The organism is Roseovarius sp. MMSF_3359, from assembly GCF_030733385.1.
Taxonomy (GTDB): domain Bacteria; phylum Pseudomonadota; class Alphaproteobacteria; order Rhodobacterales; family Rhodobacteraceae; genus Roseovarius.
Window position 1 is genome coordinate 1 of the sequence record NZ_JASHJC010000001.1, and the last position, 56,546, is coordinate 56,546.

Annotated in this window: 55 protein-coding genes and 1 riboswitch (1 of these 56 running past the window's edge); of the genes, 37 read left to right on the forward strand and 18 right to left on the reverse strand. The window is 61.5% G+C overall.

The genetic code is table 11. From position 1 onward, the window contains the following. Positions 1-44 precede the first annotated feature (44 nt). Positions 45-461, reverse strand: a complete 417-nt coding sequence (locus RBB29_RS00005; RefSeq protein ID WP_306121078.1) for a hypothetical protein — start codon at positions 459-461, stop codon at positions 45-47. A 259-nt stretch (positions 462-720) separates the two neighbouring features. On the opposite strand from RBB29_RS00005, the gene fdhF reads away from it, so the two are divergent. After that, complete coding sequence (fdhF, locus tag RBB29_RS00010) at positions 721-3,486, forward strand: formate dehydrogenase subunit alpha (RefSeq protein ID WP_306113099.1); 2,766 nt, start codon at positions 721-723, stop codon at positions 3,484-3,486. Positions 3,487-3,997: 511 nt separating this feature from the next. Here the strand turns inward: fdhF and RBB29_RS00015 are convergent. From RBB29_RS00015 to RBB29_RS00035, 5 genes are all read right to left on the reverse strand, one after another. Further along, the gene (locus RBB29_RS00015; RefSeq protein ID WP_306121079.1) at positions 3,998-4,306 is read right to left on the reverse strand and encodes a transcriptional regulator; all 309 of its coding nucleotides are present in this window, start codon (positions 4,304-4,306) and stop codon (positions 3,998-4,000) included. A 2-nt stretch (positions 4,307-4,308) separates the two neighbouring features. Next, positions 4,309-5,313, reverse strand: coding sequence for a hypothetical protein (locus tag RBB29_RS00020; protein WP_306113101.1), 1,005 nt, complete (start codon positions 5,311-5,313; stop codon positions 4,309-4,311). Between the two features lie 135 nt (positions 5,314-5,448). Continuing rightward, entirely contained in the window at positions 5,449-6,150 is a 702-nt protein-coding gene (locus RBB29_RS00025) for a response regulator transcription factor (protein WP_306113102.1), read from the reverse strand. Beyond that, positions 6,150-8,051 (reverse strand): PAS-domain containing protein, encoded by a 1,902-nt coding sequence (locus RBB29_RS00030; RefSeq protein WP_306113103.1) that lies wholly within the window; start codon positions 8,049-8,051, stop codon positions 6,150-6,152. Before RBB29_RS00030 ends, RBB29_RS00025 begins: the two co-directional genes overlap by 1 nt. Beyond that, the gene (locus RBB29_RS00035; protein WP_306113104.1) at positions 8,044-8,634 is read right to left on the reverse strand and encodes a 2-hydroxychromene-2-carboxylate isomerase; all 591 of its coding nucleotides are present in this window, start codon (positions 8,632-8,634) and stop codon (positions 8,044-8,046) included. The genes RBB29_RS00030 and RBB29_RS00035 overlap by 8 nt, the downstream gene beginning before the upstream one ends. Before the next feature lie 222 nt (positions 8,635-8,856). Between RBB29_RS00035 and RBB29_RS00040 the strand changes: the two genes are divergently transcribed. From RBB29_RS00040 to RBB29_RS00070, 7 genes are all read left to right on the forward strand, one after another. Beyond that, the gene (locus RBB29_RS00040; RefSeq protein WP_306113105.1) at positions 8,857-10,830 is read left to right on the forward strand and encodes an AMP-binding protein; all 1,974 of its coding nucleotides are present in this window, start codon (positions 8,857-8,859) and stop codon (positions 10,828-10,830) included. 81 nt (positions 10,831-10,911) lie between these two features. Beyond that, positions 10,912-11,730, forward strand: coding sequence for an ABC transporter ATP-binding protein (locus RBB29_RS00045; protein WP_306113106.1), 819 nt, complete (start codon positions 10,912-10,914; stop codon positions 11,728-11,730). A 35-nt stretch (positions 11,731-11,765) separates the two neighbouring features. Continuing rightward, positions 11,766-12,752: a branched-chain amino acid ABC transporter permease gene (locus RBB29_RS00050; RefSeq protein ID WP_306113107.1), complete on the forward strand. Its 987-nt coding sequence runs from the start codon at positions 11,766-11,768 to the stop codon at positions 12,750-12,752. After that, positions 12,752-13,003, forward strand: a complete 252-nt coding sequence (locus RBB29_RS00055) for a hypothetical protein (protein WP_306113108.1) — start codon at positions 12,752-12,754, stop codon at positions 13,001-13,003. Before RBB29_RS00050 ends, RBB29_RS00055 begins: the two co-directional genes overlap by 1 nt. A gap of 114 nt (positions 13,004-13,117) precedes the next feature. After that, positions 13,118-14,194 carry a branched-chain amino acid ABC transporter permease gene (locus tag RBB29_RS00060; RefSeq protein ID WP_306113109.1) on the forward strand — a complete coding sequence of 359 codons (1,077 nt, stop codon included), beginning with the start codon at positions 13,118-13,120 and terminating at the stop codon, positions 14,192-14,194. Between the two features lie 77 nt (positions 14,195-14,271). After that, positions 14,272-15,552, forward strand: a complete 1,281-nt coding sequence (locus RBB29_RS00065; RefSeq protein WP_306113110.1) for an ABC transporter substrate-binding protein — start codon at positions 14,272-14,274, stop codon at positions 15,550-15,552. Positions 15,553-15,670: 118 nt separating this feature from the next. After that, positions 15,671-16,498, forward strand: a complete 828-nt coding sequence (locus RBB29_RS00070; protein ID WP_306113111.1) for an ABC transporter ATP-binding protein — start codon at positions 15,671-15,673, stop codon at positions 16,496-16,498. Between the two features lie 303 nt (positions 16,499-16,801). Here RBB29_RS00070 and RBB29_RS00075 read toward each other — a convergent pair whose 3' ends face one another. Next, the gene (locus tag RBB29_RS00075; RefSeq protein ID WP_306113112.1) at positions 16,802-17,650 is read right to left on the reverse strand and encodes a hypothetical protein; all 849 of its coding nucleotides are present in this window, start codon (positions 17,648-17,650) and stop codon (positions 16,802-16,804) included. Between the two features lie 130 nt (positions 17,651-17,780). Between RBB29_RS00075 and RBB29_RS00080 the strand changes: the two genes are divergently transcribed. From RBB29_RS00080 to RBB29_RS00090, 3 genes are all read left to right on the forward strand, one after another. Continuing rightward, a complete protein-coding gene (locus RBB29_RS00080) occupies positions 17,781-19,001 on the forward strand; it encodes a phenylacetate--CoA ligase family protein (protein ID WP_306113113.1) in 1,221 nt (406 codons plus the stop codon). 21 nt (positions 19,002-19,022) lie between these two features. Next, positions 19,023-19,676, forward strand: coding sequence for a hypothetical protein (locus RBB29_RS00085; protein ID WP_306113114.1), 654 nt, complete (start codon positions 19,023-19,025; stop codon positions 19,674-19,676). Positions 19,677-19,777: 101 nt separating this feature from the next. Then, a complete protein-coding gene (locus RBB29_RS00090) occupies positions 19,778-20,398 on the forward strand; it encodes a hypothetical protein (RefSeq protein WP_306113115.1) in 621 nt (206 codons plus the stop codon). 30 nt (positions 20,399-20,428) lie between these two features. On the opposite strand, the gene RBB29_RS00095 is transcribed toward RBB29_RS00090, so the two are convergent. Beyond that, positions 20,429-21,673 (reverse strand): FAD-binding oxidoreductase, encoded by a 1,245-nt coding sequence (locus RBB29_RS00095; RefSeq protein ID WP_306113116.1) that lies wholly within the window; start codon positions 21,671-21,673, stop codon positions 20,429-20,431. Between the two features lie 212 nt (positions 21,674-21,885). On the opposite strand from RBB29_RS00095, the gene RBB29_RS00100 reads away from it, so the two are divergent. The 7 genes from RBB29_RS00100 to RBB29_RS00130 all read left to right on the forward strand — a co-directional run bounded on the left by RBB29_RS00100 (position 21,886) and on the right by RBB29_RS00130 (position 28,968). Next, the gene (locus RBB29_RS00100; protein WP_306113117.1) at positions 21,886-22,140 is read left to right on the forward strand and encodes a DUF6522 family protein; all 255 of its coding nucleotides are present in this window, start codon (positions 21,886-21,888) and stop codon (positions 22,138-22,140) included. Positions 22,141-22,174: 34 nt separating this feature from the next. Continuing rightward, positions 22,175-23,335, forward strand: coding sequence for an NnrS family protein (locus RBB29_RS00105; RefSeq protein ID WP_306121080.1), 1,161 nt, complete (start codon positions 22,175-22,177; stop codon positions 23,333-23,335). A 138-nt stretch (positions 23,336-23,473) separates the two neighbouring features. Then, positions 23,474-24,424, forward strand: a complete 951-nt coding sequence (locus RBB29_RS00110) for an ABC transporter substrate-binding protein (RefSeq protein WP_306113119.1) — start codon at positions 23,474-23,476, stop codon at positions 24,422-24,424. A 130-nt stretch (positions 24,425-24,554) separates the two neighbouring features. After that, a complete protein-coding gene (locus tag RBB29_RS00115) occupies positions 24,555-25,619 on the forward strand; it encodes a glycine betaine/L-proline ABC transporter ATP-binding protein (RefSeq protein WP_306113120.1) in 1,065 nt (354 codons plus the stop codon). Next, positions 25,616-27,685, forward strand: a complete 2,070-nt coding sequence (locus tag RBB29_RS00120) for a proline/glycine betaine ABC transporter permease (protein ID WP_306113121.1) — start codon at positions 25,616-25,618, stop codon at positions 27,683-27,685. Before RBB29_RS00115 ends, RBB29_RS00120 begins: the two co-directional genes overlap by 4 nt. A 20-nt stretch (positions 27,686-27,705) precedes the next feature. Further along, complete coding sequence (locus RBB29_RS00125; protein ID WP_306121081.1) at positions 27,706-28,584, forward strand: DMT family transporter; 879 nt, start codon at positions 27,706-27,708, stop codon at positions 28,582-28,584. Positions 28,585-28,716: 132 nt separating this feature from the next. Further along, complete coding sequence (locus RBB29_RS00130) at positions 28,717-28,968, forward strand: hypothetical protein (protein WP_306113123.1); 252 nt, start codon at positions 28,717-28,719, stop codon at positions 28,966-28,968. Between the two features lie 67 nt (positions 28,969-29,035). Here the strand turns inward: RBB29_RS00130 and RBB29_RS00135 are convergent, their stop codons facing one another. Both RBB29_RS00135 and lysA read right to left on the reverse strand, forming a co-directional pair. Then, a complete protein-coding gene (locus RBB29_RS00135) occupies positions 29,036-31,612 on the reverse strand; it encodes a TIGR02302 family protein (protein WP_306113124.1) in 2,577 nt (858 codons plus the stop codon). Positions 31,613-31,649: 37 nt separating this feature from the next. After that, positions 31,650-32,915, reverse strand: coding sequence for a diaminopimelate decarboxylase (gene lysA / locus RBB29_RS00140; RefSeq protein WP_306113125.1), 1,266 nt, complete (start codon positions 32,913-32,915; stop codon positions 31,650-31,652). 95 nt (positions 32,916-33,010) lie between these two features. Here lysA and RBB29_RS00145 point away from each other — a divergent pair, with 95 nt between their 5' ends. Further along, a complete protein-coding gene (locus RBB29_RS00145; protein WP_306113126.1) occupies positions 33,011-33,322 on the forward strand; it encodes a hypothetical protein in 312 nt (103 codons plus the stop codon). Between the two features lie 57 nt (positions 33,323-33,379). Here RBB29_RS00145 and RBB29_RS00150 read toward each other — a convergent pair whose 3' ends face one another. The 3 genes from RBB29_RS00150 to argH are packed head-to-tail and all read right to left on the reverse strand — an operon-like array spanning position 33,380 to position 35,264. After that, on the reverse strand, positions 33,380-33,700 hold the full coding sequence (locus RBB29_RS00150) for a DUF2834 domain-containing protein (RefSeq protein ID WP_306113127.1): 321 nt from the start codon (positions 33,698-33,700) through the stop codon (positions 33,380-33,382). After that, a complete protein-coding gene (locus RBB29_RS00155; RefSeq protein ID WP_306113128.1) occupies positions 33,697-33,876 on the reverse strand; it encodes a hypothetical protein in 180 nt (59 codons plus the stop codon). Before RBB29_RS00155 ends, RBB29_RS00150 begins: the two co-directional genes overlap by 4 nt. Beyond that, the gene (argH, locus tag RBB29_RS00160; protein ID WP_306113129.1) at positions 33,873-35,264 is read right to left on the reverse strand and encodes an argininosuccinate lyase; all 1,392 of its coding nucleotides are present in this window, start codon (positions 35,262-35,264) and stop codon (positions 33,873-33,875) included. The genes RBB29_RS00155 and argH overlap by 4 nt, the downstream gene beginning before the upstream one ends. A gap of 21 nt (positions 35,265-35,285) precedes the next feature. Between argH and RBB29_RS00165 the strand changes: the two genes are divergently transcribed. The 10 genes from RBB29_RS00165 (at position 35,286) to RBB29_RS00210 (ending at position 45,116) form a co-directional block, all read left to right on the forward strand. Beyond that, positions 35,286-35,852 (forward strand): TlpA disulfide reductase family protein, encoded by a 567-nt coding sequence (locus RBB29_RS00165; protein WP_306113130.1) that lies wholly within the window; start codon positions 35,286-35,288, stop codon positions 35,850-35,852. Between the two features lie 119 nt (positions 35,853-35,971). Next, a riboswitch (TPP riboswitch) is annotated at positions 35,972-36,092 on the forward strand. Positions 36,093-36,194: 102 nt separating this feature from the next. Further along, positions 36,195-37,994 (forward strand): phosphomethylpyrimidine synthase ThiC, encoded by a 1,800-nt coding sequence (gene thiC / locus RBB29_RS00170; protein ID WP_306113131.1) that lies wholly within the window; start codon positions 36,195-36,197, stop codon positions 37,992-37,994. Further along, a complete protein-coding gene (locus RBB29_RS00175) occupies positions 37,991-38,959 on the forward strand; it encodes an FAD-dependent oxidoreductase (protein WP_306113132.1) in 969 nt (322 codons plus the stop codon). Before thiC ends, RBB29_RS00175 begins: the two co-directional genes overlap by 4 nt. Further along, positions 38,928-39,125: a sulfur carrier protein ThiS gene (thiS, locus tag RBB29_RS00180; RefSeq protein WP_306113133.1), complete on the forward strand. Its 198-nt coding sequence runs from the start codon at positions 38,928-38,930 to the stop codon at positions 39,123-39,125. Before RBB29_RS00175 ends, thiS begins: the two co-directional genes overlap by 32 nt. 1 nt (position 39,126) lies before the next feature. Beyond that, entirely contained in the window at positions 39,127-39,894 is a 768-nt protein-coding gene (locus tag RBB29_RS00185) for a thiazole synthase (RefSeq protein ID WP_306113134.1), read from the forward strand. Continuing rightward, the gene (locus RBB29_RS00190) at positions 39,894-40,487 is read left to right on the forward strand and encodes a thiamine phosphate synthase (protein WP_306113135.1); all 594 of its coding nucleotides are present in this window, start codon (positions 39,894-39,896) and stop codon (positions 40,485-40,487) included. The genes RBB29_RS00185 and RBB29_RS00190 overlap by 1 nt, the downstream gene beginning before the upstream one ends. Next, positions 40,484-41,452 carry a HesA/MoeB/ThiF family protein gene (locus RBB29_RS00195; RefSeq protein WP_306113136.1) on the forward strand — a complete coding sequence of 323 codons (969 nt, stop codon included), beginning with the start codon at positions 40,484-40,486 and terminating at the stop codon, positions 41,450-41,452. Before RBB29_RS00190 ends, RBB29_RS00195 begins: the two co-directional genes overlap by 4 nt. 8 nt (positions 41,453-41,460) lie before the next feature. Further along, entirely contained in the window at positions 41,461-42,177 is a 717-nt protein-coding gene (locus RBB29_RS00200) for a hydroxymethylpyrimidine/phosphomethylpyrimidine kinase (protein WP_306121082.1), read from the forward strand. A 232-nt stretch (positions 42,178-42,409) separates the two neighbouring features. Continuing rightward, on the forward strand, positions 42,410-44,290 hold the full coding sequence (locus tag RBB29_RS00205) for an SLC13 family permease (protein ID WP_306113138.1): 1,881 nt from the start codon (positions 42,410-42,412) through the stop codon (positions 44,288-44,290). Between the two features lie 91 nt (positions 44,291-44,381). Then, entirely contained in the window at positions 44,382-45,116 is a 735-nt protein-coding gene (locus RBB29_RS00210; protein ID WP_306113139.1) for an SDR family NAD(P)-dependent oxidoreductase, read from the forward strand. A 17-nt stretch (positions 45,117-45,133) separates the two neighbouring features. On the opposite strand, the gene RBB29_RS00215 is transcribed toward RBB29_RS00210, so the two are convergent. Together RBB29_RS00215 and RBB29_RS00220 are read right to left on the reverse strand one after the other, a co-directional pair. After that, positions 45,134-45,547, reverse strand: coding sequence for a hypothetical protein (locus tag RBB29_RS00215; RefSeq protein ID WP_306113140.1), 414 nt, complete (start codon positions 45,545-45,547; stop codon positions 45,134-45,136). A gap of 58 nt (positions 45,548-45,605) precedes the next feature. Next, positions 45,606-46,859 (reverse strand): glycerate kinase, encoded by a 1,254-nt coding sequence (locus tag RBB29_RS00220; RefSeq protein ID WP_306113141.1) that lies wholly within the window; start codon positions 46,857-46,859, stop codon positions 45,606-45,608. 339 nt (positions 46,860-47,198) lie between these two features. On the opposite strand from RBB29_RS00220, the gene crcB reads away from it, so the two are divergent. The 8 genes from crcB to RBB29_RS00260 all read left to right on the forward strand — a co-directional run bounded on the left by crcB (position 47,199) and on the right by RBB29_RS00260 (position 54,921). Next, the gene (gene crcB / locus RBB29_RS00225) at positions 47,199-47,576 is read left to right on the forward strand and encodes a fluoride efflux transporter CrcB (RefSeq protein ID WP_306113522.1); all 378 of its coding nucleotides are present in this window, start codon (positions 47,199-47,201) and stop codon (positions 47,574-47,576) included. Next, positions 47,573-48,616: an RluA family pseudouridine synthase gene (locus RBB29_RS00230; protein WP_306113142.1), complete on the forward strand. Its 1,044-nt coding sequence runs from the start codon at positions 47,573-47,575 to the stop codon at positions 48,614-48,616. Before crcB ends, RBB29_RS00230 begins: the two co-directional genes overlap by 4 nt. Then, positions 48,613-49,299, forward strand: a complete 687-nt coding sequence (locus tag RBB29_RS00235) for an HAD-IA family hydrolase (protein ID WP_306113143.1) — start codon at positions 48,613-48,615, stop codon at positions 49,297-49,299. The genes RBB29_RS00230 and RBB29_RS00235 overlap by 4 nt, the downstream gene beginning before the upstream one ends. Further along, the gene (locus RBB29_RS00240; protein WP_306113144.1) at positions 49,296-50,012 is read left to right on the forward strand and encodes an ATP12 family chaperone protein; all 717 of its coding nucleotides are present in this window, start codon (positions 49,296-49,298) and stop codon (positions 50,010-50,012) included. The genes RBB29_RS00235 and RBB29_RS00240 overlap by 4 nt, the downstream gene beginning before the upstream one ends. Before the next feature lie 198 nt (positions 50,013-50,210). Continuing rightward, the gene (locus tag RBB29_RS00245; RefSeq protein WP_306113145.1) at positions 50,211-51,230 is read left to right on the forward strand and encodes an amino acid ABC transporter substrate-binding protein; all 1,020 of its coding nucleotides are present in this window, start codon (positions 50,211-50,213) and stop codon (positions 51,228-51,230) included. A gap of 128 nt (positions 51,231-51,358) precedes the next feature. Beyond that, the gene (locus tag RBB29_RS00250) at positions 51,359-52,801 is read left to right on the forward strand and encodes an amino acid ABC transporter permease (protein WP_306113146.1); all 1,443 of its coding nucleotides are present in this window, start codon (positions 51,359-51,361) and stop codon (positions 52,799-52,801) included. A 3-nt stretch (positions 52,802-52,804) separates the two neighbouring features. Then, on the forward strand, positions 52,805-54,103 hold the full coding sequence (locus RBB29_RS00255; RefSeq protein WP_306113147.1) for an amino acid ABC transporter permease: 1,299 nt from the start codon (positions 52,805-52,807) through the stop codon (positions 54,101-54,103). Between the two features lie 50 nt (positions 54,104-54,153). After that, positions 54,154-54,921: an amino acid ABC transporter ATP-binding protein gene (locus RBB29_RS00260; protein ID WP_306113148.1), complete on the forward strand. Its 768-nt coding sequence runs from the start codon at positions 54,154-54,156 to the stop codon at positions 54,919-54,921. A 91-nt stretch (positions 54,922-55,012) separates the two neighbouring features. Here the strand turns inward: RBB29_RS00260 and RBB29_RS00265 are convergent, their stop codons facing one another. The 3 genes from RBB29_RS00265 to RBB29_RS00275 form a co-directional block, all read right to left on the reverse strand. After that, complete coding sequence (locus tag RBB29_RS00265; protein ID WP_306113149.1) at positions 55,013-55,492, reverse strand: hypothetical protein; 480 nt, start codon at positions 55,490-55,492, stop codon at positions 55,013-55,015. Between the two features lie 172 nt (positions 55,493-55,664). Then, positions 55,665-56,162: a histidine phosphatase family protein gene (locus tag RBB29_RS00270; RefSeq protein ID WP_306113150.1), complete on the reverse strand. Its 498-nt coding sequence runs from the start codon at positions 56,160-56,162 to the stop codon at positions 55,665-55,667. Further along, a protein-coding gene (locus RBB29_RS00275; protein ID WP_306113151.1) for a ferredoxin crosses the window boundary here: on the reverse strand, positions 56,159-56,546 show its 3' portion. 254 nt of this gene lie beyond the right edge of the window; only the last 388 of its 642 coding nucleotides appear in the window; its start codon lies off the right edge, out of view; its stop codon occupies positions 56,159-56,161. The genes RBB29_RS00270 and RBB29_RS00275 overlap by 4 nt, the downstream gene beginning before the upstream one ends.

The following is a 56,546-nucleotide window of genomic DNA, read 5'->3' on the forward strand; positions in this document are numbered from 1 at the left end:
CCCCCTTCCGCCACGGGGCCGGGGCGCATGAGTGAGACGCGGGTCTAATTCACAAAGTCGAATTCCAGTTCGATATTGCGAAGTTCCGCAACAAGGTCGGCCTCGTCCTCCGGTGACAGGCCGTCGCGTTGGGCCGGTTCAGGCCCGTCCGCAAAGAGGTTCTCGCGGTCGCCTTCGCCTTCGAAGTAGCGCATCACCTGTTCATAGGCGCGCCGTTCGAGGCGTCGGATCTTGTGGATTTCGCTAAAGCCGGGATCGGTTTGAAAGCAGACATACTCCACCAGCTTGCTGCGCAGGCGCTGATCCGCGAGGGCTGTGTCGTGCAGGGTGAATTCGACCAACACGGCACCGCTCAGGAGGCGGCCCTTGTTGGCGCTCCAATGGTGCAGAATTTGCGCGCTGTGGCATTCGATATGCATATCGCCGGAACCCCGCGGATGATGGTCAACCTGTTTGCGCATTCAGTATCAACTACTCAACCTAAAAGAGAATCTCTTGATTCGCTAGAGTGCGTTGAATCCGTTAACGAAATCCAGCCCGTTGCCGTTAGGTCAGCGAATATCTGCCGGGTGTCGGCGGCAGATCGCCAACGTAGAAAAACAGGTCGTCGCGGCGATCACTTGTCGCGGCATGGCGCAAAACAAATGGGAGGTGTCGGGATTTGCAGACTCCCTTTTTGCCGGGCATGATTTAAGATGGCTCGAACGAGGAGTAAGGCGCATGTCCGAGACGATCAAATTCACCCTGGATGGCAAGGAAGTCGAGGCCGAAGCCGGTCAGACGATCTGGGAAGTGGCGCATGGGCGTGGGTTGGTCATTCCGCATCTCTGTCATAAACCTGCGCCGGGCTATCGTCCTGATGGCAACTGTCGCGCCTGCATGGTCGAGGTTGAGGGCGAGCGCACCTTGGTTGCCTCCTGCATTCGCGAGGCCGCGGACGGCATGGTGGTGACCACGAACTCGACCCGCGCCGAATCCGCCCGCAAGATGGTGGTCGAAATGCTCCTGGCCGATCAGCCAGAGCGCGACCAATCGCACGACAAGTCGAGCCACCTCTGGGACATGGCCGAGGCCAATGGTGTTAGCGGAAGCCGCTTTCCCAAGCTGGAAGAGGGGCGCATCCCGCTTTTGGATGACAGCCATGTGGCGATGAACGTCAATCTGGATGCGTGCATTCAATGTGGCCTCTGCGTGCGTGCTTGCCGTGAGGTGCAAGTGAATGACGTGATCGGTATGGCGGGGCGCGGCCATGACGCCTATCCGACCTTCGATTTCGCCGATCCGATGGGCGCCAGCACCTGTGTCGCCTGCGGCGAATGCGTGCAGGCCTGCCCGACGGGCGCGCTGATGCCATCGAGCGTGGTGGACGCGGGCCAGGTGGGCGACAGCAAGGATTACGACAGTGAGGTTGACAGTGTTTGTGCCTTCTGCGGTGTCGGTTGCCAGATCAGCATCAAGGTCAAGGACGGCAAGGTGAAATATGTCGAGGGGATCAATGGCCCCGCGAACGAAGGCCGCCTGTGCGTCAAAGGGCGGTTTGGATACGATTATATCCATCACCAGCATCGCCTGACCAAGCCGCTCATTCGCCGAGAGGATGCGCCTGCCAAGGGGCTGAACGTGAGCCCTGACAACTGGCAGGAGTTTTTCCGCGAGGCGAGCTGGGACGAGGCGTTGGACTTTGCCGCCGGGGGCCTGAAGGGCCGGGGGCGTGAAGTCGCCGGGTTCGGGAGCGCCAAATGCACCAACGAAGAGGCGTATCTGTTCCAGAAATTCATCCGCCAGGGCTTTGGTCACAATAACGTGGATCACTGCACGCGGCTTTGTCACGCGTCCTCGGTGGCGGCGCTGATTGAAAATGTCGGCTCGGGCGCGGTGACGGCCACGTTCAACGAGATCGAAAACGCCGATGTGGCGATTGTGATCGGTGCGAACCCGATCGAGAACCATCCTGTGGCGGCGACCTATTTCAAGCAGTTCACCAAGCGCGGTGGCAAGCTGATTGTGATGGACCCGCGCGGCGTGGGCCTGCGCCGGTTTGCGACCCATATGCTGCAATTCCGTCCCGGTGCGGATGTCAGCATGCTCAACGCGATCATGCACACGATCGTCGAAGAAGGTCTTTACGATCAGCAGTATATCGACGCCTATACCGAGAACTGGGAGGCGGAGAAGGCGCATCTGGCGGATTTCACGCCGGAGAAGATGGAAGAAATCTGTGGCATCCCAGCCGAGACCCTGCGCGCCGTGGCCCGTGATTTTGCCACCGCCAAGTCGGGCATGATCTTCTGGGGTATGGGCGTTTCGCAGCATATCCACGGCACGGATAATTCGCGCTGCCTGATCAGCCTTGCCTTGATGTGCGGCCATGTGGGGCGTCCAGGCACCGGGCTGCACCCCCTGCGCGGTCAGAACAATGTGCAAGGCGCATCCGATGCGGGCCTCATCCCCATGTTCCTGCCGGATTATCAGACGGTGACCGATGACGGCGTCCGCTCGGCCTTTACCGATGTCTGGAAATCCGGTGATTTCTCGAACGAGAAGGGCCTGACGGTGACCGAGATCATGGATGCGGTTCATGACGACCAGATCAAGGCGATGTATATTCTGGGTGAAAACCCGGCCATGTCGGACCCGGATGTGGAGCATGCCCGCGATGCGTTGGCGAAACTCGATCACCTGGTGGTGCAGGACATTTTCATTACCGAGACGGCCAACTATGCCGATGTGATCCTGCCCGCCTCGGCGCTTTATGAGAAGTCCGGTACCGTGTCGAACACCAACCGTCAGGTGCAGATGTTGCGGCCCGCCGTGGCCCCTCCGGGCGACGCGAAAGAGGATTGGCAGATCGAGGTCGAATTGGCCAAACGCTGCGGGCTCAACTGGACCTATTCGCATCCCAGCGAAGTCTTTGCCGAGATGGCGATCAACATGCGCTCACTCGACAACATCACCTGGGAGCGGCTGGAAAATACCGCCGTGACCTATCCCAGCCTCAGCCCCGAAGATCCGGGCCAGGCGGTGGTCTTCGGGGACGGCTTCCCGCGGCCCGAGGGGCGCGCGCGTTTCACCCCCGCCAATGTCATCGCGCCGGACGATACGCCCGATGCCGAGTATCCGATGATCCTGACCACGGGACGCCAGTTGGAACATTGGCACACCGGGTCGATGACGCGCCGGGCCACCGTGCTGGATGCGGTCGAACCCGAGGCCAATTGCTCTATGCATCCGTCCACCCTGCGCAAGCTGGGCGTGGAGCCGGGCGATCACGTGCGCCTGACGACCAAGCGCGGCAGCATCGTCATCATGGCGCGCGCCGACCGGGCGATTTCGCCGGACATGGTGTTCCTGCCGTTCGCCTACGTGGAGGCAGCGGCCAACATCCTGACCAACCCGGCGGTTGATCCCTATGGCAAAATCCCCGAGTTCAAGTTTTCGGCAGTTAAGGTCGAGGCAATGGAACCCGGTGCCGTGGCGGCGGAGTAAGCCTCTTACATCGTTTGGGGACGTCGGAGAGGTCGCATTTTTGCTTTGCGGAAGGTGAAGATTTGCCAATGGCATAGCTCTTTTGCGCTTTCGACGGTTGTGCATGGGCCGGGTGGGACTGCCGGCCTTGAGCGCCATCGCCAGACGCCGGACAGTTGGCAACGCCACTACCGCCAACAAGTCCGATGACCTCGCCCGGGTGTCAATATTTGCATTGAGCCCGCTGCGTGTATTCGGGTTTGCACCTCGCGCGGTTTCAAGCCCGCAGGGCGCCGCGCATCGACGGCGCGCTCCCACGCGGCGGCGATTTGGCGAGGTTCCGGCAGTATTTGAGGTTCTTCGGATGTGGCATGGATAAAGTGCATATCACATACGACAGGTCGCCACCGCGGGCGCCGTCGATGCGCCACTTCCAAGCTAAGTCAAGAATGGCCGTTCCGCCCACAAAGGCGCCGTCAGAAGGCTAACGGCGCAGGCATTTACCGACCGATGGCGGCTTGTAACCGGTCTGCTACGATTTGAGAGGCATCTCATCCGCGAGATTGAGGATGTCACGCAACGCATCGAGATAGGTCTCGAAGGCGTGCAACCCGCTCTCTGAAAGCTGGTAGACGGTATGTGGCCGTGCGTCCAACACCATCCGGCTGTGAAGATATCCGGCCGAGCTCAGTTTCCGCAAATGCGCATCCAGGTTTCCATCTGTAATCGCAAGCGAGGACTTCAGCTGCGAAAAGCTCGGCTCACCAACATAGAGCAACATCGCGATACGGGTGCGTACCTGTTGGTGAAACATGGGGTCAAGTTTGGGCAGCTCACGCATGTCTAGAACGCCCGGAGAACGGGTTCTTGCGTCTCCGGATCCCAGGCCCAGGAGCTTTGGCCAGATTGAATATGCACACCGCCAAGCCACTCATCCCGCGCGATTTCGCCAGTGGCATCGACTTTGCCAGACCTCACCTCCTGGCCGAAATCCGTCAGCATCAGCCGCTGTTGCCGGAAGACAGGCTGCTCTTCCGGCGAAGCAGGCGGGTGCCAGAACGTGCCCGGCTCGGCGGTGAGCAAACCCGCCTTGCAGAGCCTGTCGATGATCGAAAACGTGCGCCAATCACCGATGTAAAGCGCGGTCTCACGGTCCATGTTCTGCCAGAAAAGCTCAACGGGTCCGTGAACACCCCCCGCCACCAGCGAGAGTATTTGTTGCTCGGTGCGGTTCAAGCCAGTGGTCGTGAAGGGAAATTCTTCAAGATGACGCGAAAGCGCGGCTTTCAGAAAGGGCAGGGATGACAAGTCGGTGTTGATAAGGGCGCTGAGAGCCGTTGGATCATTTGACCGGAACGCGGCCCACCCCCGTTGGGCCAGTTTCAGCATGTCATCAGTGACCGCGATGCTCTGGTCCAACAGAGAGAACATCTGGGTGGGGTCAAGCTCTCCGATCCCACGAAACCGGTCCATCCCGGGGAATTGGTTAATGCAGATTATCCGTAGCTCAATGTGGGTCAATTGCGCCGCCGCGAACCAATCCAGGAGCTGCAAAATCTGTAACTGGTCAAGCAGATCATGCTCAAACCACAGCACCACACGGTCATAGGTCGCAGCGGCCTTCAGATGGTCATCCCGCAAGCGCAGGTCTCGCTCGGCTGCGCGCGCGTCCCCTTTGGGCCCCACGAGATAGCGCGCCCGAACGGGTCGCAGCTCGTCGAGGGATAAACCGGCGGGAAAGGGGCCGTGATGCATCGGATCCCGCCATGGCAGGACATCACCCGGAACGGAACTCGCCTTGAGAATTCCTGCCGCACCGTCGCCATTTGTAATGTTGAGAATGCGCATTTTTAGGCTCTGCTCCAGATGAACTCTGTTTTTCAGAGTTACGCTCTGTAATGCAGAGTGTCAAGCTAAAGCGGAATAACAGGCGGCCCACCTTCGACAACATTTTGGTTTCATCAATCGCGCATCAGCGTGGCGTCATCGCCAGGTGACATCCCCTAGGAAGATGTACCCCGCGCCGTATATCGTCTTGATAAGGCGAGGGTTTTTGGGATCTTCGCGGAGTTTCGTCCTGAGCCGTGAGATACGGACATCCATCGCCCGATCGAAGCTGTCCCCGGCGACGCCACCAAGAGTTTCCTGCATAGACTGACGCGAAATCAGGCGTTTCGGTCGGTCGAGGAAGAGGCGCAAAACCTCACCCTCGGCATGGGAAAAAGGGATTTCTTCACCCTTGTCGTCTTCCAGGACATAGCGGTCGAAATGCGCCACCCAGCCTTCGAACGCTGCGGTCTCAGCGACCTGCCGCACGGGGGTGTCGCGGCGCAGGCGGGCGCGGATACGGGCCACGACCTCGGCAGGGTCGAACGGCTTGATGATGTAGTCATCCGCGCCAAGTTCCAACCCCGTCACCCGGTCCTGCACCTGCGCCCGGCCCGAGATGATGATGACCGTGGCCCCCTGCTCCAACGCCAGCCGGTGCACCAATGTCAGCCCGTCCCGATCCGGCAGCGACAGGTCCACGAGGCAGACATCGGGCGTGACGGATTTCAACGATGCCTCGAACTCGGTCGCGCGGGCGAAGGTCAGGGTGCGAAACCCGGCCTCTTCGAGCGCATCGGCAAGCATGGTCCGGATCGCCGGTTCGTCGTCGAGGATTGTCACAAGCGGGGCGGTCATCAGGAGGCTCCCTGGCTGAGAAAGGCGGTGAGCTGCGCGTCGGAGAAGGGCTTGCGCAGCACGGGTGCAAGCGACAGGGCGCGCCGGTGCAGCGGGTCATCTGGCGGCAGGGACGTCATCAGGAACGCCGGGCACCGCCCGTCTGGCAACGCCTCGATCAGATCGAGGCCGGTTTGCTCACCTTCGAGAGTAATATCGGATAAAAGTGCCGAGATTTCAGGGAGTTCCACCAGGAGCGTCAATGCCTCTGCAACGCTCGTCGCTTCGACGACGGTGTGACCGGCCTCGCGCAGCATGTCGCGTACCGTCAGGCGCAGATCGGGGCTGTCTTCGACCAGAAGCACCATGCCGGGATGCAGTGTGGCATCCGCCGGTCGCAATGGCAATTGCAGGGCCACGCGCGCACCCTGTTCGGTATTCGACAGGTCCATCCGCCCACCGGCCATCTGGGTCATGTCATAGACCATGACCAGCCCGAGCCCCGACCCGTCATCCCCCTTGGTGGTGAAAAACGGCTCCAGTGCGCGGTCTAGTGCGCGTTCGGAGAAACCCGGACCAGTGTCAGCCACCGAAAACTCCAGCCAGGTGTCCTGCACCGGCCGGACGCTAAGGGTGATCGTGCCGGACGGGCCGCAGGCATCCCGCGCGTTCAGCACGAGGTTCAGAAGGGAATCCTGCAACATCCCGGCATCCAGAAGATACGCGCCGGGACCGGCGAGGTTTTCGGTTTTGAACCGGACACTTTGGGGCAGGGTCGAGCGCGCCAGCGGTTCAAGATCCGACAGGAAAGCGCCGAGATCGGTCGGGACCGGATGGTGTTTGCGGTGACCGGTCATGTCGGCGATGCGGTTGAGCAGGCTGCCGCCGCGCCGTGCCGCCGACAGGGTCGCGCCGATCAACTCCTCGGCCTCGCCCGGCAGGGCCATGCGTTGCAGCTTGGATTGCATCCCAAGGATGATGGTCAGCAGGTTCGAGAAATCATGCGCCAGCCCGCTGGTCATCTGCGCGGCCAACTCGCGGCGGCGGGTCTGTTGCAGGGCGGCGCGCGTCTGCGCCTCTTCGGTGATGTCCATCGACAGGATGTAGACACCGCCTTCGGAATCGTCGGGGGTGAAGGCCGCGCGGATGCGTCGTGTGCTGGGCTGATGGGTGAATTCAAACACCGATGGCGTGCCGGCAAAGGCATCTTCGAGCCGCGTGTGGATCGATTGATACGCAGCCTCCCCCATCGCTTCCTCGACGGTCAGCCCGATGATCTCGGACTGGCTGCCCGGCATCACCGAACTCAGCCGTCGGTTGGAATAGGTATAGCGCCGGTCGGGCCCGACATGGGCGATATGGGCGGGCATCATCTCGGTCGTCAGCCGGGTGCGGGCCTCGGAGGCGGTCAATTGTCGCTTGGCGGCTTCAAGGGCGGTGATCGTTGCCTCGAGCTGCCGGTTGGTGGTGGTCAGTTCCTCGGAATAGCCGGTCAACTGGTCGGATAGTTCTTCGGAACGCGCCCGCAACAGCGCCTCCTGCCGTTTGGCGCGGGTGATATCGGTATAGACCGTGACCCATCCGCCTTGCGGCAGGGGTGAGCCTTCGACGCTGATCATCCGGCCATTGGCGCGAGGACGTTCCATGTAATGCGGCTCGAACGCGCGGGCCTGCTGCACCCGGGTCTGGATGAAGTGGTCGATATCGTCGATCGGGCCGTGCTCGCCCCGCTCTGCGAGGTATCGGATCGTGTCCTCGAAATCCGCCCCGGGCGTCACCAGATGATCGGGAAGGTCGAACATCTCCTGAAATCGGTGGTTGCAGACGGCGAGCTTCAGATCGCTGTCATAGATCGACAGGGCCTGCTGAATGAGGTTCAGTCCGGCAATCATCATCTTTTGGGTGTGATCGTTCTCAGCCATGCTGCACCGCCCAGTCCAGCGCCTGTTCCAGACGATCATCGCCCCAGAAAAGCTCGTCGCCCACGGTAAAGCTCGGGGCACCGAAAAGACCGCGCCTGGCGGCTTCTTCGGTGGTCTGGCGCAGGGTGTGTTTGACCGCCTCGGTCCCGGCTTGTTCCAGAATGCCAAGGGGTAGGCCCGCGGCACCGGCGCAGGCCGAGATCACATCCGGGTCGGAGATGTCGAGCTTTTCGGAGAATTCCGCCAGATAGACATTGTGCACGAAGGCGACCATCTGCGGACCGGGGTCCGCCGCCGTCGCCACCCGCGCGGCCAGCAGCCCGTTTTGCGGAAACGGGTCGGGCTTGTGCAGCGTCAGCCCCAGCCGGCCGCATTGCCGCGCCATGTCGCGCCACATGTAATTTCCCTTGGCGGCATAGATGTTGAAAGGTGACGTATGCCACCCCTGGGCCGCAAAGATCGGACCCAGGAGGAACGGCCGCCAGCGCACCGTGACGCCCGCCTTTGCCGCGCGGGCCGGCAGGCGCATGGCGCTCAGATAGGAGTAGGTCGAGGCGAACTCGAACCAGAAGTCAATCTTCATCGCGTGGCCCCTTTTGCGGGTTGACCGGCGGTTCCGTCTCTTCACGTTTCTGGCCGCAGGTGGGTGGTGTCAAGGCTTGGTCGGCCGGTGTTACAATTCGTAAGGATTGGGAAATGATCAGGTAAAAGTTGACCTCGAAAGATAATCCAACATCCTTGAGGTTCGAGAGAATCGCCTCAAGGTGGTCATCTGTCCGGAAACCGGGCACGGGAGGATTTTGATTTGGCACAGTCGCCCCAGGCGACCGGAGGGCTCGCGTCCATTCCGGCGCTTTTGCAACGCAACGCCAGCCAGTTTGGCAGCAAGGCCGCGTATCGGGAAAAGGAATACGGGATCTGGCAAAGCTGGACCTGGGCCGATACCGAACAAGAGATCGAGGCATTGGCGCTTGGGCTTCTGAACCTTGGGGTGAACGAGGGCGATTTCGTTGCCATCATCGGGCGCAACCGGCCCTATTTCTACTGGTCGATGGTCGCGGCGCAGTCGGTGGGCGCGATCCCGGTTCCGGTCTATCAGGACAGCGCCGCCGAGGAGATGGCCTATGTGATGGACCATTGCGGTGCCCGTTTCGCGGTGGTCGAAGACCAGGAGCAGGTCGACAAGATCATCGAGATTCAGGACGCGCTCAACCAGTTCGAGCACATGATTTATGTCGATCCCAGGGGCCTGCGGAAATACGATCATCACAAGCTGCACGAGTTTTCCCATGTGCAGAACCAGGGCCGTGCGGCGTATGATGAATTCATCGGTGACCTCAAGGCGCGGCGCGAGAAGCTGGATTACGACAGCACCTGTGTCATGCTCTATACCAGCGGGACGACCGGCAAACCCAAGGGCGTTGTCCTGTCGAACCGCAATATCATCGAGGCGTCGAAATCATCCGCCGAGTTCGACAAGCTGGGTATGGGCGAAGAGGTTCTGGCCTATCTGCCGATGGCCTGGGTTGGCGATTTCATCTTTTCCATCGGGCAGGCCTATTGGACCGGGTTCTGCGTGAATTGTCCGGAAAGCGCGGACACGATGATGACCGACCTGCGCGAGATCGGCCCGACATATTATTTCGCGCCGCCGCGGGTTTTCGAGACTCAGCTGACCAACGTGATGATCCGCATGGAAGACGCGGGCCGTTTCAAGCAATGGCTGTTTCACAAGTTCATGGCGCATGCCCGAAAAGTGGGTCCGGCCATCCTGGACGGTAAACCCGTTGGGGGCCTTGACCGGCTCAAATACCTGCTGGGCAAGCTCTTCATTTTTGGACCGCTCAAGGACACGCTGGGCCTTGGTCGGGTACGGGTGGGCTACACCGCCGGGGAGGCGATCGGCCCGGAAATCTTTGATTTCTATCGCTCTTTGGGGATCAACCTGAAACAGCTCTACGGGCAGACCGAAGCGTCGGTGTTCATCACGTTGCAGCCCGATGGCGAAGTGCGAAGCGATACGGTGGGCGTGGCCGCCCCCGGGGTTGAGTTGCGGATCGCCGAGAGTGGCGAAGTATTTTACCGCAGCCCCGGCACATTCGAGGAATACTACAAGAACCCCGAGAGTACGGCGTCGACCAAGGATGAAGAGGGATGGGTCGCCACCGGCGATGCGGGGTTCTTTGACGACGAAACCGGGCATCTCAGGATCATCGACCGAGCCAAGGATGTCGGCAAAATGGCCGACGGGGCGATGTTTGCGCCGAAATATGTCGAGAATAAACTGAAGTTTTACCCCAACATTCTGGAGGCGGTCGTCTTTGGCAACCAGCGCGACGAGTGCACCGCCTTTATCAATATCGACCTCAATGCCGTGGGTAACTGGGCCGAGCGCAACAATATCGGTTATGCGTCTTATCAGGAGCTGGCCGGGAACCCGCAGGTGCTCGGAACCATCAAGAGCCATGTGGAAGAGGTCAACCGGTCGCTCGCCGATGATCCGATGCTGGCGCATTGCCAAGTGCATCGTTTTATCGTGCTGCACAAGGAGCTCGACGCCGATGATGGCGAGATGACGCGGACGCGGAAGGTGCGGCGCGGGGTGATTTCGGACAAGTTCGAAGATCTCCTGGGCGCGCTTTATGACGGGTCGGATGAGATCTTTACCACCACCGAGGTCACTTATGAAGATGGTCGCAAGGGGTCGATCAGCGCCACGTTGAAGGTCGTTAGTGCCGAGGTGTCGATGCAGCAGGATCAGAAAGTGGCCGCGGAATGAGGGCCGGTGATGCGCCGCTCGCCCGTTCCGGGCATCGCCCCGCCCACCGTCCCGTGATGGGAAGCCCAAGAGGAGTGTGTCATGCTTGATGCGAGCGAGGGATATACCACCGAGGATGGCCGCAAGATCGGCGGCGTGGTGATGGAGATGAAGAACATCACCTTGCGTTTCGGCGGGGTGGTCGCGATCCAGGACATCAGTTTTGATATCCGCCAGGGCGAGATCCGCGCGATAATTGGGCCGAACGGTGCCGGTAAGTCGTCGATGCTCAACGTGATTTCGGGTTTCTACCATCCGCAGGAGGGTGAGGTCTGGTACAAGGGCGAACGGCGCCCGGCCATGAAGCCTTACGAGGTGGCCCGGCAGGGGATCGCGCGGACCTTCCAGAACATTGCGTTGTTCGAGGGTATGTCGGTGCTGGATAATGTCATGACCGGTCGCATCCGGCAGATGAAGTCGGGGCTCTTTGCGCAGGCACTCTGGAAGGGGAAAGCCGAGCGCGAAGAGGTTGAGAACCGGGCATTCGTGGAGCGGATCATTGATTTCCTTGAGATCCAGCATATTCGCAAAACCCCGGTGGGGCGGTTGCCTTATGGGTTGAAGAAGCGCGTGGAGCTGGCGCGGGCGCTGGCGGCGGAGCCGTCGATCCTGCTGCTGGACGAGCCGATGGCGGGGATGAATGTCGAGGAGAAAGAGGACATGAGCCGCTTTGTTCTCGACGTGAATGACGAGTTCGGCACCACGATTGCGCTGATCGAGCATGATATGGGCGTGGTGATGGACCTCTCCGACCGTGTTGTCGTGATGGATTACGGCAAGAAGATCGGGGACGGTACACCCGACGAGGTGCGCGGCAACCAGGCGGTGATCGACGCCTATCTGGGGGTGGCGCATGACTGATGAACTTGAAATCCTGATGGACGGAGGGCGGCACCATGCCTGAACAACTGGTTTTTGCCATGGAGGTGTTCCTCAACGGGCTGATGGCGGGCGTGCTTTATGCGCTGGTCGCGTTGGGCTTTGTGTTGATCTACAAGGCCTCGGGTATCTTCAACTACGCCCAGGGCGTGATGGCGCTTTTCGCGGCACTGACGCTGGTCGGGATCATGGAAGGGCAGGTGCCGTTTGCGCACCTGATAAACGCCATGCTCGGGACCGAGATTCACCATTTCGGCTGGCATGTGCCGGGGGTTCTGGCGATCCTCTTTACGATGGCGGTGATGGTCGGGCTGGCGTGGATCGTCAATACGCTGATCTTCCGGCATCTGGTCAACCAGGAGCCGATTATCCTTTTCATGGCGACGATTGGCCTTGCCTATTTCCTCGAGGGGTTCGGGGATATCATGTGGGGGGCGGATATCAAGAAGCTGGACGTGGGGCTGCCGCAGGGGATCAATCTTTGGATCGACGAGACCACGTTCAACATCTTCGATTACGGCTTCTTCATCGACAATCTCGATATCGTGGCGACGGTGGTGGCGGCGCTGTTGGTCTGCGCGCTGGTGATTTTTGCGCAATATACCAAGCAGGGCCGCGCGATGCGGGCCGTGGCGGATGACCACCAGGCGGCGCTGTCGGTTGGTATTTCGCTGAACTTCATATGGGTGATGGTCTGGTCAGTGGCTGGCTTCGTGGCACTGGTGGCCGGGATCATGTGGGGCACCAAGTCGGGCGTGCAGTTCTCGTTGTCGTTGATTGCCTTGAAGGCACTGCCGGTGCTGATGCTGGGCGGGTTCACCTCGATCCCGGGCGCCATTGTGGGCGGGCTCATCATCGGGGTTGGCGAGAAGCTCTTTGAGTTCGGCTTTGGCCCGATGCTGGGCGGTGCGACCGAGAACTGGTTTGCCTATGTGCTGGCGCTGATCTTCCTTGTGTTCCGACCGCAGGGGTTGTTTGGCGAAAAGATCATCGAGAGGGTGTGATGGTTCAATTGCTGCCTTTCTTTCGTGTCCTGCCGCCGCTGCTGTTCGTTTATGGCATCGTGATGATCATTGCGAATATTGCCGAATTACGCGCGACCGCTTCAATTTCGGGTATGCAGGGCAGTTTCCTGTCAGAAATGCGGATCGCTTATCTCGCTGGAATTGCGCGTTCTTTCTATGAGCTGTTTTTCTTTGCGGCGATGGCAGCGGTAGTTACCGCAGCCAACAGATATCTGGAGAGGCAGATATGATGTTTTCTTCACAGTCCGGGCGGGGCGACTGCGTGTCGCTCTGCGCCACGACACCCGCCCGCCCGGCACCTTCGTTTGGGCGCATGACTGACACGAATTCGGGAGTGATCTGAGATGTTTTATCGTGAAGCCGGTGACTTCAAGACATCCTATGTGGATGACAACCAGACCTTTCCGATCAAGTTCGACCGGTATCGGTATTATGTCGTGCTCTTCGCAGCTTTTGCGATCGTGCCGTTCATCATCAATGACTATTGGGTCAATGCGGTTTTCCTGCCGTTCCTGATCTATGCGATTGCGGCGATTGGGTTGAATATCCTCACCGGGTATTGCGGGCAGGTCTCGCTTGGCACCGGCGGGTTCATGGCCGTGGGGGCCTATGCCTGCTACAAGCTCATGACCGGGTTTCCCGAGGTCAGCATTTTCATTCACATCATCCTGTCGGGCGGGATTACCGCGGCGGTTTGCGTGGTGTTCGGATTACCGAGCCTCAGGATCAAAGGGTTTTACCTCGCCGTGGCGACGCTAGCGGCGCAGTTCTTCCTCGTCTGGCTCTTCAACAAGGTAAGCTGGTTCTACAACTACTCCGCCTCGGGGCAGATCAACGCGCCGGAGCGGACGATCTTTGGCATCGCGGTCACCGGTGCGCAGACGGCACCCTGGGCGGCCTATCTCTTCTGCCTTATTTTTACCTTTGCCAGCGCGATCATTGCCCGCAACCTGACGCGCGGGATGACCGGGCGGAAATGGATGGCGATCCGGGATATGGACATCGCGGCCGAGATCATCGGGGTCAACCCGCTCAAGGCCAAGCTGAGTGCCTTTGCGGCCTCCGGTTTCTTCGTGGGCATCGCGGGCGCGCTCTTCTTCGCGGTCTACCTGGGCGCCGTCGAGGTAGGCGAGGTCTTTGGCATCACCAAATCGTTCCTGGTGCTCTTTATGATCATCATCGGCGGGCTGGGGTCGATCTTTGGCAGCTTTGCCGGGGCGGCCTTCCTCGTGCTGCTGCCGGTGCTGTTGAAGAACGTGTTGGTGGGGACGCTGGGCTGGCCCACGGACTTGGCGGCGCATCTGGAGTTCATGATCGTCGGCGCGTTGATTGTCATCTTCCTGATTGCCGAGCCGCACGGGTTGGCACAGCTTTGGCGCGTGGCGAAGGAGAAACTGAGGCTTTGGCCCTTCCCGCACTGAGGGGCATTGAGAGAGGTGCGGCGGGCCGAGGTCCGCCCCGCGTAACATCGGACAAAACCAAGGGAGGAATTAACCCGATGAAGAAAACACTAATCACAGCCGCCGTGGCGGCCATGGTGGCAACAGGTCCGGCACTGGCCGACCTGACCATCGTCGATACGAGCTATCGGACCGGGCCTTATGCGGCGAACGGTATTCCGTTCTCGGACGGGTATCAGGATTACTTCACGCTGCTCAATGAGCGCGATGGCGGCATCGGCGGCGAGAAGATCAATATCGTCGAATGCGAGACCGGCTATAACACCGAGAAAGGTGTTGAATGCTATGAGGCGACCAAGGGCGAAGGCGCGCTTGTCTATCAGCCGCTGTCGACGGGCATCACCTATCAGTTGATCCCGAAAGCGACCGCTGACGGCATCCCGCTTCACACCATGGGCTATGGCCGGACTTCAGCCAAGAATGGTGCGGTGTTTAAATATGTCTTCAACTACCCGGCCAACTATTGGGACGGTGCCAGCCTCGCGGTCAGCCATATTCTTGAGCAGAATGGTGGCGACATCAGTGGCAAGAAAATCGCGCTGGTCTATCACAACTCCGCCTATGGCAAGGAGCCGATCCGTACGCTGGAAGAGCTGTCGAAGAAACATGGGTTCGAGCTGAGCTTGCTGCCCGTTGACCACCCCGGCCAGGAACAGAAATCACAATGGCTGCAAATCCGCCGCGAGAAGCCTGACAATGTCCTGATGTGGGGCTGGGGCGTGATGAACCAGGTGGCCATCCAGGAGGCCGTCAACATCCGCTTCCCGATGGAAAACTTCATCGGTATCTGGTGGTCCGGGTCGGAAAACGACGTGAAAGCCGCGGGTGACAAGGCCAATGGTTACAAGGCACTGACCTTCCACAACCTTGGGTCCGACTACCCGGTCTATGCCGATATTCAGCAGTACGTCGTGGATGCAGGCAAGGCCGCTGGCGCCGGCGATCAGGTGGGCACGGTGCTATATAACCGTGGCATGTATGCGGCGATGCTGGCCTCAGAGGCGATCAAGACCGCGCAGGAAATCCACGGTGTTTCCGACATCACCTCGCAGCAAATGCGCGACGGGATGGAAGCCCTGGAGATGACCGAAGCCAAGATGGAGGCCATCGGCCTGCCGAACTTCGGCCCCGAATTCAAGGTGAGCTGTGAAAACCACGGCGGCAACGGTTTTGGCGCCGTGTCGCAATGGGATGCGGCCGCCGGTGAGTTCAAGCTGATCACCGAGTACTACCAATCCGATCAGGACGTGATCCAGCCGCTGGTTGAAGAAGACAGCGCCGCCTTCGCGTCGGAAAACGGCATCGAGCCGGGTTGCTGATCCAGTGATGATACCCGGTCGCGGCGCGGGTCGCGGCCGGGGAATTTGAGTATTTTTGGCAAGATGAAAACAGGGTGCGGGTCCCCGGGGGACGCGCGGATCGTAACGGAGCTGAACCATGCTGGATATCACCGAAGACCCCAAGGACGCCCTGCTGGAAGTCAACAATATCGAGGTGATCTATAATCATGTGATCCTCGTGCTGAAGGGCGTGAGCCTCAAGGTGCCGAAAGGCGGCATTACGGCGCTGCTCGGCGGTAATGGCGCGGGCAAGACGACGACGCTCAAGGCGATTTCCAACCTGTTGAAATCCGAGCGTGGAGAGGTCACCAAGGGTTCGATCACCTATCGCGGGGAGCGGGTGCAGGATCTGGTGCCGTCGGATCTGGTCCGCAAAGGTGTCATCCAGGTGATGGAAGGCCGCCACTGTTTCGAACACCTGACCGTTGAGGAAAACCTCCTGACCGGGGCCTATACACGTGGGTCGAGCCGGGGTGAGATCGACGCTGATCTGAACATGGTCTACGACTATTTCCCGCGCCTGAAAGAGCGGCGCAAGAGCCAGGCGGGCTATACCTCGGGCGGGGAACAGCAGATGGTCGCCATTGGCCGCGCCTTGATGAGCCGGCCCGAGACGATCCTTCTGGATGAGCCGTCGATGGGGCTCGCGCCGCAGCTTGTGGAGCAGATTTTCGGGATCGTGAAATCGCTCAACGAGGAGGAAGGGTATACCTTCCTTCTGGCGGAGCAGAACACCAATGTCGCGCTCAGGTTTGCCCATTACGGGTACATCCTGGAGTCGGGCCGCGTGGTGATGGATGGTCTCGCTTCGGACCTGCGCGAGAACCCGGATGTGAAGGAATTTTACCTCGGTATGTCCGACGAAGGGCGCAAGAGCTTCCGGGATGTGCGCAGCTACCGCCGCCGGAAGCGGTGGCTGAGCTGATGATTGTGAATATTGTCGACAGGAGGTCCCGGAAATACCGGTGGCAGACAGTCAACGCGGTTATGGAAAACGCCTGGCAGGACAATGGATGCCCGGATTCGGATCAGGCGCGGAAGGATTGTGAGTATCAACTGACCTATGCTGAGCGCGCCAACATTTCGGTGTCCGAGGCCGTGGCGTGGGGCATGGCCGAAAGAGCAGAAGTTACACTTCACCTCTACGACGAAGGAGCGGGGATTGGGACGACCCGATCCTTGTCTGAGCTAACCAAAGTCCCAGAGGGAGGCGCGTGAGCAGATGACGTTAGCCTTGCGTCAGCTTCGCCCGCATTTCCTCGATCAACTCCAGCGCCTCTTCGCGGGTGTTGCGGATGTTGGGGCGGAAGCCGGCGGATTCGGCCCGAAGGCGGATGTCGGCTTCGGTCTCGGATCCCGCCGCGTAGCGGACCGAGCCAAGCGATCCGGCCTCGTTCAGGCGTTTGCCGCGATGGGCGTATTGGATCCACGCGCCGGGCAGGATTTGGCAGCCGTTCATGTTCACGAGGAAAAACCAGCGCCGGTCGCTCTCCTTGATGCGCTCTTCGAGGTAGTCGTAGAAATCGTTCACATCGCGCGAATGGTTGAACGTAAAGTGCGAGAAATCCACGTCCATGATCACGCGGGCCTCGTCAAACTTCACGCGGCGGACAAAATCCGACAATTCGTAATTGCGCTCAAGCACCAGCTTTTTGCGCCGGGTCGACGGGATTTCGCGGATGCGGGCGATGGCCGCGTCGCGGTCGGAAAAGAGGTTGGGATCGAACGCCTCGGTATTGGCGGCCCGCTCGATCTGTCGACGGGTCACGTCGGAGGCATCAAAACGCACCGAGCCCATGGAATGCGCCATGTTGAGCGCCTTGCCGCGCCGGGAATAGGCGGTCCAGGCGACCGGGTCGATGCGGGTGCCGTTGAGATTGACCAGAAAGAACCATTTTTCCTCACCGGTCGCGGCAATGCGCGCCTCGAGCCGGTCATACATCCGGTTCACGATCTCGGAACTGTCGAAATGAAAATCCGAAAAATCGGCCTCCATGGCCTGCAACGCGTCATGAAAGGCTATGCGGCGATCAAGGTCGGCATCGCTGATCGCGGTCGTGCTGTGCTGGTCCGTCATACTCAAATTCTCCATGAAATCTCTCAGGAGTTCGCGCGGTATGCAAATGTATGCAATTTACTGCCCGAGCCGGTGACCCAAATCAACATGTCAACCTGTCGCGCCCCCGCAGACAGGCAAAGGATGGCCGATGTCCCAGTATTTTGATGATCTAGAAACCCGCAGCGCCGATGCCCGTGCCGACGCGATTGCCCAGGATTTGCCCGCGCAGATCATACGCGCGCAGGGCCTTTCCGGCTATGGTCAGACGCTCGCAGACGTCTCGCCCGACAGCATCCGAAGCATCGAAGACCTGGCGGCGCTGCCGGTCTTGCGCAAATCTGATATGGGTCGCGCGCAAGGTGAAGCTGCGCCTTTCGGTGGGCTGACCACGCGACCGGCGAATGGGTTTGCGCATGTGTTTCAATCGCCGGGGCCGATCTACGAGCCGGGTGGGGACAGTCATGACTGGTGGCGGATGGGGCGCTTCCTGCATGCCTGCGGCGTGGGGGCGGACGATATCGTGCAGAATTGCTTTGGCTATCACCTGACCCCGGCGGGCATGATCTTTGAAAACGGCGCGCGGGCGGTTGGGGCGACGGTTTTGCCCGCGGGTACCGGTCAGACCGAGCTTCAGGTGCGCGCCGCGGCGGATATCGGCTCGACCGCCTATGCCGGGACGCCCGATTACCTCAAGATCATCCTCGACAAGGCGGATGAGATGGGTGTGACGCTCAACATCACCAAGGCGGCGGTCGGGGGCGGCGCGCTCTTCCCGTCACTGCGTCAGGAATATGCCGATCGCGGCATCTCTTGCCTGCAAAGTTATGCCACCGCCGATCTGGGCAACATCGCCTACGAATCCCCCGCGATGGAAGGCTTGATCGTCGATGAGGGCGTGATCGTCGAGATCGTAACCCCCGGCACCGGCGATCCGGTCGCGCCCGGCGAGGTGGGCGAGGTCGTTGTCACGACGCTGAACCCGGATTACCCGCTCATCCGTTTCGCCACCGGCGACCTCAGCGCGCTGATGGAAGGCGACAGCCCTTGCGGCCGCACCAACCTGCGCATCAAGGGCTGGATGGGTCGCGCCGACCAGACCACCAAAATCAAGGGCATGTTCGTTCGCCCCGAGCAAGTCGCGGCGCTGGTTGCCCGCCATGACGAAGTGACCCGCGCACGCGTCATCGCCAGCCGCGAGGGCGAATCCGACGTGATGACCGTACAGATCGAAGCCGATGGCGGCGCGCCGGAAGGCTATGCCAAATCGGTCGTCGAGGCGCTGAAGCTCAAGGGCCGGATCGAGGTCGTTGCGCGCGGCAGCCTTCCCAACGACGGCAAAGTGATAGAAGATCAACGCAGCTACGATTGACGAACCAGTCCGGGAGGGATCATGCGGGTCGTGTCGTTCATCGCGGGCCTGCTCATGGCCCTGCCGGTTCAGGCGGCGGATGTTGCGCTGATCCTCGGGGATATCGGCCAGGTCGAGACGATGCGCGCCGAGACCACCGTGACCGCCACCGATTTTGCCATACCTCTGCGCGAGGCCGGGTTCGAGATCATCCAACCCAGAAACCGCAGTTCCGGCAACATGCGTCTGGCAGCGCGGCGTCTGGAGACATTGCTTGAAACATCCGGTGTGGATCGCCTTGTGATCGTTGCCATGGGGCCGGTCGCGCACTCCGCGCGCGAGGCATGGGTTCTCTCGAACGGGGCGACGGGGGCGTCATCGCTCAATGTCGGTGTCACGGGCGTCCCCGTTGGGGCGCTGTCGGACATGGCTGCCGCAGCACAAGGTTCCGCGGTCCTCCTGATTGCGCCCGGCCGCCGGTTCGAGGCCCTGGGCATCGGCGTGCAGCCGGGTCTGGGAGAGCTGAAGCTCAGAGAGGGCGTGGCATATGTCATCGGCCCGCCCGCATCGCTGGTCGCTGTCCTTCAAGACGGGCTCTTGCAGCAAGGACGCAGTTACGACGCGATGGCAACGACCGCGCCGGAGGGCGTCGAGTTTCTTGGCGATCTGCCTTCCGGTGCGGGGCTGATGGACTGATTGCAAGTTGCACCCTCGTGCGCCGCCGCAGGGATACCGGCGCTGCCTTGACCGGCTTCGGCACGCGACCTAGAAGACGCATAAACTACCGGAGATTTCCCATGTTCAAGAATGTGCTTATCGTGCCGCTCATCGCGGCCCTGGCCGGGTGCGTTTCATCGACGGCGGATCAAGCTGCCAAAACGCCGAGCTTTGCGGATGAAGAAAGCGCCACGGTCCTGATGACGGTTGGCGAAGGATGGGCCTTCCAATCCGGGCAGGCCTTTGCCGTCCTTTCCGGCGCAGGTGAAAGCTACACGCTGCGCTCGATGACGGACCGTCGCGGTGGCCCCGGAAGTGCTGACCTCGTCGTCGGAAAGAACAAGGCCTATGAACTGAATGCGATTTCCGTCAAGCCCGGCGCCTATGCGATCACCAACTGGGGCTTCAGAATGCGGCGGGGCAGGGCAACCGACCGCCAGACCAAGAGCGTCAATCTGGCGGCGGGCGAGGTTTACTACCTTGGATCTTTCTATGCCAATAACTTCACCCAAACGACCAAGATCTATGACCGTTGGGGTGCAGAACAGGCGAATTACCTGTCGAAATTCCCGGAGTTGAACGGCAAGCCGGTCAAGAACGTCTCGGGTACCCTGAACACGCCATGTTGGAAGATGGATGTCACCGATGAGCTGGCTAAGGGATCGCCCGTGATACAGAAAACGCTCAAAGGGTGCCGCTGATCCGCTTGTAGGCGGCACGGCCCTTAGGAGTCAGAACCTCCGATTGGCGTCATAAGGTGCCATGTCAATGTTCGGGCGCCTTCCGTCGATCATGTCGGCGACAAGCCTGCCGGTTTTCGGGCCTGCGGTCAGGCCGATATGCTGATGCCCGAAGGCCGCGTGAACGCCGGTCTGACCAATTTCGCCGACCAAGGGCAGGCTGTCGGGGGTCGATGGCCTGAAGCCCAGCCATTCCTCGGCGCTGTCAAAGGTGAGGTCGGGACAGGACCGCCCTAGGTGGTATCGGATCAGCTCAAGCGGTTTGCGCGACGGGCCTTTCTCGATGCTGCCAAGCTCGACCGTTCCGGCGCAGCGCAGCCCGTCATTCATCGGTGTGAAGCCAAATTTCCCGGTTGTGATCATGATGGGATTATTGGGCATCTGCGAGGGGTTCTTGAGATGAAGGTGATGGCCCCGCTCGGCCTCCATCGACACCTTCAGCCCCAGTTTGCGCATCAGCGGTTTTGACCAGATGCCCGCCGCCAGCACCGCATGATCGCAGGGCAGGCTTCCTTGCGTGGTCTCGACACTGGTGATGCGACCGCCGGTCAGGGTCATGTCCCTGACCTCCGCCTGCCGGAATGCGCCGCCCTCTTCGATCAACACTTGTGTCAGCGCCTCAACATAGCCCCCGGGGTTGAGGATATGGCCATGACCCCGCGTCACGGCCAGGCATTTGATCCGTGGGCCGAGGATCGGTTCGGCGTCCTGCACGGCGGGGCCTTCGATCAACTCCGGAGCCATGCCTGCCTCGCGCCGGAAGTTCCAGCCATAGCTGTCGGCCTCGAACGCCGCCCGGGTCTCATAGGCATAGCTGAAATCGCTGAGCGCCACGAAATCCGCCGCACTGGTGCCGCGCGTCAGCGCCTGATGCTGGCTCAGGCTGTCGGTCACCATCGGGATCAGCCCGTCGATCATCTTGCGTGCGCGGTCTTCGGTCGCGTGGGACATGAACTTGACCAACCAGGGCATCAGGCGCGGCGCGTAGCTCCATTGCAGAAAAAGCGGTGATTTCGGATCGAGCAGGTATTTCAGCCCGGTCTTCATCAGGCCTGGCGTATTTACCGGGATGATCGCCCATTGCGCCAGCAACCCGGCATTACCGAAGGACGCCCCCGCGCCGGGCCCATCCTTGTCCAGCAGCGTGACCTCATGCCCGGCCCGACGCAGCCAGATGGCGGTGGAAACGCCGTTGATGCCAGCCCCGATGACGACGATCTTCTGCGGATTGGGCATTGCGGGGCTTTCGTGGTTGGCAAGTGATCGCGATCACCTAATCCCAGGTGGTTCATGGACGCAAGCATCGCCGTGGTCGCGGCCAAGGGTCGCAAATTGATTTTGGTCATTTATGGCGATCATCGGGTGGCGTATTGCCGGATCATGGACCGCGTAGGAACCAACATGCCATCAGTCTTGTACCGTCGTCGCACCGGACCGGGGCGGGCGACATGAAGCTCGACGTATCGGGAGACAAGATAACGGTCGATGCCGGCGACCTGGCACCGTTGATCGGGTGCGCGCCGGCAGAGGTTCCGCAGTTGATGCGCGAGGGCCGGATTACCAGCACATTCGAGAAGGGTGAAGGGGAGGACGCGGGCCGTTTTCGCGTCACCTTCCGTTTCGGAACAACTAAGGTGCGGTTTACCTGTGCGGAGGACGGCAGCGTTCTGTCCCACATCCGCACCCAGGTGGCAGATGGCTGACGGTCGGACCTCCGCAGCAGGGGCGCGCGGCCGCGTGGTATTTCTTTCGTTCGGTTTTCGACCATTCTTCCTGCTGGGGGCGCTCTGGGCGGCGCTGGCGATGGTGCTGTGGGTCGGCATGTTGGCCGGGCGCATCACGCTGCCGATGGTCTTCGCGCCGGTGGATTGGCATGCACATGCGTTCATCTTCGGCTATCTGGGGGCCGTCGTTTCCGGATTTCTCCTGACCGCGGTGCCCAATTGGACCGGCCGCCCGCCGCTTGCGGGGTGGCATCTGGGCCTGATGGTGCTGCTTTGGGTCGCGGGGCGCGCCGCGGTCTCCTTTTCGGCGCTTCTGCCGTTTTGGTTTGTCGTTCTGGTCGACCTGTCGTCGCTTGTCATGCTGGTTACGATCGTGACCCGAGAGATCGTCACCGCCGGAAACTGGCGCAACCTCGTGGTCGTGGGGATGTTGCTGATGCTCATCGCCGGGGCCGGGCTTTTTCACTGGCAGGCGGCGCAGGGTGAGGCTGCCGCGCGCAGCGAAGGTTTTCGCCTGATGCTCGCGGCAGCGGTGATGATGATAAGCCTGATCGGCGGGCGGATCATCCCGACCTTTACCCGCAACTGGCTAGAGAAAACGGGAAAGGTGGCGCGCCCGGCACCTCCGATGATGCTCTTTGACAAGCTCGCCCTTGCAGTCACTCTTGCGGCACTTATCGCCTGGGTGCTGGCACCGTGGTCGGCGGTGACAGGTCCGGCACTGATCGTAATGGGGGTCGTGCAGGCCATTCGCCTCTCTCGTTGGTGCGGGCTGCACGGGGCGTCTGAGCCACTGATCTGGTCCCTGCATGCGGGGTATGGCTTTGTCCCCCTCGGGGCGGTGATCCTGGGGCTGGCACTGCTTTGGCCGGATCGGATCGACCCGGCGAGCGGTCAACATCTTTGGATGGCTGGTGCTATCGGGGTGATGACACTGGCCGTCATGACGCGCGCCACGTTGGGCCATACCGGCCAGGCACTCACCGCCGGGCCGGGGACCACGGTGCTCTATGTTGCGTTGATCGCCGCGGTTCTGTTGCGGCTGATCGCGGGCTTCAGCCCGGGCATTGCCCAGGACTTGCACATGTTGTCCGGTGGGCTCTGGTGCCTCGGTTTTCTGGGCTTTTCGCTTGCCTACGGGCGCCTGCTGGTTGGGTCTGGTTCGCCTCGCTAAGGCAGCACCTGTTTGATTTTCCGCAAGGGTTTTGCCAGACTGCGCGTCGCGGCGGCGTTCGTGACCAAATCTGTTGCGCTTCGCGCGCTAAGGTTATATTGACTCACCAGTCAATAAAAACACCAGGGAGAAACCAATATGAAATCGACAAGTTTGGCTGTGGCGCTCGCCTGCGCAGCAGGAATGGCCAATGCGGCTGATATGGGGGCGGTGGACGAGCCGATCAAGCTGGCCGTCAACGAATGGACCGGACAGCATGTCAGCACCCACATCGCGGGTGAGATGCTCAAGAAAGCGGGCTATCAGGTCGAGTACGTGACCGCCGGTTACATGAACATGTACCAGGCCATGGCCGATGGTGAGATCCACGGCGCGATGGAAATCTGGTCATCTAACGTGAGCGACGAATACGCCAAGCAGGTCGAGGCCGGTGGCGTGACCGAGCTGGGTGATCTGGGCCTCGATGCCAAGGAGGGTATCGCATACCCCGCCCATGTCGAAGAGATGTGCCCGGGTCTGCCCGCCTGGGAGGCGCTGAAAGACTGCGCGCAGAACTTCGCCACCGCCGAGACGTTGCCCGCGGGCCGTCTGGTCGATTACCCGGCGGATTGGGGAACGCCCGGCGCGGACCGCATGACCGGTCTGGAACTGCCGTTCAAGGCCGTGCCTGCGGGGTCCGAAGGGGCGTTGATTGCCGAGTTGCGCGCGTCGACCGACAAGAAATCGCCGCTGCTCATCACCTTCTGGCAACCGCATTGGGCGATGTCGGCCTATGACGTGAAATTCGTGGACCTGCCCGTGGGCGAGGCCGCCTGTTTCGAAGATCCGGCATGGGGCCCGAACCCGAATGCGGTCAATGACTGCGATTTCGCGCCTTCGCGCATCTTCAAAGCGTCCTGGTCGGGTATGGCCGACAAATGGCCGGCCGCTGCGGAAATCCTGACCAATTACCAGCTTTCGGTCGAGGATCAGCAGCCCCTGATGGGCAAGGTCGATGTTGACGGCATGTCTGTCGAGGATGCCGTGGCCGAATGGATGGCGGCCAATGAAGCAACATGGAAACCCGTCGTCGACGCGGCCACCAACTAAAACTGAAAAAGACCCGCGCCCCGGCCACCGTGCCGGGGCCTCCGCGTGATGGCAGGAGGCCCCGGATCAGGTCCGGGGCGCGTGTCATGCGCGTGGGCGGTTTCGCCCGCAACCAGGAATGGGGAACCTGATGACGACAGAAACCGCCGATATTCAACCCGCCATCTCCTGCCGGAATGTCTGGCAGGTCTTTGGCCAGGGCGCGAAGCAGAAACTGGCCGACGCCTTGGCGAGCACCGGCGGTGACAGTGATGCCGCTGCCCGTATTCTGCGCGATCAGGGGCTGATCCCCGCCGTGCAGGATGCGACTTTTGATGTCCATCCCGGCGAGCTTTTTGTCATCATGGGCCTGTCGGGTTCGGGCAAGTCCACGATCGTCCGCTGCATCTCGCAGCTTTTGCAGGCGACCGGCGGTGAAATCCTGATTGAGGGCGAAAACCTTGTCGACGCCTCCAAGGCCCGGCTGATCGAGCTCAGACGCCGCAAGCTCGGCATGGTGTTCCAGCATTTCGGCCTTTTCCCGCATATGACCGTGACCGAAAACGTCGCCTTCCCGCTCAAGATGCAGGGACAGAACAAAGCTGACCGAACCAAACGTGCGCTTGAGGTGATCGACCTCGTGGGCCTCAAGGGCCGCGAGGACAGTTTCCCGCGCGAAATGTCCGGCGGGCAGCGACAGCGCGTCGGTATTGCCCGCTCGCTCGCCGTGAACCCCGATATCTGGTTCCTGGACGAGCCGTTTTCCGCGCTTGATCCCCTCATCCGGCGGCAATTGCAGGACGAGTTCATCAACATTCAGGCAACGTTGCAAAAATCCATCGTCTTCATCACCCATGACATTGCCGAGGCGCTCAAGATCGCCGACCGGATCGCCATTATGCGCGACGGCAAGATCGTGCAGATCGGCACACCCACGGAAATCGTCCTAAAACCGGTCGATGACTACGTGGCCGAGTTTTCCAAGGACGTGGTCAAGGGGCGGCACGCTAAAGTGGCATCGGTCATGCGCGCCAGCACCGCCGATGACAAGACGCCCGACGATCCCGGCCTGCGGCAGAACATGACGCTTGAAGCGGCGCTTGCCAAATGCATCTCGCTCTATGACCCGGTGCCTGTCTGGGGCGATGACGGCAAGATGATCGGCGTGGTCGATCCCGCCGCCCTGGCCGCCGCCTTGCAGGCCGAAGAGGCATGATGGCCGATAGCGACATGCCCGCCAGCCGCGGCGGTATCGCGCTCAGCACCGGGGCCATCGCGGCGCTGATCGCGCTCATCACCGGGGCCATCTGCATCGCGCTGGAGCCTGTTGCGCCCTGGCTGGTGAAATTCCCCGATGCCTGGACCCTGCCCGCGGCGGAATGGATCGGCGCGGGGCTGTCGTGGTTTCTTGACCTCATCAAACCGGCGATGCGGGGCATCTCCGCGCTGCTGGCCTACCCGATGGCCTGGGCCAATACGCTTTTCACCGGGATGCCCTGGCCGCTCCTGATCGGGCTGGTGACGGCGGTCGGGTGGTTCATCGGCGGGTTCTGGATGGCGGCGCTGGGTTTTGTCGGGCTCGGCTTCGTGCTCTCCACGGGATACTGGCTCGAAGGGATGGCGACGCTGGCGCTGGTGGCGGTGTCGGTTCCCCTGGCCCTGCTAAGCGGCGGGTTGATCGGCATTCTGGCCAATGAGTTCCCCCGCTTCAAGTCCGCGATCCAGACTGTGCTCGACGTGATGCAGACGGTGCCGACATTCGCCTATCTGACGCCGCTTCTGTTCCTCTTTGGCTTCGGTCCGGTGGTCGGTCTGATCGCCAGCGCGATCTATGCAGCACCACCCATGGCGCGCAATGTGATCCTGGGGCTGGAGCGGGTCGAGAGCGACATCAAGGAAGCCGCGATCATGTCCGGCGGCACCCGGTTGCAGCAACTTTTCCTGATCGAAATCCCCTCCGCCAAGACGCAGATCATGGTCGGTGTGAATCAGTGCCTGATGGCCGCACTGTCGATGGTCATCATCGCCGCCGTCATTGGCGGGTTCAAGGATATCGGCTGGGAAGTGCTCCTGACCATGCGCAAGGCCTATTTCGGGCCAAGCCTGATGGCGGGCATGGTGATCGTGATCTTCGCGATGATCATCGACCGCTACAGTAGCAAACTGGCCTCCGACCGGGTGCGGTATAGCCTGCGCGTCGCGGTCGCGATTGCCATGACCGGCGTCATCTTGTCCGTGGCCACCTGGCGGTCGCTGCCCGATCCGTCCGAGATCGCGTTGCTGGATCCGGTGTCGAACTGGCTCGATACCGGTCTGACCGCCTTCCTCAAGGACAACGGCGCGGGGCTCGACGGGCTGAAAAACGGTGCGATGTTCTATGGCCTCCTGCCGCTCAAAATTGGCCTCGACGGCGCGGTGCTCCCCTTTACCTGGGGCTTTGCCTGGACCAAGGGCATGAGCGTTGCGCTTTACGCGGTGGCTGCGGCGGTTGGCCTGCTTCTGGCGATGCGCGGGCGCGCGACGCTCGGGATCACGTTGGTGATCCTTGTCGGCATTGTCGAGACCGGCGTGGCCGAGCTTCCCTGGCCCTTCGTGCTGGTGGGCGCAGGCGCCATCGGCTGGGTGTCGGGCGGGCGCAAACTCGCGATTTTCGCCGTCGTGATGCTGGCGTTGATCCTCTTCAGCGGGCTCTGGGAACGCGCGATGCTCTCGCTTTACATGTCGGGCGCATCGGTCCTGACCTGCGCGGTAGTGGGCGGCGCGATCGGCCTGCTCTGCGCGGTGAGCCCTCTGGCCTGGCGCTTTGTTCTGCCCATTTGCGACATGCTGCAAACCATCCCGCTTTTCGTCTTCCTGATCCCGGTCCTGATGTTCTTCCAGATCGGCGAATTCTCGGCCTTCCTGGCCATCTGCCTTTACGCGATCGTGCCGATGATCCGTTATACCCGCCATGGGCTTATCAACACACCCGATGAGATGATCGAAGCCGCCGTGTCGTCGGGCGCAACGGAATGGCAGACCATGGTTGAGGTACGCGCGCCCTATGCGGCGCCGACCATCCTTCTGGGGCTGAACCAGACGATCCTCTACGCCTTTGCCATGCTCGTGATCGCCGCCCTAATCGGCACCACAGGTCTTGGACAGTCGATCTATGGCGCGTTGGCGCAGGCCGATGTGGGCCTCGGTATCGCTTCGGGTGCCGCCATGGCCATCCTTGCGCTCGTCGCGGACCGGCTGGTGCAGGGCTTCGCGGAAGAGCGCAGGCAGGCGCTCGGCCTATGATGACACTAGCTGAAAGGCCGATGACACCCGTGGTCCTGGCCTTTCTGTCGGCGGCGCTTTGGGGCATCTGGTGGATTCCGATCCGATATCTGGGAACATTGGGCATGGACGGCGCCTGGGGCGGCGTAGCGATGAACGGGGGCGCGGCGCTCTTTGCGGTCCTCTGGGTGGTGGTTACACGTGTTTCCTTCCGGCTTGGCCTCAACGGCATTCTGGGCGCGGCCCTCGTCGGCGTGGCTGTATCGACCTATTCGGTGGCGATCACCATGTCGGATGTGGTCCGCGTGATCCTCCTCTTCTACCTTGCCCCGGGATGGAGCAAGATTATCGAATGGGCCTTTATGGGCCGTGGATGGCATTGGACATCGACCCTGACCATTGCGGCCTCCTTGCTGGGGGCCTGGCTTGTCCTCGGCGGGGATCTGAGCCTTTCCGGGCTGGGCATCGGCGATTTTCTGGCGGTCCTTTCCGGGATGGCCTGGGCCGGGGGGGCGGCGCTCATTTTCGCCGGTGGGCGTTCATCGGCGGCCTCCCTGACACTGGTCACCTGCCTGTGCGCCACGGCCATCGGCGTGGGGTTCATTCTGCTGGGCAAAGGCACGGTGTTCTCTGGACAGGCGACCTTGATCGGGTCAGGCGTCGGCGCGGTCGCCGGGCTGGTCTATGTGATGCCGATCATGGTCTTGACGCTTTGGAGCGCGCAACGCCTGCCGCCTGCCACGATCTCCTTTCTGCTCACCGCTGAAATCCTGTCCGGCGTTCTGTCGGGGGTCCTTCTGCTCGATGAACCCTTCGGCGCGATGCAGGCGGGCGGCGCTCTGCTGATCCTGCTGGCCGCCGCCGCGGAAGTGCTGAAGGGAATCGGCGGGAAAAACAAGCCGGTCTGCAGGCAGGGGTGACCACCCTCCGCAACGGCTTTCATGCAACTGACACATAAGTGGTCTTTAGTGTGCGTCGGGCCTTGCCTCCCGCGAGTCCGAGCTTGACGCGGTTGGTGGTCCGGTACAGTGAGTTCATGATGGTGGAAGAGGATGAAAGACGTCGCGTGGCCGCGTTCCCGCCCGGGCCTGAATGTGAAACCTCTTTCCGTCGCAGTATGGTTCCTGTTGCTGCTGATCTGGGTTTACTGCGTCTACAAGATATATTTTGAAATAGGCTTCATGACGCCGCGCGTTGCATTCAAGGCAAACATCACCCTGGTCTTCATGCCGGTGTTTCTGGTGGCACTTGCCATGAGGGGCCTGCGCCAGACGACCGGACCCGGTGCTTGCGGCAAGAATTGACCACCCGGCCTGCATGCCTTGGCAAGTAGCGGTCCGAAGGGGCTGTGCCGATCCATCGACCTCGGTGTTAGAAACGGTCCAGCAAGCGTTGAAGGTAGTTCCGCTCGATCTCGGGGCGGGCGCTTTCTCCCGTGCGGCGACGGATTTCATCGAGCAACTCGCGGGCGCGGCCATATACATCCTGATCCGGAAGACCCCGTTGGTCTCCCCCTGTCTGCGAGCCGTTGCCATTGTTGCGGCCCAGGGGATCGGAACCCGACTCGCCCAACTGGCTGAACGCTTCGCCCTGACCGTTTGGATTTTGTTCCTGGGCCAGCGCCTCACCCATGTTCTTCATACCATCGCGCAGGGCATCCATCGCTTCGGATTGATTGTCGAGCGCGCCCGCGAGGTCCTGATCTCGGAGCGCCTGTTCGGCACCGCGCATGGCATCGTCTGCACGCTCAAGCGACCGACGGGCGTTTTCACCGGCCTCGCCGCCCATCCCGGGCAGGTTGCCGCGCTGACGCTCCAGCTCCCGGCGCAGCGCCTCCTGCCGGTCGGCCAATGACCCTTGCCCGCCCTGTTGCGGCGTACCCTCGCGCCCCTGCTGCGTGCCCTGGCCTTCGCCCTGACCATTCTGACCCTCGTGGCTCTGACCCTGACCCTGACCACCGTTGCGGCCCTGGTTGCCCTGGGACTCACCGGCCTGCGCGCCCGGGTTGAACTGTTCCTGCAGGTCGCGGAACGCCTGGTCCGACAGGCCCTGCTGCTGCCGCAGCGTATCGGCAAGACCTTCCATCGCCTCCCGACCCGGCGAATTGCCGCCCGCGCCTTCGGTGACCTGCATGTTCTCCATCATTTCCTGGAATTCTTCCAACGCCTGCTGCGCCTCGGCAAAGCGGCCCTGTTCCATCAATTCCTGAATCCGCTCCATCATGTCGTTGATGTCGTCCTGCGACATCTCCATGAAGTCCTGCGGCGTCTGACCACGCTGATCGGTGTTGTTGTCACGCTGTGCCTGTTGCGACTTCTGGCGCAGGTAGTCTTGCGTGGCATCGCGCAATTCCTGCATCAAACGCGCAATCTCTTCATTGCTGGCGCCGTTTTTCATCGCCTCGTTCAGGCGATCCTGCGCCGCGCGCATCCGCTCCAGCGCATCACCGATATCACCATCTTCCAGAAGCAGCGCCAGATCCCACATCGCCTGCGCGATCTCGTCACGGGCCTCGTCGTTGAGGCTGGCCGCGCGCACTTTCTTGTCCAGATCGCTGATGATTACCCGCATCTTGAGATAGGCGCTGTCCTTGCGGAAAAGCCCGGGTTCGGGGTTGTATGAGATCGCCTTGAGAACCTGCGACACCCGCGGGCCATTTCCCTTGGACCACAAGAGATCGCGGCGTTGTTCAATAATGGCCGCGGCCAGCGGGTCAAAGAAACGCCGCGCGGGCAGATCAAGTTCGATGATCTCGCTTGTGCCGACCTGACCCTTGGCATCCACGACGGTCATCTGCATCGTCACCGGCAGATGCGCCCAAGGGTGTTCCGACAGGTTTTCGATCAGCGTCTCGGAAAAGACCGCCCGGTTGCCCGCGATCGGCATCGGCAGGTCCAGCACGATGGGCTCGCGCGCCTCGGGGTCGATGCGCAACCCGTGATCGCGGGCCACATGGGGAAGGTGCAGGGTGAAACTCGCCGTGCCGCTCACCACCGCGTAATCGTCGATGGCGCGGAAGGGTTGGCTCATCTGCCCGTCATAATTCGTGCGCGCGCCTTCTGGCATCAACTCGACCCGTGGTGGCACATCTCTGACAGCGGATACTTTCCAGCTCCGTCCGCCCGGGCCATCAATGGTCAGGTCCCCGTCCTGCACAATGTCGAAGCTCTGGCTTGGGTCCGTGGCGGCGCCCAACCCGTCGGTACGGTTCGAGACCGTCTCGGACACCGACAGCGCCCCCACCTCACCGTAAAGGCGTATGGTGATGCGGCTGCCTTCGGGGGCGGTGATACGGGTGTCGATGTCGCTTAGGTAAAGGCTCGGCAGGCCGGTGTAACTTGGTGGCTCAACCCAGCCTTCCCAGGCCGGGCCAGAAGCCAGCGCGGCACCGGGGCCCGCGCCCATCTGACCGACCGATCCCACCCGCCAGATCGAGCCGAAGAGCAGCGCCACAACGAGGCCCAGAAGCGCCACGTAGCGCAAGCCAAACGGGTCGCGGTTCGAGAGCTTGAGGTCGGGTTCGACCGCCTTGGCGGTGGCGGCCCGCTCCGCCATGCGTTTCTGATGCGCCTGCCACAGGGCCTCGGACGCGGGATCGTCGGCGCCGATGGCCTGGCTATCTGCTAACGCGGCCAGCGGATGCCCGGGCAGGGCCGCGTCCATGCGCGCCATCGCCTCGGATCGGCGGGGCCAGTTGAACTGCCGGACGCCGATGACCGACGCAGCGACCACCGCGATCAACGCCAGAACGATCACGCTCCACAGAATCTCGAAGGAAAGCACCTCGTGCAGGCCCAGCATCATCGCGCCTGCGAATGCGGCTACCAATGACCAGAGTGGCCAGAACGCGCGAACAATACGTTCCGCGATCAACCCCGCCCAGGTGAGGGTCAGGGGCCTGCGAAGCCGGTGCAAAACCGGGGTCAGGGCGTTATTCTGGCGTGCCATCTACCGTACCATATGGGGGCGAGATGCAATGATTGCATCACAGCCACTCAGGGATGGTATCGCGATTTATCATTTCGTCAAAGGTCGGACGCGGCCGGATGACGGCAAATTGATGCTCATGCACCAGAACTTCGGGGATCAGCGGTCGGGTGTTGTATTCGCTCGACATGACCGCGCCATAGGCCCCGGCACTGCGAAATGCGACCAGATCGCCCTCAGAAACCGGCGGCATCAGGCGCCCCTTGGCAAAGGTATCGCCACTTTCACAGACCGGGCCGACTATGTCATAGGGGGTCTGCTCGGTTCCGGGCGCGGGCTCAATCACCGGGACAATGTCGTGGTGCGCCTCGTACATCGCCGGGCGAATAAGGTCATTCATCGCGCCATCCAGGATCAGGAATTGCCGGTCCTCCCCGGATTTCACGTAAATGACCTTGGTCACCATCAAACCGGCATTGCCCGCCACCAGACGTCCCGGCTCGATCTCGATCTCGCAACCCAGATGGCCAAGCGTCTCCTTGATAAGCGCGCCGTATTCCGTCGGGAGCGGCGGTGCTTCGTTCGAGCGGGTATAGGGAATGCCCAGGCCGCCCCCCAGATCAAGCCGCGTGATCTCATGACCGTCGGCGCGCAGGGCTTCGGTCAATTCGCCGACCTTTTCATAGGCGAGGCGGAAGGGTTCCAGCTCGGTGAGCTGACTGCCGATATGGACGTCGATACCGATGACTTTCAGCCCCTTGAGCGTGGCCGCATGGGCATAGACGTCGCGAGCCCGGGCAATCGGGATGCCGAACTTGTTCTCGGATTTGCCGGTGGCGATCTTGGCATGTGTCTTGGCATCCACATCCGGGTTTACCCGCACGGTGATCGGCGCCACAGTGCCAAGCTCCAGCGCCACGGCATTGAGCGCAGCCATTTCCGGCTCGCTTTCGACGTTGAACTGGCGGATGCCACCGATAAGGGCCTGTCGCATCTCGTCGCGTGTCTTGCCGACGCCGGAGAAAACGATCCGCTCACCGGGTACGCCCGCTGCAATCGCACGGGCATATTCCCCGCCCGAGACCACATCCATCCCCGCCCCAAGACCGGCCAGCGTTTTCAGGATCGCCTGATTGCTGGCCGCTTTCATCGCGTAGCAGACCAGATGCGGCATGCCATCGAGCGCCTCGTCAAAAAGGCGGAAATGACGGGTCAGGGTGGCGGTGGAATAGACGTAGAAGGGCGTGCCGACCTCTGCCGCGATATCGGCGATGGCAACATCCTCGGCATAAAGCGCGCCATCTCGATACAGAAAATGATCCATGAGCCACGCCCCCCGAAATCCAACCACAGCGTCATAGCAAAGCGCGCGGCGTTTGCAATCATTTGCAGTGGACTTTGCGCCGGGGCGGGATAGACATGATGGAGAAAGTCAAGGAATTAGGGGAAATCGAGATGCGCAGAGTGCTTGTTGCAATTGCCACGGTTGGTGTCGTGGCCGGATGTGGAGGCGAGCCCGAGCCGGTTCATCAGGGATCGGCGAGCAGCATGGAGGTAAATCGCCGCGGCGCAGAGGTCTATGGGACAGCCGGGGCCGGTTGGACCAATGAAGAGTTGCGGGCGGGATTGAATGCCGGAACGGTGTGCAACAACAATGAACGGGTGCAAAACCTCGAGATCACGCGCGATGCGTCCGGCAGGATCCGCTTCACCGGCGTCTGCGCGCGCTAGCGCGATGGGGAGAAGTCTGAAATGATTTTCTGCTTGAACGTCGCGCGAAAGACGGGGTTACGTGGCGGGCGTTGACTGGGGCCTCATCCGCAAGAAGAGATAGAGCGGCAAGCCGCAGCTTACGCCGATGCAGAAAGTTGCGGGGATCGCCAGAAGACCAAGCCAGTTTCGGCGGCTGATGCTCTCCCAGATCACCCAGACCGTGAGTGCCACCGCAGCAATCGTCAGGTCCCAGACCAGCCCGCTCGCCGCATCGTTGGCATGCCACGCATCGACCATGGCCCAAAGGTCATAACCGTTGGCGTTGAACCAGCTCAGGAAATAATACATCGGATGGATGGCGCCCCAGATGGCCAGCGCCAGGAACAGCCACCTCACAGCCCCAGACCAACCCCCAGGGTCCATTTTCCGCGTGTTGCCGAAACATGGGTATGGGCATGGGTGCCGCTGCTGCCGACGCCCACGGTTGTCGTCACCGAGGGGCGGATCGGCGGGCCGTCGGCACCACAGGCGGCGACAAGGCTCAGGATCGTCAAAACAACAGCAATTCTCATACCAACACCTTCTTCCAACGCGCGATCTGGGCGCGGACCTGCACCGGGGCCGTGCCGCCGTAACTTACGCGGGAGGCCACAGAATTATGCACGCCCAGTACGGCGAATATATCATCGGTGATCGCGGAATGCACGGATTGCATCTGCTCAAGGCTGAGATCGGGCAGGTCGATACCGTCTTTCTCGGCCATGGCGACGAGGCTGCCGGTGACGTGGTGGGCCTCCCGGAAGGGCATGCCCGCCACCCGCACAAGCCAGTCGGCGAGGTCTGTTGCGGTGGAAAACCCGCTGCCCGCCGCGGCCTCTAGGCTCTCGCGATTGGCCGACATGTCCCGCACCATGCCTTCCATCGCCGCGAGCGCCAGCATCAGGTTATCAGCGGCGTCAAAGACCTGTTCCTTGTCCTCCTGCATGTCCTTGGAATAGGCCAGCGGCAGGCCCTTCATGACGGTCATCAGCGCCACATTGGCCCCGAAGATCCGCCCGATCTTGGCCCGGATCAGCTCCGCCGCGTCGGGGTTCTTCTTCTGCGGCATGATTGACGAGCCGGTGGAGAACCGGTCGGACAGCGTCACGAACCGGAACTGCGCCGAGGACCAGATGACCAGCTCTTCGGCCATGCGGGACAGGTGCATGGCGCAGATGCTGGCCGCCGACAGGAATTCGAGCGCAAAGTCACGATCACTGACCGCGTCGAGCGAATTGGCCGCGGGCCGGTCAAAACCCAGGTCGTTGGCGGTCATATCCCGGTCGATCGGAAAGGACGTCCCGGCCAGAGCCGCGGCACCCAGGGGGCATTCATTCATCCGCGCGCGGGCGTCGCGGATGCGCGACAGATCGCGGCCGAACATCTCCACATAGGCCATCATGTGGTGACCCCAGGTCACGGGCTGCGCGGTTTGCAGGTGGGTGAAGCCGGGCATGACCCAATCCGCACCCCCCTCGGCCTGCGTGAGCAGTGCCTTCATCAGGGCCTGCAATGCACCATCCACGGCGTCGAGCTGGTCGCGGACCCAGAGTTTGAAATCGGTGGCGACCTGGTCGTTGCGGCTGCGGCCTGTATGCAGCCTCCCCGCAGGCTCGCCGATCATCTCTTTGAGCCGCGCCTCGACATTCATGTGGATGTCTTCGAGAGCGGTGGAAAAGTTGAAACTTCCGCCTTCGATCTCTGACAAGACCGTGAGCAGGCCTTCCCTCATCGCCTCGGCGTCACTATCACTTACGATGCCCGTGGCGGCCAGCATGGCGGCATGGGCCCTTGAGCCGGCAATATCCTGCGCCGCCATCCGCTGATCGAACCCGATCGAGGCATTGATCGCCTCCATGATCGCGTCCGGCCCGGCGGCAAAGCGGCCGCCCCACATCTGGTTCGAGGTCTTGTCAGTCATGTTCTGCCCTTCGGAGGGAAAATGAAATTCTTCGCGTCGCTCGTCCTTTATATGGCCCTCGCGCTTGGTGCAAATGGCGCCTTGGCGGATATGTCGGATATTGCCGCGCTGCGCACCGGCGACATGAAGAAGCTGAACCTGCATGCCGCTCCGAAAGAGGTGAGCCAGGCCACCTTCATCCACGAAGACGGCAGCGACGCCACGCTGGCGGACCTGAAGGGCAAGGTCATCTTGCTGAACTTCTGGGCGGTATGGTGTGGGCCGTGCAAGATCGAGATGCCGATGCTGTCGGAATTGCAGGCCGACCTTGGCGGGGATGGCTTCGCGGTGGTGACGCTTGCCACATCCCGCAATCCGCCGCCCGCGATGACCAAGTTCTTCGAAGAGCGCGGCATTGACAATCTGCCGCTGCACCGCGATCCCAAAAGCGCCGTCGCCCGTGAAATGGGCGTTTTCGGCCTGCCGGTCACCGTGATCCTCAACCCCGAGGGTCAGGAAATCGGCCGGTTGACTGGTGAAGCGGATTGGAGCTCGGACAGTGCAAAAGCGGTGTTGCAAGCCCTTATTGATCAATCTCCAAAGAGCTGACATGCGGCGGGTTTCCGCGACCACCAATAGTTGGATTTACGGGCTGTAACCGAATGCGCCGCCGCTGCGCAATTGACCGCTCACCCGGACTTTACAAACGCGCAAATCCGATTTACCTCAGACCTATGCAGGGGAGTCCCACCCAAGGGACTGAGAGGCTGATAGGGTGAAAACCCGGTGAAGCGACCCTTTGAACCTGACCCAGTTGACACTGGCGTAGGAAGCTAAGGTCGCCTTGCTGCATCTGGCCCGTGCGACCCGAACAGAGGGTATGTTTCGCCTTCGCCTCCTCCCAAAAATCATCTGGTGTCTTTTTGAGACCTGAGCTTGAGGAGCGCCAAAATGAACGTACCAAACCCAAAGATTACCACCGGCGAACTGCCCGCCTCGCGCAAGATCTATGTCGCGGGCGAATTGCATGACGATATCCGCGTGCCAATGCGCACGATTTCGACCCACCCCACTGCGGGCGAGCCTCCATTGCCGGTCTATGACAGCTCGGGTCCTTACACTGACCCCGATATGCTGACCGATATCCGTCAGGGTCTGCCCGCGCTGCGCCGTGAGTGGATCAAGGCCCGCGGTGATGTCACGGAGTACGAGGGGCGCGAAATCACTGCCGCCGATAACGGGTTTGTCCAGGGGGATCGGCTGACCCCCGAATTTCCCGTCAAGCCCCGCCCGCTGCGCGGCAAGCATGGCGCAGCCCCGACCCAACTTGCCTATGCCCGTGCGGGGATCATCACGCCGGAGATGGAATTCGTGGCGATCCGCGAAAACCAACTGCGCGACACCGCGCCCTGCCACCGGGACGGCAATGATTTCGGCGCAAATATCCCCGACTACGTGACGCCGGAATTCGTCCGTGAAGAGATTGCCGCGGGCCGGGCGATCATCCCCGCCAACATCAACCACCCCGAGAGCGAGCCGATGATCATCGGGCGCAATTTCCTGGTGAAGGTCAATGCCAATATGGGCACCTCGGCGGTGACCTCCAGCATGGAGGAAGAGGTCGACAAGATGGTCTGGGCGATCCGTTGGGGCGCGGACACGGTGATGGACCTCTCGACCGGTCGCAACATCCACAACACCCGCGAATGGATCATTCGCAATTCACCGGTCCCGATCGGGACGGTGCCGATGTACCAGGCGCTGGAAAAGATGAATGGCATTGCCGAGGACCTGACCTGGGAGGTGTTCCGCGACACGCTGATCGAACAGGCTGAACAGGGGGTGGATTACTTCACGATCCACGCGGGCGTGCGCTTGCACATGGTGCCGATGACGGTTGATCGGGTCACGGGCATCGTGTCGCGTGGCGGGTCGATCATGGCCAAGTGGTGCTTGCATCACCACCGTGAAAGTTTCCTTTACGAGCATTTCGAAGAGATCTGCGACATCTGCCGTGCCTATGACGTGAGCTTCTCGCTGGGTGACGGGCTGCGTCCCGGTTCTATCGCTGATGCCAATGACGCGGCGCAGTTTGCTGAGCTGGAAACCCTGGGCGAGTTGACCAAGATCGCCTGGGCCAAGGATTGCCAGGTCATGATCGAAGGGCCCGGCCATGTGGCCATGCACAAGATCAAGGAGAACATGGACAAGCAGCTTGAGTGCTGCCACGAGGCGCCGTTTTACACGCTCGGGCCGCTCACCACCGATATCGCGCCGGGATACGACCACATCACCAGCGGTATCGGCGCGGCGATGATCGGCTGGTTCGGCTGCGCGATGCTCTGCTATGTCACCCCCAAGGAACATCTGGGCCTGCCCGACCGCGATGACGTGAAAACCGGGGTCATCACCTACAAGATCGCGGCCCATGCCGCCGATCTGGCCAAGGGATTGCCCGGCGCACAACGCCGCGACGATGCGCTTTCCCGGGCGCGGTTCGAGTTCCGCTGGGAGGATCAGTTCAACCTCTCGCTTGACCCCGACACAGCCCGCGACTTCCACGATCAGACCCTGCCGAAAGAGGCCCATAAGGTCGCGCATTTCTGCTCCATGTGCGGGCCGAAATTCTGCTCCATGCGGATCAGCCATGACATCCGCGCCGAGGCCCAGAAAGAAGGGATGGAGGCGATGGCCGCCAAGTTCCAGGAAGGTGGCGAGCTTTACGTGCCGGTCAAGGAACCGGGCGAATGATCACCATCGCCGGGGCCGGTCTTGCCGGTCTCGCCTCGGCATTGGAGCTTGCGCGGGCCGGGGCCTCGGTACGGGTCTACGAGGCCGGACCCGAGATCGGTGCCCGCAGCGTTGCCCGCTATGCCGGCGGTATGTTAGCGCCCTGGTGCGAACGTGAAAGCGCCGGGGAAGAGGTGATCACCCTCGGCGCGGGCGCGGCGGACTGGTGGGAGGCGATCACGCCCGTCACCTGCCGCGGCACCTTGGTTGTCGCACCGCCCCGTGACCACGCGGAGTTGTCCCGCTTTGCCCGCCGCACAACGGGGTTTCGCGAGGTGGCAGGCACCGGGGTGGACCGGCTGGAGCCGGACCTGTCTGGCCGGTTTTCGCGCGGGTTGTTCTTCGAGCGTGAAGCCCACCTGGACCCGCGTCTTGCGCTTCAGGACCTGGTCAATGCCGCCACGGCCCTCGGGGTCGTCATCAACCCGGGTACCGCTGCGCCGGACCGGGTTGATCTGGACTGTACCGGCATCCACGCGACGCTGCCCGATCTGCGCCCGGTGCGCGGCGAAATGGCATTACTGCATTGTCCCGAGGTCACGATCACCCGGACCATCCGCCTCCTGCATCCCCGCTTCCCGCTCTACCTCGTGCCGCGGGGTGAGGGGGTGTTCATGATCGGTGCAACGATGATCGAAAGCTCATCCACCCGCCCGGTCACCTTGCGCTCGCTGTCCGAATTGCTGGGGGCGGCTTTTGCCATCCATCCCGGGTTTGCCGAGGCCAGCGTGATCGAGACCGGCAGCGGGTTGCGCCCGGCCTTCCCCGACAACCTCCCCCGCCTCGTTCAACGCGACGGCACCCTGCACCTGAACGGGCTTTACCGCCACGGCTTCCTGCTGGCCCCGGCCATGGCGGCCCGCGTGGCCCGACATTTCATACCGGAGACTTCCGATGCACATCACAGTGAATGCCAAACCGCATGACATTTCCGCCGAAACCCTTGCCGCGGCCCTTGTCGAGCTTGGCTTTACCAGCGCGGCCATCGCCACGGCCCTGAATGGTCAATTCGTCCCGGTCCCCGCAAGGGAAGCGACGCATCTGACCGCGGGTGACCGGCTTGAGGTGCTGGCCCCGATGCAGGGAGGGTAGGATGCGCGTCTATGGCACCGAAATCACCCTGCCGCTGTTTCTGGGAACGGCGCAATATCCATCGCCCGCGATCCTGCAAGACGCCATCCTTTCGAGCCAATGCGAGGTCGTCACCGTCAGCCTGCGTCGGGAAACGGCGGGGGGAACAGGCGCGCGGTTCTGGGACATGCTGCGCGCAACCGGCGCCCGCATCCTGCCCAATACCGCCGGTTGCCATTCGGTACAGGAGGCGGTGACCACGGCGCAGATGGCCCGGGAACTCTTCGCCACCGACTGGATCAAGCTGGAGGTGATTGGACATGGCGATACGCTGCAACCGGATGTCTTCGCGCTGGTCGAGGCCGCGCGCATTCTTGCGACGGACGGCTTCAAGGTCTTTCCTTACATGAATGATGACCTGATTGTCGGTGAAAAACTTCTGGAAGCGGGATGTCAGGTGCTGATGCCATGGGGTGCGCCGATCGGCTCTGGTCAGGGGTTGCGCAATCCCGATGCCCTGCGCGCGATGCGGGCGCATTTCCCCGATACCCCCCTAATCGTCGATGCCGGGATCGGGCGGCCATCCGATGCGGTGCTGGCCATGGAATTGGGCATGGATGCGGTCTTGCTAAACACCGCCGTGGCCAGGGCGGGCGATCCGGTGGGCATGGCGCGGGCCATGGCCTTGGCGGTCGAAACTGGGCGTCTGGGCTTTGCCGCCGACCCGATCGACCGGCGCGATATGGCGGTGCCATCCACCCCCGTTCTGGGCCTTGCGGAGTTGATGTGATGGAGCGGTTTTACTTGATTACCGGTCATGTGGGGCGGTTGGAGCTGTTGGTGCCGCAGGGTGTCAAACTGGTGCAATTGCGGATCAAGGAGGCGACAGAGCCCGAGATACGTCGACAAATTTCTCGAGCCCGCGACTTTTGCTCCGTGCATCGGACCCAACTGGTTGTGAACGACCACTGGCAGGCGGCACTGGACCTGCGCTGCAGTTTTGTTCATCTGGGTCAGGAAGACATGGACGCGGCCGATTTTCCAGCCCTGCGCCGGGCGGGCGTTCGTTTCGGCCTTTCGACTCATGACGAGGCCGAACTGGACCGCGCTTTGTCGCTCGATCCCGCCTATGTGGCGCTTGGCCCGATTTACCCGACATTGCTGAAAGAGATGAAATGGGCCCCGCAAGGATTGGCGCGTGTGACCCGCTGGAAAGCCTTGGCTGGTAACACGCCGCTGGTTGCGATCGGCGGGCTGACACCAGAGCGTGCGCCGGGTGTTTTTGCCGCCGGTGCCGATAGCGCCGCGGTGGTGACCGATATTCAGCAGGCCCGCGACCCCGAGGCGCGTACCCGCGAATGGCTGCAGGTCTGTGGTGCATGACCCGCTATGCCCGGCAAATGCAATTGCCCGAGATCGGCGAGGCCGGTCAGGCACGATTGTCCAACGCCCGTGTTGCCGTCATCGGGGCCGGGGGGCTTGGATGTCCGGTCCTGCAATACCTCGCCGGGGCCGGGGTCGGGCAGATAGAGATTTTCGACCCGGATCGTGTCGAAGAAAGCAACCTGCACCGTCAGCCGATCTATCGCATGGCGGACCTGGGAAGGCCCAAGGCGACCGTTGCACGCGACACGCTGCGCGCCCTCAATCCGCAAATCACGGTAGAGGCATATGTCGAGGCGCTCGGCCCCGGCAAAGCCCCGGCGCTTGCCGCCGCTGCGGATCTGGTGATCGACGCGGCGGACAGCTTTGCGGTCTCCTACATCCTGTCGGACGCCTGCCTAGCTGCGGGCACGCCCCTCATCTCGGCAAGCGTGCTGGGTCAGACTGGCTATATCGGTGCATTTTGCGGGCGCGCGCCATCGTTGCGCGCGGTTTTCCCGGAACTGCCGGGCACCGGGGCGACCTGCGCCACTGCGGGTGTCTTGGGGCCGGTGGTTGGCGTCATCGGGGCGCTGCAGGCGCAGATCGCGCTGCGGATCCTTCTGGACACCACGCCATCTTCCGAGGGGCGGATGGTTACCGCCGACCTAACCAACCTGCATTTCGGCGGGTTCAGCTTCCTGAACAGCGCCGAACCCGATACCGCGACCCCCTTTATCGCGACACATATGGTGCAGGGCAGTGACCTCATCCTCGATCTGCGGGACCGGCATGAAGCGCCTGACAAGATCACGACCCGCGCCAAGCGTGTGACCATGGCCGACCTGCCCTCGATTACCCCGTCCCCGGATCAGCGGGTTGTTTTATGTTGCCAAAGCGGTCTGCGGGCCTGGCAGGCGGCAAATGTGCTTCACGCGCGGGGCATCGGCCATCTTGCCCTCATGGCCGCGAAAGCCTGCGCATGAAAACCGTCATGATCATCGGGGGAACCGATAGCAGCGGTGGTGCGGGTCTGACCCGCGATGCCTTTGTGGCCCGCGCATTGGGGTTTGAGGTTCTCCCCATCGTGACCGCCGTCACTGCGCAGTCGCATGACAAGCTTTTTGAAACGCAGATGATGCCGGCGGAAATGGTCACGCAACAGGTGCGTGCCGCACTGGCCGCAGCACCCCCCTCTGCCATCAAGATCGGGATGCTGGGCAGTGCCGAGATCGCCGAGGCGGTCGCCCATGCGATCAGGCAGCAGCCCTGCCCGATGGTCATTGATCCGTTGTTGAAATCCAGCTCGGGCGGGCAGCTTTTCGCGGGGGAGCTGCCTCAGGCGTTGCTGTCGCAGGCTGCGCTCCTTACGCCCAACCTGCCCGAAGCTGCGACACTGACGGGCCGTCCTTTGGCAAGTACCGAAGCCGGCATCACCGCCCAGGCGGAATGGTTCCTTGCCAATGGTGCAAGAGCCGTTTTGATAAAGGGTGGGCACGCAACGGGCGCGACCAGCACCGATTACCTGTTCAGCGCGTCGGAACGGCATATCCTTGTGGCGCCAAGGCTCAAGGCCGACAAACGCGGGACAGGATGCGCCCTGGCCACCGCCATCGCCTGCCACCTTGCCGATGGGGCCGGGCTTTACCACGCCTGTCAGGGGGCCAAGGAATTCATTCAAGGCTGGCTCAGCGAAGCCGCCGGAAACTGACGTCTATCACGGCAACCTTGCCTTAAGCTGTCCCGTGATCGGTTCCGAAAAGACGTACAGAACGGCGTCGAGATACACCGATGGTGGAGGCGGCAGAAAGACGCGATGTTACCCCCAACACAAATCATTCAGGGTCGGTCGACCACGGTCCCGCAGAGCGCAATTTGACCATTGCTGAATTTCACAGCACACTCGACAAAAACGCAAAAAAGAACGGCACAAAGGGATTCACATGGAAAGCATTGCCTTCACCACGGAGATGGCTGTTGTGGTCGGGGCATTGTTGTTCACGGTTTTCCTCTTCGTCTCCGAGATTATCCGCGTCGACCTGGCGGCGGTGCTGGTGCTGGTTCTGATCGGCATCCTGTCCTACATCCCGGGGCTCGGAAATCTGGCGGATGTCAATCACCTGTTCGACGGGTTTGCCTCCAACGCGGTGATTTCTATCATCGCTGTGATGATCGTCGGTGCCGGGCTCGACAAGACCGGGATCATGAACAAGGTCGCGGCGCAAATCCTCAAACATGGTGGCACGACCGAAGGCCGGGTGATGCCGATCGTGTCGGGCACCGTCGGGTTCATTTCGAGTTTCCTGCAAAATGTCGGCGCCGCGGCGCTCTTCCTGCCGGTGGTCAGCCGGATCTCGGCGCGCACCAACATTCCGCTCAGTCGCCTGCTGATGCCGATGGGGTTCTGCGCCATTCTGGGCGGGACGATGACGATGGTCGGCTCGTCGCCGCTCATCCTGCTCAATGATCTTATCGAGACCGCCAATCAGGGCCTGCCGGCCGAGGCGCAAATGGAACCCTTTGGCCTCTTTTCCGTCACCCCGATCGGGGCCGCGCTGATCCTCACGGGGATCGCATATTTCTTCTTTCTGGGGCGCTACGTGCTGCCAGGCCAATCCAAGGTCGAGGCGTCACAGGGGCAGGGGACGTCGGATTACCTGCAGCGGGTCTATGGGCTAAAGGCGTCGGTTTTCGAGGTCGATGTGCCCGAAGACAGCCCCCTGGTCGGACAGATCCTGGCCGATATCAACCTCGAAAATAACCTCTACATCATCTCGACCTACTATCGCGGCAAGGTGTCGATGGTGCAGATCCTCACGGCCGAGATTGCCGCGCCATGCCGGCTGGCCATCATCGGCAAGGATGTCGTCGTGCGCGCCTTTGCCGAGAAATTCGGCCTGACCGTTCGGCCCGAACTTGACGTCTTCGCCGAAGAATTCGCGCCGACAAATGCCGGCATTGCCGAGGTGGTCATCCCCCCCGACAGCAAGTTGATTGGCAAATGCCCGCGCGACCTGCTGCTGCGCAAAACCTACGGGTTGAGCCTCCTGGCCATTCACCGCGGCGAGGAAAACCTGAGCCATGTCGAATATGGCGATCACAAGCCCACGGCAATAGGCCTGGTGCCATTTCAATCGGGCGATATGCTGGTCGCGCACACCAAGTGGGACAACCTGGTACGGATCAAGAAAGACCGGGATTTCGTCGTGGTCACCGCAGACTTCCCGCAAGAGGAACTGCGCCCCAAGAAAGTTGGTTGGGCGCTCTTTTTCTTCCTCATTTCCCTGTCGATGATCCTGTTTACGGATGTGCGCCTGTCGCTTTGCCTGTTGACCGGTGCCGTTGGCATGATGCTGAGCAGGGTCTTGTCGATCGACGAGGCCTATCGCGCGGTCGGGTGGAACACGGTCTTTCTTCTGGCCAGTCTTATCCCGTTGGGGCAGGCGGTGCAGAATACCGGCACCGCCGAATGGATCGCGCAACAGATCCTTGTGGCTCTCGATGGCTGGCCGCTTTGGGCGTTGCAAACCGGCATTGCGGTTCTGGCCACGGCGTTTTCACTTGTCATGTCCAATGTCGGTGCGACGGTACTGCTGGTCCCGCTGGCGGTTTCCATCGCGGTGGCCGCAGGCGGTGATCCGGCGATTTTCGCGCTGACGGTGGCGATTTCGACCTCCAACTCCTTCATCATCCCGACCCACCAGGTCAACGCGCTCATCATGGGGCCAGCCGGGTACAAGGTGACCGATTTCGTCCGGTCCGGCGGGATCATGACGGTGCTCTTCCTCATTGTGTCGATGGTGATGCTGAACATCGTGTTCTGAGGCGAAAGAGCAACCGCCCGGCAGGTTCGATATGGTCATTGCTGCTCAAGGCGGCTTATCCTGCCATTGAAACCACCTTGGGAGACGCTCGATGAAAACTGCCATCGTCACAGGGGCCGCACGCGGCATCGGTCTGGCCGCGACGCGGCAGTTTCTGGATCAGGGGTGGCGCGTCATCATGATCGACCGGGACGAACCAGCGTTGCAGGATGCGGTGCTGGGCCTGATGAACGTCGAACCGGTGGTTTGCGACGTGTCACAACCCGATCAGGTCGCGGAGATGGCCCGTGATGTCGGAGACAGCGTCCACGCCCTTGTCAATAATGCGGGGGTGGCGGATTTCGGGCCGATCGAGACAACGGATTTTGACCGGTGGCGGCGGGTGATGGAAACGAACCTGGATGGTGTTTTCCTTATGTCACAGGCGTTGCACGATGCGCTCTGCGCAGCAAAAGGAGCGATCGTGAACATCGCCTCCATCTCGGGCCTGCGGGCAAGCACCTTGAGGGTGGCCTATGGCACGTCCAAGGCGGCGGTCATCCAGTTGACCCAGCAACAGGCGGTGGAGTTGGGCGAGCATGGTGTGCGGGCCAATTGCGTCTGTCCCGGTCCCGTCGATACCAAACTGGCTCTGGCGGTGCATACGCCCGAGATCCGCGCGGCCTATCACGATGCCATTCCGCTCAACCGGTACGGCACCGAAGACGAGATTGCGGCGATGATTACCTTCCTGTGTTCGCCTGCCTGCAGTTATGTCACCGGGCAGGTGATTGCCGTCGATGGCGGGTTCGAGGCCACCGGTGTTGGGCTTCCGGCGCTAAGGTAGCTCTGAGCCCAAATGCCCTAGAAATCCGCCTGTTTGCCTTCGAGGATTTCAAACGGCTCCAGCTCGCCCCTGTTAACCCAGGCATAGCCGTCGTTTGTCATCATGACCGTGTAGGGTGTCCAGCCGGTGTTTTCCCACCAGCTATCATACTGATCCGTGTCCTCCCGGACGCGCCATTTGCCCCGGCTGGGCGGGCGGCCAGCCTCGATATAGACCGTGAAACCGCTTTGATCGAAGTACTGGGTATAGTCCGCGCCGCTCCACGATCCCTTGATCGTGTTGCCGGACAAAAGGTGCTGGATCTGCGCGGCGGTGGCCTGAACCGTCCCGGCCTCGCCACTCGCGGTCTGCTGGGCCCCAGCGGGCACAACCAGTGCCGCAGCGGCGGTCAGTGTAACGGTGGCCAATTTGATGAAACCTCTGCGCAGCATCGGACGCCCCCTTTATCGTCGTGCGTTCAACCTGCCACCGACGCTGGCGGTTGGCCAATCACGATTGCGGCGGCGAAATCAAGATCGCGCGAAAGTCGTTCACATTGGTCAATGTGGGGCCGGTCACCACCTGGTCGCCGATCCGCTCAAAAAAGCCATGGGCGTCGTTGTTCGCCAGCGCATCGGCTGCATCGGGACCTTTGGTGAGCGTTTCGGGTCCAATTACGGCGCCTGCCACCTCCGCCGCGCCGTCGACCCCATCCGTGTCGCAGGCGATCGCGTGAATGCCTTCGGCCCCATCGAGGGCCAGCGCCAGGGCCAGCGCGAATTCGGCATTTGGCCCGCCGACGCCGTCGCCTGTGCGGGTCACGGTCAGCTCTCCACCCGAAAGCAGCAAGACCGGCGCCGCTCCCGGTGACATCCCGGACCGGATGGCGATGGCCTCCTGCGCCTGCGCCCGGGCGATATCGCGCGCTTCACCTTCGAGCGCGTCGTCCAGGATGCGGACATCAACCCCCTCGGTGCAGGCCATGTCGGCAGCGGCGTCCAGTGATTGGGCGGGAGCGGCGTAGATCACGTTTTCAACTTGGCTCAACCGCATGTCATCCGGCGGCAGCGGCATACCGCCGGCTTCGAGATAGGACAGGACCGATTGCGGGGGCGTGACATTCCATCGGTCGAGTGCCGCGAGCGCGCGCGCCGCATCGCCCGTGTCCCCCACAGTGGGACCGCTGGCAATGTCACCGGGGTCGTCTCCCGGGACGTCCGAGATCATCAGCGTCAACATCTTCGACGGGTACGCGGCGGCGGCGAGCTTGCCACCCTTGACCGCCGAGATCTGCTTGCGGATGCCGTTGATTTCGCCAATCGGAGCGCCGCTCGCCAGAAGGGCGTTGGTCAGGTCCTGCTTTTCGGCAAGGGTAATGTCACCCGCAGGCGCGGTCAGTAGCGCCGAGCCACCACCGGAAATGAGGGCAAGGACAAAATCATCAGGCCCGGTCGCCTCCAGAAGGTTCAGCATACGGCGGGTCGCCCGCATGCCGGCCTCGTCGGGGACGGGATGGGCGGCTTCGACAATTTCGATGCCCGTGCAGGGTCGGGCATAGCCATACCGGGTGATGACCAGCCCGTCGCAGGGGCCGTAGGCGGCTTCGACCGCTTCGGCCATCCGAGCACTCGCCTTGCCGGCACCGACAACGATCAACCGGCCTTCGGGCCGGGGAGGCAAGGCAGCCCCAAGGGTGCGGATCGGGTCTGCCACCTCGACCGCGCGGTCGAAAAGCTGGCGGAGGAAGGCAAAAACATCTTGCATGGGGCTGGATCCATCATTTCGGTCAGGCGAGAGAGTAACGTCGGAATGATTGCGGTAACAACCCATTCCCGGCATTTTTCCATCCGCTTGCGAAACCGCTACCAAAAGGAGCTCGCGAAGCTCACGCTGTTCAGTTTTGCGCTCAGGGCGCGCAGCCCTTGGGGGACGCCCCCCAAACCCCCGCTTGGCGGCCTGATTTCTCATGCTACGTCGACGCGCGTGGCCCGAGGAGGCGCCCGGAGGGCAACGACGAGATAACCGGTGTGCGCGATAAGCGCACGCCTTTTGATAACCGTCGCCAACTTGACAAAGCCCATGAGGCGCGCGACAGACGCGGCCATGTTGATGAGCTTTCTGTCGGTGGCCCTTGGTGGCGCGATCGGTGCCTCTCTGCGCTTTGGTACGGGGGTAGTGATGTTGCGGCTTGTCGGGTCTGGATTTCCCGTTGCAATACTATCGGTCAACATTGTCGGTTCTTTTTTGATGGGCCTGTTCGTGATCTATTCCTTCCATCGCGGTCTTGAGCATCTCAATCTCTTTGTCATGACCGGGATACTCGGCGGCTTTACGACCTTCTCTGCCTTCTCGCTGGAGGCTTTCACCCTGTTCGAACGCGGGCAGCTTGCTGCTGCCGCGCTTTACGTTCTCTTGTCGGTCACCCTGTCGATTGGTGCGCTGATCGGTGGTGTGATGCTGGCGCGGATGATCTGGGCATGAGCAGGGTTCAGACCTTGACCGTTGCCGATGATGATGCGGATCAGCGGCTGGACCGCTGGCTGAGGCGGCAGTTTCCGCATCTTGGCCAGGGGCGGATTGAAAAGATGTGTCGCAAGGGGGAGTTGCGGGTCGATGGGGGCCGGGTCAAACCCGCAGTGCGCCTGAGTGCGGGGCAGCAGGTCCGTATTCCCCCGCTGCCCGACCCGAATGCACCCACGCCTTCCCACACCACGCGTGTCTCGGATGCGGATGCGAGGATGATCCAATCCTGCGTCATCTACCGCGATGATGATGTGATCGTCCTCAACAAGCCGCCGGGCCTGCCGGTGCAGGGCGGTAGCAAGCAGACCCGGCATGTAGATGGTCTTGCCGACGCGCTGAGGTTCGGTGCGGAGGATAAACCGCGCCTGGTTCACCGGCTGGACAAGGATACATCCGGCGTACTGGTGTTGGCGCGCAACCGGTTGGCTGCGAAGGGGCTGACCGCCGCCTTTCGTCACCGGGCCACGCGCAAGATCTACTGGGCCGTGGTCGCCGGTGTGCCGCTGCCCCGGAGCGGCACGATCCGCTATGGGTTGGTCAAGGCGCCGGGGCATGGGGCAAAAGGCGAAGGCGAGAAGATGCTTTGCCTGCATCCGCGCGATGTGGACGCGACGCCCGGCGCAAAACATGCCACCACCGATTACACCGTGCTCGAACCCGCGGGTAGCCGCACCGCCTGGGTCGCGCTGACGCCGATTACGGGGCGCACCCATCAATTGCGGGCGCACATGGCCGAGATCGGGCACCCGATCATCGGGGATGGTAAATACGGCGAGTCGGGGCAGGAGAACCTTGGCGATGGCTGGGGCGCGCAACTGGGTGGGGATATCAGCCGCAAACTGCACCTGCATGCCCGCTCGCTTCAGATCGAGCATCCGGTCACCCGCGCCATCCTGAACCTGACCGCGCCCTTGCCGAAACACATGGCCCACACCTGGGATACGTTCCAATGGCAACCCGCTGACGCGCCGGATGATCCGTTTGAGGACCTGGAATGAGTGATCTGCGCCTCGCCGTTTTCGACATGGACGGCACCCTGATGGACAGCCAGGACTTCATCGTGCGGGCGATGGAAGGGGCCTTTTCAGCATTTGACCTGCCATCGCCCGGCCGCCCGGCCATCCTGTCGATAGTCGGTCTTTCGCTCTACGAGGCCGTTGCGCGCCTGATCCCGGATCATCCCGAGGATTTGATCGCGCGGGTCGCGGAGGCCTACAAGGCGTGCTTCATCGCACAGCGCGCCGAAAGCGGTGGCGAGGCAAGCGCGCCGCTCTATCCCGGGGCAAAAGACGCGCTGGAGGCATTGTTCGCGCGCCAGGATGTGACGTTGGGCGTGGCGACGGGCAAGGCGCGGCGGGGGCTCGACCATGCCTGCGCGGCACATGACCTCGACCGGTTTTTCACGACGCGACAGACCGCAGACCACCACCCGTCGAAGCCGCACCCTTCCATGGTGCTGAGTTGCCTTTCCGAGACCGGGGTCGATCCGTCCCGCGCGGTGATGATCGGCGATACCACGTTCGATATCGAAATGGGCCGGGCCGCGGGGGTTCGAACGCTGGGCGTGACATGGGGCTATCACGCCGCAAATGACCTCAAGGCTGCGGGTGCAGACCTGTTGGTGGATGGTTTTGCGGATGTGCCCGCCGCTTTGGACGATTTATGGGGGCGCACCGGATGAGCGAATGGAAACTCAAACGCTTCTGGCAGGCGGCAAATGTGGCCGATGCCGAGGGGGGGTATGCGGTGCAACTCGATGGCCGGCCCGTCAAGACCCCGGCCAAGACGCCGCTAGTCGTGCCGACCCGTGCGCTGGCCGACCGGATTGCAGCGGAATGGGACGCGGTCGGGGAGCAGATCGACCCCGCCGCGATGCCCTTTACCCGGTCCTCAAACGCGGCAATCGACAAGGTTGTGCACCAACGCGCCGAAGTCGCCGATATGCTGGCTGCCTATGGCGATGCGGACCTGACCTGCTACCGGGCCGATGGGCCGCGGGGATTGATCGCGCGGCAGGCCGAGTTTTGGGATCCGCTGCTGGACTGGGCTGATACAAAGCTTGGTGCGCGCCTGATTCCCGTGCAGGGCGTGATGCATGCGCCGCAAAATCCACAGGCCCTGCGTGTTTTGTCGGATCAGGTCCACGCCCTGGATGTGTTTGCGTTAACGGCCTTCCACGATCTCGTCAGCCTCTCGGGTTCGCTCGTTATCGGCTTTGCAGCACTCCATGATCTGCATGATCCTCAGACGCTGTGGCGCATGTCACGTATCGACGAGCAGTGGCAGGAGGATCAATGGGGCAAAGACGAAGAAGCGCAAGAGATGGCGGCAAGGAAAGAATCGGACTTTTTGCACGCCCATATCTTTTTCAATCTTTCGCGCCAGGGCCAATGACCTCCTCTGAGGTGGCTTCCGCAGGGTAAACTATACTGAATCGCCATCGTTTTTCGTGATCTTGGTCTTGACGTTTTGCGATGAATCCACACAAACTCCCACGCACTGAAGGGAGAATACCCCTGTTACAGTATCGCCCCGGCCCAACTGTGGCCGTATGAACCGCCCAAAAGGGTGGACAATCAGGAAGAGGTAAAAATGAAAAAATCCGTATTTTTTGGCGCGCTGACACTGGCTGGCCTTGGCGCTGGCGTTGCAGCTGCCGGTACGCTGGACGATGTGAAGGCGCGCGGCAAGCTGAACTGTGGTGTGACCACCGGCCTGGTCGGCTTTGCCGCACCGGACGCGAATGGCAAGTGGGAAGGCTTTGATGTCGGCGTATGCCGCGCGGTCGCCGCTGCTGTTCTGGGTGACGCAACCGCCGTGGAATTCGTACCGACAACCGGCAAAACCCGTTTCACCGCGCTTGCGTCCGGTGAAATCGACATGCTGGCCCGGAACACCACATGGACCTTCTCGCGCGATGTGGACCTCAAGTTCACCTTCGTTGGCGTGAACTACTATGACGGTCAGGGCTTCATGGTTCCCAAGGATCTGGGCGTAAGCTCGGCCAAGGAACTCGATGGCGCCACTGTCTGCATCCAGACCGGTACCACAACCGAGCTGAACCTGGCCGATTTCTTCCGCGCCAACAACATCAGCTACGAGCCGGTGCCGATCGAAACCAACGCCGAAGCGCAGCAGCAATACCTGGCTGGTGCCTGTGACGTTTACACCACCGACGCATCGGGTCTGGCGGCGACACGCGCCACCTTCGAAGATCCGGCCGGTCACGTCCTGCTTCCCGAAATCATCTCGAAAGAGCCGCTCGGCCCGCTGGTCCGTCATGGCGACAACGAGTGGGAAGACGTCGTGCGCTGGACGCTGAACGCGCTGATCACAGCCGAAGAGCTGGGCGTGACATCGACCAACATCGCCGACATGGGCGCTGCTGCCGGCAGCAACCCCGAAGTCAACCGTCTGCTGGGTACCGAAGGTAACCTGGGCGAGATGCTGGGTCTGCCTGCTGACTGGGCCAAGAACGCCATCATGGCGGGCGGCAACTACGGTGAGCTTTTCGAGAAGAACATCGGTGAAAGCACCTCGATCGGTCTGGCCCGCGGCCTGAACGCTCAGTGGACCGATGGCGGCCTGATCTACTCGCCGCCCTTCCGCTAAAAACCAAAAGGTCAGGGGCGCGGTCAATCCGCGCCCTTTTCCTATCCAACGAACAACACCTGAGTTGGCGATGAGCGGGGCATACCCCGCCGGGACAATCGCTCAGGGGCAATCAGGGATATGTCTTCATGACAACCATTACCGACCCTCCGAAGGAGTCGTTTCGGTTATCGCAGCTCATTTACGATACCCGTTACCGCTCTTTGACATTTCAGGCCATCGCGGCACTCGTTCTGGCCCTTTCCATCTGGTATCTGGGCAACAACCTGATCCAGAACCTGCGCGCCGCCGGGCTCAACATTTCCTATGACTTTCTCGGCGATCCTGCCGGGTACGACATCAACCAGCGCCTGATCGAATACGATAGCCAATCCTCGCACGCCCGTGCCGCGGTTGTCGGTGTTCTCAATACGCTGCTCGTCGCCTTCCTGGCCTGCATCACCGCCACAATCTTCGGCGTCCTCGCCGGTGTCCTGCGCCTGTCGAACAACTGGCTGGTGTCAAAAATCATGGCAATCTATGTCGAGATTTTCCGCAACATTCCGGTCCTGATCTGGATCATCATCATCTTCACGATCATGACGGCCGTCCTGCCGGGGCCGCGCGCCTTCCGGGGAGATAATGCGACCGCGTCGATGGTGCTCGACTCCTTCGCCTTCACAAATCGCGGCATCTACGTGCCGAAACCGATCTGGACGACGGGGGGCATTCTCGTTGTCGTGACATTCCTGTTGTCGGTTATTGGCGTCTTTGCTTATCGCCGATATGCCGCAAACCTGCTTTATGCGACGGGCAAGTTGCTTCCCACCGGTTGGCCTTCGCTGGCGATTTTGATCGTCCCGACGCTCCTCGTTCTCTACGTGCCCTCGAACCCCTTGTGGCTTGTCCTGATGGCAATCGTTGGCCTCGTGCTCTTCCTCGGCGCACTGGCTGTCGCCTTCTGGGCAATCGGGCAAGCCCTCAGAGCGATCACCAGCGCAGCAGGCGATTTCGTCGCGGTCATCAGCGTCGTCCTCGCCTTTGTCGCCTTCGTGTATTTCGGGGGTTTCAGCTTTCTCGCCTTCTTCTGGTCCCTGACCGGCTTTGGTGAGCTTGTGCCGCTGATGCAGTTCGAGAGCCCGGCTCTCAAGGGCTTCAACTTCTCCGGCGGCATCAAGGTCGGCGGTCCGCTGATCGCGCTCTGGTTTGCCCTGTCGATCTATACCGGCGCCTTCATCGCGGAAAACGTCCGCGCGGGCATCCAGGCGGTCTCCAAGGGTCAGACCGAGGCCGCATCGGCCCTGGGCCTGCGCCCCGGTCGCGTGATGAACCTCGTTGTCCTGCCGCAGGCGCTTCGGGTCATCATCCCGCCGCTGATTTCGCAGTACCTCAACATCACCAAGAACTCGTCTCTGGCGATTGCGGTGGGTTACGCGGATGTGACCGCGACACTGGGCGGCATCACGCTGAACCAGACCGGCCGCGCGATCGAATGCGTGCTTCTGCTGATGTTGTTCTACCTGACGATCTCGTTGCTGATCTCGGCGTTCATGAACGTCTACAACTCATCCATCAAGCTGAAGGAGCGTTGAGCCATGTCAGATACACATGCTGAAACCGTTGCCTTCGTACAGGACACGACCATCCCCCCGGCACCGCCCCCTGCGGCGGAAACGGGAATCGTCAAATGGCTGCGTGAAAACCTCTTTGCGACGCCGGTAAACGGCCTGCTGACGATCGCGGCGCTTTACCTGATCTACCTGGTCCTGAACGTGAGTTTGCCGTGGATCTTCGGCGGCCTCTGGACGACCACGAGCCTGGCGGAATGCCGTGAAATCCTTCAGGGGAAATCGGCGGCCTGTTTCTCGGTGCTCACCGAGCGTTGGAACCAGTTGCTCTACGGCTTCAAATACCCTGCGGAAGAGTACTGGCGACCGAACGTGGCCTTCGTGCTGCTCTTTGTTGCAGCGGCGCCGGTCCTGTTCTTCGATCTGCCGCGCAAGCTGCTGATCTTTACCGGCCTCTACCCGTTCATTGCCTACTGGCTGATCTGGGGCGGCTCCGCGCTGATCCCCATTGTTGCCTTGCTCGGCATCCTTGGGGGCGGCCTTGTCTACAAGCAGTTCGTGAAAACAAGTTTCGCGGCAGGCTTCTTTGGCGCCATCGTCACAGCCTTCGTGATCTGGATCGTGGCCGGGATGCTCATTCCCGAAAACGCTTCGGAAAACGCCATGCTGCCTGCGGTGCCAAGCCGTGATCTCGGTGGCTTCATGCTCAACATGATGCTCGGTGTGACCTGCGTGTCGCTGTCGCTGCCGATCGGGATCGCACTGGCCTTGGGCCGTCAGTCGGACATGCCGCTCATCAAGTGGATCTGCGTGATCTTCATCGAGTTCATCCGTGGTGTGCCGCTCATCACGCTTCTCTTCGTGGCGTCGGTCATGCTGGCCTATTTCTTCCCGCCGGACAGCACGGTGGACTTGTTCCTGCGCGTGGTGATCATGATCACCATGTTCTCCTCGGCCTATATCGCCGAGGTGATCCGCGGCGGCCTCGCCGCGCTGCCCAAGGGACAATACGAAGGAGCGGACTCGCTGGGTCTGGACTATGCTCAGGCCATGCAGCTCATCATTCTGCCGCAGGCGCTCAAGATCTCCATCCCGGGGATCGTGAACGTGGCGGTGGGCCTTTTCAAGGACACCACGCTGGTCTCGGTTATCTCGATGTTCGACCTCGTGGGTATGATCCGCGGTCCCATCCTGGCCTCGACCGAGTGGAATGGCGTCTATTGGGAGCTTCTGGGCTTTGCCGCGCTTCTGTTCTTCGTCGTCTGCTACGGCATCTCGCAATACTCGCAATGGCTGGAACGCCGTCTTGCGACCGATCACAGATAACTATCCCTCAAGTAGCGTAAGCGATAGGGAAAAAATAGGGAGGCCTGAAAATGGCTGAAACTGCACAAATGAAAGTGTCCGACGAAGTCGCGATCACGATTCAGAACATGAACAAATGGTACGGGACGTTCCACGTTCTGCGCGACATCAATCTGACCGTCTACCAGGGTGAGCGGATCGTGATCTGTGGCCCCTCGGGGTCGGGTAAATCAACGCTTATCCGCTGCATCAACGCGCTGGAGGAACACCAGCAGGGCAAGATTGAAGTGGACGGCACGGTTCTGTCGAATGACCTCAAGAATATCGACAAGATCCGGTCAGAGGTTGGCATGTGCTTCCAGCACTTCAACCTTTTTCCGCATCTGACGATCCTGGAGAACTGCACGCTGGCGCCGATCTGGGTGCGCAAGACGCCCAAGAAAGAGGCCGAGGAAACCGCGATGCACTTCCTCGAAAAGGTCAAGATCCCGGATCAGGCCAACAAGTTCCCCGGGCAGCTTTCGGGGGGACAGCAGCAGCGTGTGGCCATCGCCCGGTCGCTCTGCATGCGGCCGCGGATCATGCTCTTTGACGAGCCCACATCGGCGCTTGACCCGGAGATGATCAAAGAGGTGCTCGACACCATGATCGAGCTGGCCGAGGAAGGCATGACCATGCTCTGCGTGACCCACGAGATGGGCTTTGCCCGCCAGGTCGCCAACCGCGTGATCTTCATGGACCAGGGCCAGATCGTGGAGCAGAACGAGCCCGAAGAGTTCTTCAACAACCCGAAGAGCGAACGGACACAACTGTTCCTGAGTCAGATCCTGGGTCACTGAGCCAAAGTCCCATCGAAAAAAGAAACCCCGCTGACCAGATCAGCGGGGTTTTTTGTTGCCCTGCATCGGGCAAACGAAACTGTCTCAACGATCAGAGTTTCAGTTCCATCTTGGTGAAGCCGAAAATTTCATTTTCTTTGGATTTCGACGCATTCGCCGCGGCGACGCCAAGGCCGCAGATCGGGCAGAGAACCGCAACACCAACGGCCGAGCCGGTCCGCGCCTTCTTGGACAGGTTCACCGGCTTGAACGTGGCCGCCTTTGTCACGTCTTCTGTGGTGCAGGACAGCGTGGCATTGACCGCACCCTTGCTGTAGGCGGGGATGTTGACTGTCGCCGGGGCCGCGAATTTGGCGGTGTATTTCGACGACTTGATTTCACAGTTTGCCGGGACGCTGTCGCCACTCTTGGTGACGGTCACTTCGACCGGCTGATATCCGGCGACGAACGCTTGTGCGTTTTCACTGGTGAAGGTCGCGGTAACCCCCTTTTCGTCGGCACCTTTCACCGGTGCACAGGCCGCAACCGCGACGAACGACAGGAAGAGGGCTTTGGGAAGGATTCTTTGCATTCTTGTACTCACTTTCATTACTCGAATCGTTCTTGACTCTGGGCGCTAGGTGCCGTGGCACTCGGGGCGGGTCAAGCGCCAAACCAGTTAAAGTTGAGTTTGACCGTGCCTGTTACCGTGAAGCCAACAGAAGTGACGTCTCTGAGCTAAAAAGTTAATGAAATGCTAAGGTTTAGCCGCCTGTCAGCTCCCGCGGAATGACGAAATCAATGGCCTTTCCGGTACCTTTTCTAAGGTCGCGCCAGGCGGAAACAGGGAAATCGACGACCAGCGTGGCGCAGGTGGGGTAGTCATTGAAACGGGCGTGATCCGGTGGCAAGTCCACGAGTTCCGATGCAAACCACGCGATCCCCGGATTGTGTCCAAGCATCAGGACGCAGTCTCCGTTGGCCTGTTTCAGGATCTCCAGCATCTGCCCGGCGCCTGCGTGATAGAGACCGTCGAGGAACCGCTTGTCCGCCTCCAGGTTGAGCCCGGCGCAGGTTTCGCGGGTGCGTGTCGATGATGAACTAAGGACTTGATCCGGAAGATAGTCATGATCGCGCAGCCAATCCCCCAACGCCTTGGCCGATCGTTGTCCGCGGGCGTTCAGAGGCCGTTGGTGATCCTCTTCGAACGGGCTGTCCCAGCTAGATTTCGCATGCCGCATCAGGATCAGGCGTTTGGTCATTTGAATGCTTCCATATGAAAAGCCGACTGCGCTTCGACGCGGCCATAGGACTGGCTGACCGGGCAGGCGCGCCGGGCGGCGCAGCCTTTGGCCATGCAGTCATTGGCGGGGTTTTCGAGGTCGGCCTTGCAGGCGGCGACGTCGTAGCCATCCGGTTGCAACGCCGCCACCGGGCAGGCCGTGCGGCAGGGCTGCGGTTTACAGCTCAGGCAGGGGTTGGGCGGTGGCGGAGGGAGCGCAACCCGCTCCTGCAGGCCGAGCGCGCCACGATAAGACACCATGAGGCCCGCGACATCATGGACCAGCAGGCCCACAGGCGAGACATGGGCTCGGCCGCTGGCCGTGGCCCAACCGATGAAGGGCTGATAGGGCGGTCCGCCAAAC

Coding starts and splice junctions, on each gene's coding strand:
- RBB29_RS00070 (WP_306113111.1), top strand. CDS start 15,671: ATGCTGGATATCACCGAAGACCCCAAGGACGCCCTGCTGGAAGTCAAC.
- RBB29_RS00045 (WP_306113106.1), top strand. CDS start 10,912: ATGCTTGATGCGAGCGAGGGATATACCACCGAGGATGGCCGCAAGATC.
- RBB29_RS00050 (WP_306113107.1), top strand. CDS start 11,766: ATGCCTGAACAACTGGTTTTTGCCATGGAGGTGTTCCTCAACGGGCTG.
- RBB29_RS00005 (WP_306121078.1), bottom strand. CDS start 461: ATGCGCAAACAGGTTGACCATCATCCGCGGGGTTCCGGCGATATGCAT.
- fdhF (WP_306113099.1), top strand. CDS start 721: ATGTCCGAGACGATCAAATTCACCCTGGATGGCAAGGAAGTCGAGGCC.
- RBB29_RS00065 (WP_306113110.1), top strand. CDS start 14,272: ATGAAGAAAACACTAATCACAGCCGCCGTGGCGGCCATGGTGGCAACA.
- RBB29_RS00200 (WP_306121082.1), top strand. CDS start 41,461: ATGATCATCGGGGGAACCGATAGCAGCGGTGGTGCGGGTCTGACCCGC.
- RBB29_RS00085 (WP_306113114.1), top strand. CDS start 19,023: ATGCGGGTCGTGTCGTTCATCGCGGGCCTGCTCATGGCCCTGCCGGTT.
- RBB29_RS00195 (WP_306113136.1), top strand. CDS start 40,484: ATGACCCGCTATGCCCGGCAAATGCAATTGCCCGAGATCGGCGAGGCC.
- RBB29_RS00210 (WP_306113139.1), top strand. CDS start 44,382: ATGAAAACTGCCATCGTCACAGGGGCCGCACGCGGCATCGGTCTGGCC.
- RBB29_RS00155 (WP_306113128.1), bottom strand. CDS start 33,876: ATGAGAATTGCTGTTGTTTTGACGATCCTGAGCCTTGTCGCCGCCTGT.
- RBB29_RS00080 (WP_306113113.1), top strand. CDS start 17,781: ATGTCCCAGTATTTTGATGATCTAGAAACCCGCAGCGCCGATGCCCGT.
- RBB29_RS00245 (WP_306113145.1), top strand. CDS start 50,211: ATGAAAAAATCCGTATTTTTTGGCGCGCTGACACTGGCTGGCCTTGGC.
- RBB29_RS00135 (WP_306113124.1), bottom strand. CDS start 31,612: ATGGCACGCCAGAATAACGCCCTGACCCCGGTTTTGCACCGGCTTCGC.
- RBB29_RS00235 (WP_306113143.1), top strand. CDS start 48,613: ATGAGTGATCTGCGCCTCGCCGTTTTCGACATGGACGGCACCCTGATG.
- RBB29_RS00185 (WP_306113134.1), top strand. CDS start 39,127: ATGCGCGTCTATGGCACCGAAATCACCCTGCCGCTGTTTCTGGGAACG.
- RBB29_RS00190 (WP_306113135.1), top strand. CDS start 39,894: ATGGAGCGGTTTTACTTGATTACCGGTCATGTGGGGCGGTTGGAGCTG.
- RBB29_RS00060 (WP_306113109.1), top strand. CDS start 13,118: ATGTTTTATCGTGAAGCCGGTGACTTCAAGACATCCTATGTGGATGAC.
- RBB29_RS00030 (WP_306113103.1), bottom strand. CDS start 8,051: ATGGCTGAGAACGATCACACCCAAAAGATGATGATTGCCGGACTGAAC.
- RBB29_RS00255 (WP_306113147.1), top strand. CDS start 52,805: ATGTCAGATACACATGCTGAAACCGTTGCCTTCGTACAGGACACGACC.
- RBB29_RS00035 (WP_306113104.1), bottom strand. CDS start 8,634: ATGAAGATTGACTTCTGGTTCGAGTTCGCCTCGACCTACTCCTATCTG.
- RBB29_RS00250 (WP_306113146.1), top strand. CDS start 51,359: ATGACAACCATTACCGACCCTCCGAAGGAGTCGTTTCGGTTATCGCAG.
- RBB29_RS00095 (WP_306113116.1), bottom strand. CDS start 21,673: ATGCCCAATCCGCAGAAGATCGTCGTCATCGGGGCTGGCATCAACGGC.
- RBB29_RS00240 (WP_306113144.1), top strand. CDS start 49,296: ATGAGCGAATGGAAACTCAAACGCTTCTGGCAGGCGGCAAATGTGGCC.
- RBB29_RS00055 (WP_306113108.1), top strand. CDS start 12,752: ATGGTTCAATTGCTGCCTTTCTTTCGTGTCCTGCCGCCGCTGCTGTTC.
- RBB29_RS00020 (WP_306113101.1), bottom strand. CDS start 5,313: ATGCGCATTCTCAACATTACAAATGGCGACGGTGCGGCAGGAATTCTC.
- RBB29_RS00090 (WP_306113115.1), top strand. CDS start 19,778: ATGTTCAAGAATGTGCTTATCGTGCCGCTCATCGCGGCCCTGGCCGGG.
- RBB29_RS00220 (WP_306113141.1), bottom strand. CDS start 46,859: ATGCAAGATGTTTTTGCCTTCCTCCGCCAGCTTTTCGACCGCGCGGTC.
- RBB29_RS00125 (WP_306121081.1), top strand. CDS start 27,706: ATGACACCCGTGGTCCTGGCCTTTCTGTCGGCGGCGCTTTGGGGCATC.
- RBB29_RS00110 (WP_306113119.1), top strand. CDS start 23,474: ATGAAATCGACAAGTTTGGCTGTGGCGCTCGCCTGCGCAGCAGGAATG.
- RBB29_RS00015 (WP_306121079.1), bottom strand. CDS start 4,306: ATGCGTGAGCTGCCCAAACTTGACCCCATGTTTCACCAACAGGTACGC.
- RBB29_RS00260 (WP_306113148.1), top strand. CDS start 54,154: ATGGCTGAAACTGCACAAATGAAAGTGTCCGACGAAGTCGCGATCACG.
- RBB29_RS00215 (WP_306113140.1), bottom strand. CDS start 45,547: ATGCTGCGCAGAGGTTTCATCAAATTGGCCACCGTTACACTGACCGCC.
- RBB29_RS00145 (WP_306113126.1), top strand. CDS start 33,011: ATGATGGAGAAAGTCAAGGAATTAGGGGAAATCGAGATGCGCAGAGTG.
- crcB (WP_306113522.1), top strand. CDS start 47,199: ATGTTGATGAGCTTTCTGTCGGTGGCCCTTGGTGGCGCGATCGGTGCC.
- thiC (WP_306113131.1), top strand. CDS start 36,195: ATGAACGTACCAAACCCAAAGATTACCACCGGCGAACTGCCCGCCTCG.
- RBB29_RS00230 (WP_306113142.1), top strand. CDS start 47,573: ATGAGCAGGGTTCAGACCTTGACCGTTGCCGATGATGATGCGGATCAG.
- RBB29_RS00025 (WP_306113102.1), bottom strand. CDS start 6,150: ATGACCGCCCCGCTTGTGACAATCCTCGACGACGAACCGGCGATCCGG.
- RBB29_RS00205 (WP_306113138.1), top strand. CDS start 42,410: ATGGAAAGCATTGCCTTCACCACGGAGATGGCTGTTGTGGTCGGGGCA.
- RBB29_RS00115 (WP_306113120.1), top strand. CDS start 24,555: ATGACGACAGAAACCGCCGATATTCAACCCGCCATCTCCTGCCGGAAT.
- RBB29_RS00265 (WP_306113149.1), bottom strand. CDS start 55,492: ATGCAAAGAATCCTTCCCAAAGCCCTCTTCCTGTCGTTCGTCGCGGTT.
- RBB29_RS00120 (WP_306113121.1), top strand. CDS start 25,616: ATGATGGCCGATAGCGACATGCCCGCCAGCCGCGGCGGTATCGCGCTC.
- RBB29_RS00270 (WP_306113150.1), bottom strand. CDS start 56,162: ATGACCAAACGCCTGATCCTGATGCGGCATGCGAAATCTAGCTGGGAC.
- RBB29_RS00075 (WP_306113112.1), bottom strand. CDS start 17,650: ATGACGGACCAGCACAGCACGACCGCGATCAGCGATGCCGACCTTGAT.
- RBB29_RS00100 (WP_306113117.1), top strand. CDS start 21,886: ATGAAGCTCGACGTATCGGGAGACAAGATAACGGTCGATGCCGGCGAC.
- RBB29_RS00175 (WP_306113132.1), top strand. CDS start 37,991: ATGATCACCATCGCCGGGGCCGGTCTTGCCGGTCTCGCCTCGGCATTG.
- RBB29_RS00130 (WP_306113123.1), top strand. CDS start 28,717: ATGAAAGACGTCGCGTGGCCGCGTTCCCGCCCGGGCCTGAATGTGAAA.
- lysA (WP_306113125.1), bottom strand. CDS start 32,915: ATGGATCATTTTCTGTATCGAGATGGCGCGCTTTATGCCGAGGATGTT.
- argH (WP_306113129.1), bottom strand. CDS start 35,264: ATGACTGACAAGACCTCGAACCAGATGTGGGGCGGCCGCTTTGCCGCC.
- thiS (WP_306113133.1), top strand. CDS start 38,928: ATGCACATCACAGTGAATGCCAAACCGCATGACATTTCCGCCGAAACC.
- RBB29_RS00165 (WP_306113130.1), top strand. CDS start 35,286: ATGAAATTCTTCGCGTCGCTCGTCCTTTATATGGCCCTCGCGCTTGGT.